Source organism: Ensifer sp. D2-11 (assembly GCF_054161295.1).
Window position 1 is genome coordinate 348,134 of the sequence record NZ_CP096433.1, and the last position, 54,074, is coordinate 402,207.

57 protein-coding genes and 1 tRNA gene (2 of these 58 running past the window's edge) are annotated in these 54,074 nt (G+C 63.0%); 27 read left to right on the forward strand and 31 right to left on the reverse strand.

Translation table 11 applies throughout. The annotated features are described in order from the left end of the window. Positions 1-819: the 3' portion of an HlyC/CorC family transporter gene (locus tag M1D34_RS01600; protein ID WP_003527459.1), read on the forward strand. It extends 486 nt beyond the left edge of the window; only the last 819 of its 1,305 coding nucleotides appear in the window; the start codon falls outside the window, past its left edge; its stop codon occupies positions 817-819. Between the two features lie 276 nt (positions 820-1,095). Here the strand turns inward: M1D34_RS01600 and M1D34_RS01605 are convergent, their stop codons facing one another. After that, positions 1,096-1,377, reverse strand: a complete 282-nt coding sequence (locus M1D34_RS01605; RefSeq protein ID WP_010970118.1) for a BolA family protein — start codon at positions 1,375-1,377, stop codon at positions 1,096-1,098. A 139-nt stretch (positions 1,378-1,516) separates the two neighbouring features. Between M1D34_RS01605 and M1D34_RS01610 the strand changes: the two genes are divergently transcribed. The 4 genes from M1D34_RS01610 (at position 1,517) to M1D34_RS01625 (ending at position 6,473) form a co-directional block, all read left to right on the forward strand. Next, positions 1,517-2,152: a J domain-containing protein gene (locus M1D34_RS01610; RefSeq protein WP_003527457.1), complete on the forward strand. Its 636-nt coding sequence runs from the start codon at positions 1,517-1,519 to the stop codon at positions 2,150-2,152. 75 nt (positions 2,153-2,227) lie between these two features. Further along, positions 2,228-3,223: a cobaltochelatase subunit CobS gene (gene cobS, locus M1D34_RS01615; RefSeq protein WP_003527456.1), complete on the forward strand. Its 996-nt coding sequence runs from the start codon at positions 2,228-2,230 to the stop codon at positions 3,221-3,223. A gap of 49 nt (positions 3,224-3,272) precedes the next feature. Then, positions 3,273-5,168: a cobaltochelatase subunit CobT gene (gene cobT / locus M1D34_RS01620; RefSeq protein ID WP_498780361.1), complete on the forward strand. Its 1,896-nt coding sequence runs from the start codon at positions 3,273-3,275 to the stop codon at positions 5,166-5,168. A gap of 312 nt (positions 5,169-5,480) precedes the next feature. Then, positions 5,481-6,473, forward strand: coding sequence for an esterase-like activity of phytase family protein (locus M1D34_RS01625; protein WP_498780363.1), 993 nt, complete (start codon positions 5,481-5,483; stop codon positions 6,471-6,473). A gap of 82 nt (positions 6,474-6,555) precedes the next feature. Here M1D34_RS01625 and M1D34_RS01630 read toward each other — a convergent pair whose 3' ends face one another. Further along, positions 6,556-7,194, reverse strand: a complete 639-nt coding sequence (locus tag M1D34_RS01630) for a VUT family protein (protein WP_003527453.1) — start codon at positions 7,192-7,194, stop codon at positions 6,556-6,558. Positions 7,195-7,329: 135 nt separating this feature from the next. After that, positions 7,330-7,620 carry a 50S ribosomal protein L28 gene (gene rpmB, locus M1D34_RS01635; RefSeq protein ID WP_003527451.1) on the reverse strand — a complete coding sequence of 97 codons (291 nt, stop codon included), beginning with the start codon at positions 7,618-7,620 and terminating at the stop codon, positions 7,330-7,332. Positions 7,621-8,035: 415 nt separating this feature from the next. On the opposite strand from rpmB, the gene M1D34_RS01640 reads away from it, so the two are divergent. Together M1D34_RS01640 and yddG are read left to right on the forward strand one after the other, a co-directional pair. Next, positions 8,036-8,827: a DUF3108 domain-containing protein gene (locus tag M1D34_RS01640; protein ID WP_013844825.1), complete on the forward strand. Its 792-nt coding sequence runs from the start codon at positions 8,036-8,038 to the stop codon at positions 8,825-8,827. A gap of 136 nt (positions 8,828-8,963) precedes the next feature. Next, positions 8,964-9,851 carry an aromatic amino acid exporter YddG gene (yddG, locus tag M1D34_RS01645; protein WP_010970113.1) on the forward strand — a complete coding sequence of 296 codons (888 nt, stop codon included), beginning with the start codon at positions 8,964-8,966 and terminating at the stop codon, positions 9,849-9,851. A 3-nt stretch (positions 9,852-9,854) separates the two neighbouring features. On the opposite strand, the gene M1D34_RS01650 is transcribed toward yddG, so the two are convergent. Then, positions 9,855-10,295: a cupin domain-containing protein gene (locus M1D34_RS01650; RefSeq protein WP_010970112.1), complete on the reverse strand. Its 441-nt coding sequence runs from the start codon at positions 10,293-10,295 to the stop codon at positions 9,855-9,857. A gap of 1 nt (position 10,296) precedes the next feature. After that, the gene (gloB, locus tag M1D34_RS01655) at positions 10,297-11,067 is read right to left on the reverse strand and encodes a hydroxyacylglutathione hydrolase (protein WP_003527442.1); all 771 of its coding nucleotides are present in this window, start codon (positions 11,065-11,067) and stop codon (positions 10,297-10,299) included. 101 nt (positions 11,068-11,168) lie between these two features. Here gloB and M1D34_RS01660 point away from each other — a divergent pair, with 101 nt between their 5' ends. From M1D34_RS01660 to M1D34_RS01670, 3 genes are all read left to right on the forward strand, one after another. After that, complete coding sequence (locus M1D34_RS01660) at positions 11,169-11,933, forward strand: class I SAM-dependent methyltransferase (RefSeq protein WP_010970111.1); 765 nt, start codon at positions 11,169-11,171, stop codon at positions 11,931-11,933. Positions 11,934-12,057: 124 nt separating this feature from the next. Beyond that, a complete protein-coding gene (gene hisC, locus M1D34_RS01665) occupies positions 12,058-13,164 on the forward strand; it encodes a histidinol-phosphate transaminase (RefSeq protein ID WP_027989820.1) in 1,107 nt (368 codons plus the stop codon). Further along, the gene (locus M1D34_RS01670; RefSeq protein ID WP_027989821.1) at positions 13,161-14,087 is read left to right on the forward strand and encodes a prephenate/arogenate dehydrogenase family protein; all 927 of its coding nucleotides are present in this window, start codon (positions 13,161-13,163) and stop codon (positions 14,085-14,087) included. Before hisC ends, M1D34_RS01670 begins: the two co-directional genes overlap by 4 nt. Before the next feature lie 31 nt (positions 14,088-14,118). On the opposite strand, the gene M1D34_RS01675 is transcribed toward M1D34_RS01670, so the two are convergent. Further along, positions 14,119-15,132 carry a DUF2125 domain-containing protein gene (locus tag M1D34_RS01675; RefSeq protein ID WP_027989822.1) on the reverse strand — a complete coding sequence of 338 codons (1,014 nt, stop codon included), beginning with the start codon at positions 15,130-15,132 and terminating at the stop codon, positions 14,119-14,121. Positions 15,133-15,437: 305 nt separating this feature from the next. Between M1D34_RS01675 and M1D34_RS01680 the strand changes: the two genes are divergently transcribed. Then, positions 15,438-15,992, forward strand: a complete 555-nt coding sequence (locus M1D34_RS01680; RefSeq protein WP_107608330.1) for a gamma-glutamylcyclotransferase — start codon at positions 15,438-15,440, stop codon at positions 15,990-15,992. 9 nt (positions 15,993-16,001) lie between these two features. Here the strand turns inward: M1D34_RS01680 and M1D34_RS01685 are convergent, their stop codons facing one another. The 4 genes from M1D34_RS01685 to ftsE form a co-directional block, all read right to left on the reverse strand. Next, a complete protein-coding gene (locus M1D34_RS01685) occupies positions 16,002-16,784 on the reverse strand; it encodes a lysophospholipid acyltransferase family protein (protein WP_010970106.1) in 783 nt (260 codons plus the stop codon). Positions 16,785-16,885: 101 nt separating this feature from the next. Continuing rightward, positions 16,886-17,584 (reverse strand): YdcF family protein, encoded by a 699-nt coding sequence (locus tag M1D34_RS01690; RefSeq protein ID WP_003527433.1) that lies wholly within the window; start codon positions 17,582-17,584, stop codon positions 16,886-16,888. Between the two features lie 105 nt (positions 17,585-17,689). Then, complete coding sequence (locus M1D34_RS01695; protein WP_027989825.1) at positions 17,690-18,706, reverse strand: cell division protein FtsX; 1,017 nt, start codon at positions 18,704-18,706, stop codon at positions 17,690-17,692. Next, a complete protein-coding gene (gene ftsE / locus M1D34_RS01700) occupies positions 18,699-19,382 on the reverse strand; it encodes a cell division ATP-binding protein FtsE (protein WP_010970104.1) in 684 nt (227 codons plus the stop codon). Before ftsE ends, M1D34_RS01695 begins: the two co-directional genes overlap by 8 nt. A 364-nt stretch (positions 19,383-19,746) precedes the next feature. On the opposite strand from ftsE, the gene M1D34_RS01705 reads away from it, so the two are divergent. Continuing rightward, a complete protein-coding gene (locus M1D34_RS01705) occupies positions 19,747-20,187 on the forward strand; it encodes a hypothetical protein (RefSeq protein WP_498780370.1) in 441 nt (146 codons plus the stop codon). Between the two features lie 25 nt (positions 20,188-20,212). Here M1D34_RS01705 and M1D34_RS01710 read toward each other — a convergent pair whose 3' ends face one another. Then, positions 20,213-21,133 carry a protein-L-isoaspartate O-methyltransferase family protein gene (locus tag M1D34_RS01710; RefSeq protein WP_498780372.1) on the reverse strand — a complete coding sequence of 307 codons (921 nt, stop codon included), beginning with the start codon at positions 21,131-21,133 and terminating at the stop codon, positions 20,213-20,215. 335 nt (positions 21,134-21,468) lie between these two features. Between M1D34_RS01710 and hpt the strand changes: the two genes are divergently transcribed. Next, entirely contained in the window at positions 21,469-22,014 is a 546-nt protein-coding gene (gene hpt, locus M1D34_RS01715) for a hypoxanthine phosphoribosyltransferase (protein WP_153313467.1), read from the forward strand. A 225-nt stretch (positions 22,015-22,239) separates the two neighbouring features. After that, the gene (locus M1D34_RS01720; protein WP_003527419.1) at positions 22,240-22,599 is read left to right on the forward strand and encodes a response regulator; all 360 of its coding nucleotides are present in this window, start codon (positions 22,240-22,242) and stop codon (positions 22,597-22,599) included. A 246-nt stretch (positions 22,600-22,845) separates the two neighbouring features. On the opposite strand, the gene M1D34_RS01725 is transcribed toward M1D34_RS01720, so the two are convergent. The 4 genes from M1D34_RS01725 to argH form a co-directional block, all read right to left on the reverse strand. Then, positions 22,846-25,503 carry a TIGR02302 family protein gene (locus tag M1D34_RS01725; protein WP_498780375.1) on the reverse strand — a complete coding sequence of 886 codons (2,658 nt, stop codon included), beginning with the start codon at positions 25,501-25,503 and terminating at the stop codon, positions 22,846-22,848. A gap of 140 nt (positions 25,504-25,643) precedes the next feature. Then, on the reverse strand, positions 25,644-26,912 hold the full coding sequence (lysA, locus tag M1D34_RS01730) for a diaminopimelate decarboxylase (RefSeq protein WP_003527416.1): 1,269 nt from the start codon (positions 26,910-26,912) through the stop codon (positions 25,644-25,646). A 14-nt stretch (positions 26,913-26,926) separates the two neighbouring features. Then, entirely contained in the window at positions 26,927-27,127 is a 201-nt protein-coding gene (gene lptM / locus M1D34_RS01735) for an LPS translocon maturation chaperone LptM (protein ID WP_003527415.1), read from the reverse strand. A gap of 195 nt (positions 27,128-27,322) precedes the next feature. Continuing rightward, positions 27,323-28,726 (reverse strand): argininosuccinate lyase, encoded by a 1,404-nt coding sequence (gene argH / locus M1D34_RS01740; RefSeq protein WP_248448869.1) that lies wholly within the window; start codon positions 28,724-28,726, stop codon positions 27,323-27,325. Positions 28,727-28,751: 25 nt separating this feature from the next. On the opposite strand from argH, the gene tlpA reads away from it, so the two are divergent. After that, positions 28,752-29,426, forward strand: coding sequence for a thiol:disulfide interchange protein TlpA (gene tlpA / locus M1D34_RS01745; protein ID WP_033048499.1), 675 nt, complete (start codon positions 28,752-28,754; stop codon positions 29,424-29,426). 37 nt (positions 29,427-29,463) lie between these two features. Here tlpA and M1D34_RS01750 read toward each other — a convergent pair whose 3' ends face one another. From M1D34_RS01750 to M1D34_RS01760, 3 genes are all read right to left on the reverse strand, one after another. After that, positions 29,464-30,336, reverse strand: coding sequence for a 3-hydroxybutyryl-CoA dehydrogenase (locus M1D34_RS01750; protein WP_010970098.1), 873 nt, complete (start codon positions 30,334-30,336; stop codon positions 29,464-29,466). Between the two features lie 143 nt (positions 30,337-30,479). Further along, entirely contained in the window at positions 30,480-31,409 is a 930-nt protein-coding gene (locus M1D34_RS01755) for an electron transfer flavoprotein subunit alpha/FixB family protein (protein ID WP_498780378.1), read from the reverse strand. Positions 31,410-31,432: 23 nt separating this feature from the next. Then, a complete protein-coding gene (locus M1D34_RS01760; RefSeq protein WP_010970096.1) occupies positions 31,433-32,182 on the reverse strand; it encodes an electron transfer flavoprotein subunit beta/FixA family protein in 750 nt (249 codons plus the stop codon). A gap of 57 nt (positions 32,183-32,239) precedes the next feature. Here M1D34_RS01760 and M1D34_RS01765 point away from each other — a divergent pair, with 57 nt between their 5' ends. Next, positions 32,240-32,446, forward strand: a complete 207-nt coding sequence (locus tag M1D34_RS01765; RefSeq protein WP_127517538.1) for a hypothetical protein — start codon at positions 32,240-32,242, stop codon at positions 32,444-32,446. 35 nt (positions 32,447-32,481) lie between these two features. Here M1D34_RS01765 and M1D34_RS01770 read toward each other — a convergent pair whose 3' ends face one another. Genes M1D34_RS01770 through M1D34_RS01785 form a run of 4 tightly spaced genes read right to left on the reverse strand, consistent with a single transcriptional unit; the run spans position 32,482 to position 34,967 of the window. After that, complete coding sequence (locus tag M1D34_RS01770; protein ID WP_498780381.1) at positions 32,482-33,273, reverse strand: rhomboid family intramembrane serine protease; 792 nt, start codon at positions 33,271-33,273, stop codon at positions 32,482-32,484. A gap of 38 nt (positions 33,274-33,311) precedes the next feature. Next, positions 33,312-33,890, reverse strand: a complete 579-nt coding sequence (locus M1D34_RS01775) for a cob(I)yrinic acid a,c-diamide adenosyltransferase (RefSeq protein WP_498780383.1) — start codon at positions 33,888-33,890, stop codon at positions 33,312-33,314. 17 nt (positions 33,891-33,907) lie between these two features. After that, positions 33,908-34,111: a twin transmembrane helix small protein gene (locus M1D34_RS01780; protein WP_003533478.1), complete on the reverse strand. Its 204-nt coding sequence runs from the start codon at positions 34,109-34,111 to the stop codon at positions 33,908-33,910. 22 nt (positions 34,112-34,133) lie between these two features. Continuing rightward, positions 34,134-34,967 carry an SDR family oxidoreductase gene (locus M1D34_RS01785; RefSeq protein ID WP_003533481.1) on the reverse strand — a complete coding sequence of 278 codons (834 nt, stop codon included), beginning with the start codon at positions 34,965-34,967 and terminating at the stop codon, positions 34,134-34,136. A 170-nt stretch (positions 34,968-35,137) separates the two neighbouring features. On the opposite strand from M1D34_RS01785, the gene M1D34_RS01790 reads away from it, so the two are divergent. Further along, on the forward strand, positions 35,138-36,013 hold the full coding sequence (locus tag M1D34_RS01790; RefSeq protein WP_010970093.1) for a YihY/virulence factor BrkB family protein: 876 nt from the start codon (positions 35,138-35,140) through the stop codon (positions 36,011-36,013). Between the two features lie 18 nt (positions 36,014-36,031). Here the strand turns inward: M1D34_RS01790 and gluQRS are convergent, their stop codons facing one another. Continuing rightward, complete coding sequence (gene gluQRS, locus M1D34_RS01795; RefSeq protein ID WP_498780386.1) at positions 36,032-36,928, reverse strand: tRNA glutamyl-Q(34) synthetase GluQRS; 897 nt, start codon at positions 36,926-36,928, stop codon at positions 36,032-36,034. 153 nt (positions 36,929-37,081) lie between these two features. Between gluQRS and M1D34_RS01800 the strand changes: the two genes are divergently transcribed. Both M1D34_RS01800 and M1D34_RS01805 read left to right on the forward strand, forming a co-directional pair. Beyond that, positions 37,082-37,729 (forward strand): DNA-3-methyladenine glycosylase family protein, encoded by a 648-nt coding sequence (locus tag M1D34_RS01800; RefSeq protein WP_027993538.1) that lies wholly within the window; start codon positions 37,082-37,084, stop codon positions 37,727-37,729. Positions 37,730-37,834: 105 nt separating this feature from the next. Continuing rightward, positions 37,835-38,392, forward strand: coding sequence for an HNH endonuclease (locus M1D34_RS01805; protein ID WP_003533486.1), 558 nt, complete (start codon positions 37,835-37,837; stop codon positions 38,390-38,392). Between the two features lie 31 nt (positions 38,393-38,423). On the opposite strand, the gene M1D34_RS01810 is transcribed toward M1D34_RS01805, so the two are convergent. Then, on the reverse strand, positions 38,424-38,933 hold the full coding sequence (locus tag M1D34_RS01810) for a disulfide bond formation protein B (protein WP_003533487.1): 510 nt from the start codon (positions 38,931-38,933) through the stop codon (positions 38,424-38,426). 318 nt (positions 38,934-39,251) lie between these two features. Here M1D34_RS01810 and M1D34_RS01815 point away from each other — a divergent pair. Continuing rightward, a tRNA-Leu gene (locus M1D34_RS01815) sits at positions 39,252-39,336 on the forward strand. 61 nt (positions 39,337-39,397) lie between these two features. Here the strand turns inward: M1D34_RS01815 and M1D34_RS01820 are convergent. After that, the gene (locus tag M1D34_RS01820; protein WP_003533488.1) at positions 39,398-39,880 is read right to left on the reverse strand and encodes a GNAT family N-acetyltransferase; all 483 of its coding nucleotides are present in this window, start codon (positions 39,878-39,880) and stop codon (positions 39,398-39,400) included. After that, positions 39,880-40,164 (reverse strand): type II toxin-antitoxin system TacA family antitoxin, encoded by a 285-nt coding sequence (locus M1D34_RS01825; protein WP_003533490.1) that lies wholly within the window; start codon positions 40,162-40,164, stop codon positions 39,880-39,882. Before M1D34_RS01825 ends, M1D34_RS01820 begins: the two co-directional genes overlap by 1 nt. A 204-nt stretch (positions 40,165-40,368) precedes the next feature. Between M1D34_RS01825 and M1D34_RS01830 the strand changes: the two genes are divergently transcribed. Next, positions 40,369-42,015, forward strand: coding sequence for an AMP-binding protein (locus M1D34_RS01830; protein ID WP_498780390.1), 1,647 nt, complete (start codon positions 40,369-40,371; stop codon positions 42,013-42,015). Between the two features lie 15 nt (positions 42,016-42,030). Here M1D34_RS01830 and M1D34_RS01835 read toward each other — a convergent pair whose 3' ends face one another. From M1D34_RS01835 to secA, 4 genes are all read right to left on the reverse strand, one after another. Continuing rightward, on the reverse strand, positions 42,031-43,302 hold the full coding sequence (locus tag M1D34_RS01835) for a GNAT family N-acetyltransferase (protein ID WP_498780392.1): 1,272 nt from the start codon (positions 43,300-43,302) through the stop codon (positions 42,031-42,033). Between the two features lie 3 nt (positions 43,303-43,305). Further along, a complete protein-coding gene (locus M1D34_RS01840) occupies positions 43,306-44,694 on the reverse strand; it encodes a lipopolysaccharide biosynthesis protein (protein WP_192923480.1) in 1,389 nt (462 codons plus the stop codon). Positions 44,695-44,847: 153 nt separating this feature from the next. Then, positions 44,848-46,047, reverse strand: coding sequence for a CmlA/FloR family chloramphenicol efflux MFS transporter (gene cml / locus M1D34_RS01845; protein WP_153314489.1), 1,200 nt, complete (start codon positions 46,045-46,047; stop codon positions 44,848-44,850). 232 nt (positions 46,048-46,279) lie between these two features. Then, positions 46,280-48,991, reverse strand: a complete 2,712-nt coding sequence (gene secA, locus M1D34_RS01850) for a preprotein translocase subunit SecA (RefSeq protein WP_003533499.1) — start codon at positions 48,989-48,991, stop codon at positions 46,280-46,282. Positions 48,992-49,236: 245 nt separating this feature from the next. On the opposite strand from secA, the gene M1D34_RS01855 reads away from it, so the two are divergent. From M1D34_RS01855 to M1D34_RS01880, 6 genes are all read left to right on the forward strand, one after another. Then, the gene (locus M1D34_RS01855) at positions 49,237-50,091 is read left to right on the forward strand and encodes a peptidylprolyl isomerase (protein WP_010970085.1); all 855 of its coding nucleotides are present in this window, start codon (positions 49,237-49,239) and stop codon (positions 50,089-50,091) included. A gap of 160 nt (positions 50,092-50,251) precedes the next feature. After that, positions 50,252-51,493: a bifunctional glutamate N-acetyltransferase/amino-acid acetyltransferase ArgJ gene (gene argJ, locus M1D34_RS01860; protein WP_003533501.1), complete on the forward strand. Its 1,242-nt coding sequence runs from the start codon at positions 50,252-50,254 to the stop codon at positions 51,491-51,493. Positions 51,494-51,569: 76 nt separating this feature from the next. After that, on the forward strand, positions 51,570-52,388 hold the full coding sequence (locus M1D34_RS01865) for a GNAT family N-acetyltransferase (RefSeq protein WP_028010995.1): 819 nt from the start codon (positions 51,570-51,572) through the stop codon (positions 52,386-52,388). Positions 52,389-52,393: 5 nt separating this feature from the next. Further along, positions 52,394-52,801: an 8-oxo-dGTP diphosphatase MutT gene (gene mutT, locus M1D34_RS01870; RefSeq protein ID WP_498780396.1), complete on the forward strand. Its 408-nt coding sequence runs from the start codon at positions 52,394-52,396 to the stop codon at positions 52,799-52,801. Between the two features lie 280 nt (positions 52,802-53,081). Next, positions 53,082-53,402, forward strand: a complete 321-nt coding sequence (locus tag M1D34_RS01875; protein WP_003533504.1) for a hypothetical protein — start codon at positions 53,082-53,084, stop codon at positions 53,400-53,402. A 77-nt stretch (positions 53,403-53,479) separates the two neighbouring features. After that, positions 53,480-53,653 carry a Flp family type IVb pilin gene (locus M1D34_RS01880; protein WP_010970082.1) on the forward strand — a complete coding sequence of 58 codons (174 nt, stop codon included), beginning with the start codon at positions 53,480-53,482 and terminating at the stop codon, positions 53,651-53,653. A gap of 9 nt (positions 53,654-53,662) precedes the next feature. On the opposite strand, the gene M1D34_RS01885 is transcribed toward M1D34_RS01880, so the two are convergent. Further along, a protein-coding gene (locus tag M1D34_RS01885) for a methyltransferase domain-containing protein (protein ID WP_498780399.1) crosses the window boundary here: on the reverse strand, positions 53,663-54,074 show its end. Its footprint extends 485 nt past the window's final position; 412 of the gene's 897 nt are visible here — the last part of the coding sequence; its start codon lies off the right edge, out of view; its stop codon occupies positions 53,663-53,665.

Genomic DNA, 54,074 nt, shown 5'->3' on the forward strand with positions numbered 1-54,074 from the left:
TTCGGCATCAATCTTTCTTCCGACCTGCCGATGCTCACCGCGCATGAGGAACTGCGCGGCGCGGTCAATCTGCTCCACCGCGAAGGGTCGGTCATCAAGGCGGACCGCGACCGGCTCGGCGGGGTGCTCGATCTCGGCGAACTCGAAGTTTCCGACGTCATGATCCACCGGACCGGCATGCGGGCGATCAATGCGGATGATCCGCCCCAGACCTGCGTGCGCGAGATCCTCGAGAGTCCGTTTACACGCCTGCCGTTGTGGCGCGGCTCGGCCGACAACATCATCGGCGTCGTCCATTCCAAGGACCTGCTCCGGGCGCTCGCCGAGCCGAATGTGGAGCCCGAGACGCTCGATATCGTCAAGATTGCGCAGAAACCCTGGTTCGTTCCGGATTCGACCAACCTCAAAGACCAGCTCAACGCCTTCCTGCGCCGCAAGCTGCATCTTGCGATCGTGGTCGACGAATACGGCCAGGTGCAGGGGCTCGTCACGCTGGAGGATATTCTCGAAGAGATCGTCGGCGACATTGCCGACGAGCACGACATCGACATCCAGGGCGTACGTCAGGAGGCCGACGGTTCGATCGTCGTCGATGGTTCCGTGCCGATCCGCGACCTCAACCGGGCGCTGGACTGGTCGTTGCCGGACGAGGAGGCGACGACGGTTGCCGGCCTCGTGATCCATGAATCGAAGAGCATTCCGGAGGAGCGGCAGGCCTTCACGTTCTACGGCAAGCGTTTCACGGTGATGAAGCGGGTGAAGAACCGGATCACCAAGCTGCGCATCCGCGCGGCCGAGGACGAGGGGCAGGTGGGTTAGGACCTGTGGACACTTATGGATAGGGGTTTGATTTCGCACAAATCGGTCAATGCCAAGGATTTTTCCGCAGCAAAGGGTTGTCCCCTTTGCAAGGGAAAAGCCGCCGGCAGTGGGCGATTTGTGCAAAACCCTTCGGGCGGCCCATATTGCGGTGCCTTGTCGCGAAAAATCCGGCTTGCAGGCGGACGGCCTGCGGCGCCGGATTTTCCACGAAAGTCCCTCGCAATTTGGGCCGTCAAATCCCTATCCATAAGTGTCCACAGGTCCTAGAGCAGTTCACCAGCGCGTCGCTTCCCCTGGGGCAGCCGGTTCCACCGCCAAAGCATGGAGGCCGGCATCGAGCTCCGGCTTCAGCAGATCGTTTATGGCGCGGTGGCGCGCCACACGGCTCATGCCGGTAAAGGCGCTCGAAACGATGCGGACGCGCATATGCGTTTCGCCGCCGCCGTCGAATTCCGGCTGATGACCGGCATGCTGATCGCTCTCATTGATCACCATCAGCCGCTCGGGATGGAAGGCTTGCGTGAGCTTCTCTTCGATGCGGCGTTGCAGCGACATGTCTTCAGTCCCATTTCCCTGTTTTGCTGCAAGGGGCGGAGCCAGGCGGCAGCGTCTCCCATGCAATGCAAAATGCCCGCACAAAGCCAGTAACATTCCGTTTTGTCAATTCTTGTTGTCGCCCTCTGCAAACCCCATAATGTGCGTCATGAAGCTCGATTCAAAATATTTCGACCGCATCCGAACGCGCCCCCGGGGTCAAGCGCGCGTGGAGCCGTCTGCGCCGGTGTGCCAATGGGACGGCTGCGACAATACGGCAGTTCATCGGGCACCCGTCGGGCGCAATGCCGAGGGCGAGTATTTCATGTTCTGCTTCGAGCATGTGAAGGAGTACAACAAGGGCTACAACTATTTTTCCGGCCTCTCCGACACCGAGATCGCCCGCTATCAGAAGGAAGCGGTGACCGGCCATCGTCCGACCTGGACGGTCGGTGTCAACAAGAGCGCCCGCAACGGCCCGACACAGTCGCAGATGCGCTCCGGCACCGCCGGCGCACAGGCGCGCATGCGCGATCCTTTCGGATTTTTCAACGAGGCGCGCGCCCGCCAGGCACGGCACGAACCGCGCATGCGCAAGCTGAAGACGCTCGAGGCCAAGGCCTTCGAGACGCTGGGGCTTGCGGCCTCGGCGACGACCGCCGACATCAAGGCGGCATACAAGGAGCTCGTCAAGAAGCACCACCCCGACGCAAATGGCGGAGACAGGGGGTCGGAAGACCGCTTTCGGGCGGTTATTCAAGCCTACCAATTGTTAAAACAGGCTGGTTTCTGCTAACAACCCGGATTATGACAGAAGCACACTTTGCAGGCGAATGCGCGGGTGCCGGCGGGCGTCCGCTCTGGAGTTATGATGAGCAAGATTGACCTCGACATTTCCAACCTCCCCGACACGACGGTCTCTGTCCGGGAGGCTTTCGGCATCGACACGGATCTGCGCGTTCCGGCCTATTCGAAGGGCGATGCCTATGTGCCCGAAATCGACCCGGACTACCTCTTCGATCGTGAGACGACGCTCGCCATTCTCGCCGGCTTCGCCCACAACCGGCGCGTGATGGTTTCCGGTTATCACGGCACCGGCAAGTCGACCCATATCGAGCAGGTCGCGGCGCGGCTCAACTGGCCATGCGTGCGCGTCAACCTCGACAGCCATGTCAGCCGCATCGATCTCGTCGGCAAGGACGCGATCGTCGTCAAGGACGGGCTTCAGGTGACCGAGTTCAAGGACGGCATCCTGCCCTGGGCCTATCAGCACAATGTCGCGCTCGTCTTCGACGAATACGATGCCGGCCGGCCCGACGTCATGTTCGTGATCCAGCGCGTGCTGGAGTCCTCCGGCCGCCTGACGCTGCTCGACCAGAGCCGCGTCATCCGCCCGCATCCGGCCTTCCGATTGTTTGCGACGGCAAACACCGTCGGTCTCGGCGACACGACCGGCCTCTATCACGGTACGCAGCAGATCAATCAGGCCCAGATGGACCGCTGGTCGATCGTGACGGCGCTCAATTACCTGCCGCACGACAAGGAAGTCGACATCGTTTCCGCGAAGGTCAAGGGCTTCGTTGCCGACAAGGGCCGCGAGACGGTCTCCAAGATGGTCCGCGTCGCCGACCTGACGCGTGCCGCCTTCATCAACGGCGACCTGTCGACCGTCATGAGCCCGCGCACGGTCATCACCTGGGCCGAGAACGCCTATATCTTCGGCGATATCGCCTTTGCGTTCCGCGTGACTTTCCTCAACAAGTGCGACGAGCTGGAGCGGGCGCTGGTCGCCGAGCATTATCAGCGCGCCTTCGGCGTCGAACTCAAGGAGAGCGCTGCCAACATCGTGCTGGAAGCGACCGCCTGAAAATCGATGTGCTCGCATAACGGCCGATCCGGTTGAAGAAGGAATTGTCGTGAGTTCGAATTCCAAGGCGAAACCGACTACGAGGGAAAACGCCGCCGAACCGTTCAAGCGGGCGCTTTCCGGCTGCATCCGGTCGATCGCCGGCGATGCGGAGCTGGAGGTCGCTTTCGCCAATGAGCGGCCGGGAATGACAGCCGAACGCATCCGGCTGCCGGAGCTCTCCAAGCGCCCGACCCGTCAGGAGCTGGCAGTGGCGCGCGGCCTCGGCGATTCCATGGCGCTGCGCAAGGCCTGCCACGATGCTCGGGTCCATGCGACGATGTCGCCGCAAGGGGCGGACGCCCGGGCGATCTTCGATGCGGTCGAGCAGGCGCGCGTCGAGGCGATCGGCGCACTCAGGATGCCGGGCGTGGCGGGCAACCTCTCCTCCATGCTCGAGGAGAAATACAGCAAGGCGAATTTCGCTGCGATCGACGCTCAATCGGACGCGCCGCTCGAAGAGGCGGTGGCACTGCTCGTGCGCGAGAAACTGACCGGGGAGAAGCCGCCGGAGTCCGCCGGCCAGGTCCTCGACCTCTGGCGCGACTTCATCGAGCAGAAGGCCGGTCCCGACATGCGCAATCTGGCCGGTACGATCAACGACCAGCAGGCCTTCGCCCGCGTCGTGCGCGACATGCTGTCTTCGATGGATGTTGCCGAGAAATACGGCGAGGACGATAACGAGCCGGACGAGCAGGAGAGCGAGACCGACGAGGACCAGCCGCGCAGCCAGGAGCAGGACGAAAACGCCAGCGACGAGGAAGAAGGCTCCGACGCCGCGCCCGCCGACGAAAACCAGTCTACCGAGGAGCAGATGGAAGAAGGCGAGATGGATGGCGCGGAAATTTCCGACGACGATCTCCAGGACGAGAGCGACGAGGACAGCGAAACGCCCGGCGAGGTAAAGCGGCCGAACCATCCCTTCGCGGATTTCAACGAGAAGGTCGACTATTCGGTCTATACCCGGGAGTTCGATGAAACCATCGCCTCCGAGGAGCTCTGCGACGAGGCGGAGCTCGACCGGTTGCGCGCCTTTCTCGACAAGCAGCTCGCCCATCTCCAGGGCGCGGTCGGACGCCTTGCAAACCGCCTGCAGCGCCGCCTGATGGCGCAGCAGAACCGGTCCTGGGAGTTCGATCTCGAAGAGGGCTATCTCGACTCCGCCCGCCTGCAGCGCATCATCATCGATCCGATGCAGCCGCTCTCCTTCAAACGCGAGAAGGACACGAATTTCCGCGACACGGTCGTCACGCTCCTGATCGACAATTCCGGTTCGATGCGCGGCCGCCCGATCACTGTCGCCGCGACCTGCGCCGACATTCTTGCGCGCACGCTGGAGCGCTGCGGCGTGAAGGTCGAAATCCTGGGTTTCACGACCAAGGCGTGGAAGGGCGGACAATCGCGCGAGAAATGGCTTGCCGGCGGCAAGCCCCAGTCGCCGGGCCGCCTCAACGACCTGCGCCACATCATCTACAAGTCCGCCGACGCGCCCTGGCGCCGCGCGCGCCGCAATCTCGGCCTGATGATGCGCGAGGGACTGCTCAAGGAGAACATCGACGGCGAGGCGCTGATGTGGGCGCATGAGCGTCTCCTGGCCCGGTCCGAGCAGCGACGCATCCTGATGATGATCTCGGACGGTGCGCCGGTCGACGATTCCACTCTGTCGGTGAACCCCGGAAATTACCTCGAACGGCATCTGCGCGCCGTTATCGAGCAGATCGAGACGCGTTCGCCGGTCGAACTGCTTGCGATCGGCATCGGGCATGACGTCACACGCTATTATCGCCGCGCCGTGACCATCGTCGATGCGGACGAACTGGCGGGGGCGATGACGGACCAGCTTGCGGCGCTCTTCGAGGACGAGAGTATGCGCCGCCGCCCGGGCGGAGCGCGTCGCGCCGGTTGACGGATTTCCGGCCGCGGCCACCCCCTAGGACCTGTGGACACTTATGGATAGGGATTTGACGGCCCAAATTGCGAGGGACTTTCGTGGAAAATCCGGCGCCGCAGGCCGTCCGCCTGCAAGCCGGATTTTTCGCGACAAGGCACCGCAATATGGGCGCGCCCGAAGGGTTTTGCACAAATCGCCCACTGCCGGCGGCTTTTCCCTTGCAAAGGGGGCAACCCTTTGCTGCGGAAAAATCTTTGGCATTGACCGATTTGTGCAAAATCAAACCCCTATCCATAAGGGTCCACAGGTCCTAAGGTCATTCCTCAGATGTTCTGCCGAAACTTTGCCGTGCTTTTCCTGCTGATTTCGGCTGCTGTCGCGCGCGCGGAGCCGGCGCGCGAGATCGTGCCCGTCAAGAGCCGGCAGATATCCCAGTTCAAGGTCGGTTCCGACAAAACGGTCTTCGGCGCACTCGAATTCATCGGCGGCATCGAGATGACGTCGGCCAACCCTTTGTTCGGTGCGCTGTCGGCGATCCGGTTTCTGCCGGACGGCCAGTCCTTCGTCGCGGTGATGGACACGGGCCACTGGGTCGAGGGGGCCGTCATCCGCGACGATGCGGGCGGGCTCGAGGGGCTGAGCGATCTGACGGTCACGCCGATGACCGACGCAAACAGCGAAGCTCAGCTCGAGAAATGGCGGGTCGATTCCGAAGGGCTGGCCTTGCGCGAAGGTCAGGCGATCGTCAGCTTCGAGCAGTCGCCGCGGATCGAAATCTATCCCTATCCGGGGTTCGCCAAGGCGCGTCCCCAGGGGCAGATGGCCTTGCCGTTCCCCGTCGAAGAGCTGCGCAGCAATGGCGGAATCGAGACGATCGCGATCGCGCCGAAGAACGGCCCGCTTCGCGGCGCGGCCGTGGTCGTCTCCGAGCGCAGCGTCGACAAGGCGGACAACCTTTTTGCGGGGATATTGGAGGGGCCGATGAAAGGCGCCTTCACGGTCGTGCGCGCCGATCCCTATTCGGTCACTGACGGCGCTTTCCTGCCCGATGGCGACCTGCTTCTCCTCGAGCGGCGATTCAATTTCGCCTCCGGTTTCGGCATGCGTATTCGCCGCATCGCCGCGGGGGACATCCGGCCTGGCGCCGTGGTCGACGGCGACGTCATGCTCGAAGCGGACATGAGCTACCAGATCGACAATATGGAGGCGCTCGACGTCATCTCGCAGCCCGACGGCGAGATCCGGGTGATCTTGGTTTCGGACGACAACCACTCGATCCTCGAGCGAAACCTGATGCTCGAATTCCGGCTGATCAAGTGAAACGGGGCCGAATGCCCCGCCGCTCCAATGCGTTGAAACCACCCACTTCCGCATGGGGAAGTGCTCTGCCCGATGAGGGTTTTCAGGTCGTTGCTTTTACCGCCGGCATGGGTTTGACGACGCTCATCAGCGCGCCATAGGGAAGCAGCAGGACGATACCGCAGAGTATCTTGACTGCGAGATCGCCGAGCGCCCAGGAAATCCAGCGCGGGGCATCGGCGCTGAGCAGGCCGAGAACGGGCGCCGTTTCCAGCGCAAAGCCGTCATTCGCACCTAAGAACACGAAGAACGGCGCAAAGGCGAAAGAGAAGAACATCGCCGTATCGAGGGCCGAACCGATCAGCGAGCCTGCGAGCGGCGCCTGCCACCAGGTCTGGCGCCTGAGCCGGTTGAAGACGGAGATATCCAGAAGCTGGCCGAGCAGGAAGGCTGAACCGGAGGCGATCGCGATGCGTGGCGTCGCGGCGAGAACGGAGAGCACGACGGCAACCGCGAAGCCGGCAACGACGACGCGGCGCGCGATTCGCGGCCCGAACTGGCGATTGGTCAAATCTGTGACGAGGAAGGCGAAGGGATAGCTGAAGGCGCCCCAGGTCAGGAGGTCGCCCAGTTGCATCCCGGCTATCGAACCCGGGAGCGGATACTGGACGAGGAAGTTCGACGCCACGACCACGAAGGTCATCAGCGCCACATAGAGGTAGAACGTACGGTTGATCAGCATTTTTTTATCCTGGGTTATGCCACCAGTTGACGGATGCGCAGGCAGGTGCTTGCACGGCGATGGACGACACGAGAAAAAGGCTTGCCGGGCGAACCCGCAAGCCTCTTCAAGGTCTCGGCAGAAGTACCGGCGCTATCAGGCGGCTTCGGCAGCCTTCTTGACGATCTGACGGCGCAGCAGGCGGGCGCGCATGCTGAGCTCGTTTTCGTCGGCCTTCAGCAGGAAGGCGTCGAGACCGCCGCGGTGTTCGACCGAGCGGAGAGCCGCAGCGGAAACGCGCAGGCGGAAGCGCTGGCCGAGAGCATCGGAAATCAGCGTGACGTTGCACAGGTTCGGCAGGAACTTGCGCTTGGTCTTGTTGTTGGCATGGCTGACATTGTTGCCCGACTGGACGCCCTTGCCGGTCAATTCGCAACTACGGGACATTGTACACCTATTCTCTTATCGCCGCCGGACAATGCGGTAGCGGGCCCAGAGCCCAGGCCGCGTTCCTGTTGGCCATTATTGGAAAGTCGCGGTTCTATAGTCACAGGTGGCCCGCCAGTCAAGTCAAACCTTTGCATTCCCGAGCGAACGGGGCGATTTCGCCTGTTCTGCACTCATTAGCACGGTCGTTCCGGCGCGCAAGACGCATTCCAAGAGAGCGGCCGATGCGCTATCTTTTCCATGAGGACCGCGCCAGATCTCCAGCGGGCGCAGAAATGCCGCAAACCGCCTGCATTCCGGGGATTGCGACATAAATACGCCGACTTTCCTCGGCGTCGGCAAGGTGTTGTAACACTATGAACGCTGCATGGTTCCGTTTTGAGCCGTTCCGGTATCGAGGATCATGCAGGACAGAATGGGGCTTTCGGGCATGAAGTTGTGCATTGGTTTTCGCGCGCCGGCTCTCCTGGCCGCCATGATGTTTTCCACAGCCCCGCTTGCTGCGGAAGTCTCGCATCAGACGGACTACAGCATCGCGCTCGCCGGCCTGCCTTTGGCGCGCGCATCGTTCCACACCGAGGTCGAAAGGAATCGCTACACGATCTCGGGAACCCTGAACTCGGCGGGACTCGTGGATATCATCAGCCGCACCACGGGGCAGACGCGTGTCTCCGGAGTAATCGACCGCGACCATCTCCGGGCAAGCGAATATTCCATGTCCTACCGCAGCGGCCGGAAGGGCCGGGCCATCAATGTAAGCTTCCGAAACGGCAATGTCGTCCGGGCGAGCATGGTTCCGAAGCGTGATCCCTTGCCGAAGAACTGGGTGCCGGTCACGAGCCGGGACATGCGCAATGTGCTGGACCCGCTTTCCGGTCTGCTCATTCCGGCAAGGGCCCGGGTCTGCCCAAACACGCTGCCGATCTTCGACGGGGAATCGCGGCTCGACATAAGACTGTCTCCGAAGGGAACGCGAAACTTCAAAACCAGGGGATTCGAAGGGGAGGTGATCGTCTGCGGCATCCGCTTCGTACCGAAGGCGGGATACCGGAAGGGCCGCGAGGACGTCGAATATCTGCGCCGCCTGGGAACGATGGAGATCTGGTACGCGAAGGCGAACGGCGTGGACGTCTATGCTCCGGTCTATGCCCGCATACCGACGAAGATCGGAGCGGTCACGGTTTCGGCGACGCGCTTCGGCGATTGAAGCCCGCCGGCGGGCTCTTTCCTTACCCGCCCCCGAGGATCGCACCCCTCTTTCCGGAATCACGTAAGCGCGGTAGATCAGTGGGATTCGGGTGGGGTGACGGCCGCGCCGGAGTCTGGGCCGCGCGGAGGCGGGAATGAAGTTCAAGGCAACGCTGATCGGTTTCACCGCGATCCTCATGTGGTCGCTGCTGGCGCTCTTTACTGCCGCATCCGGCAAGATGCCGCCGTTTCAACTGTCGGCCGTCTGCTTTCTGATAGGCAGTCTGCCCGGCATCGCCGTCCTGGCGTCGAAGCCTGAGCGCCTCGCACTTCTGAAGCAGCCGGCAAAGGTGTGGGTCATCGGCATTGCCGGTCTTTTCGGCTACCACTTTCTTTACTTCACGGCGCTTCGCAATGCGCCGGCCGTGGAGGCGGGGCTCATCGCCTATCTCTGGCCGCTCTTCATCGTTGTCGGCTCGGCGCTGCTGCCGGGCGAGAGGCTCCGCTGGCACCATGTCGCAGGCGCGCTTGCAGGGCTCGTCGGAACGATCCTGATCGTTGCGCGCAACGGCATCGCCTTCGACGACGCCTATGCACTCGGCTACGGCGCGGCATTCCTCTGCGCCTTTACCTGGTCCGGCTATTCGCTGATCACGCGCCGCTTCGACGCGGTATCCACGGATGTCGTGACCGGTTTCTGCCTTGCGACATCGGCTCTGTCATTCCTCTGCCATCTCGGACTCGAAACGACGGTCTGGCCTGAAACCACCTTCGAGTGGCTCGCCGTGGCGGGGCTCGGCCTGCTGCCGGTCGGTGCGGCCTTCTATGCCTGGGACTACGGCGTGAAGAACGGCGACATCCAGTTCCTGGGCGTTGCGAGCTATGCGGCGCCGGTGCTTTCGACCCTGATCCTCATCCTGTTCGGCTTTGCCGAGCCGTCCTGGCGGATCGTGGCCGCCTGCCTGCTGGTGACGGGCGGCGCCGTGCTTGCGGCAAAGGACATGATCTTCCGCAAGGGCAGGGCCGCGCAACCGGCGGAGTAGAACTCACTCCTCAGCCGGCCGCCAATCGGGGTGCGCCATTTCGAAGGAGGCGAAGTCGAAGCCGGGTGCGACGGTGCAACCGACGAGCGTCCACTCACCAAGCGAAGTGGCGGATTGCCACCAGCCGGCGGGAACGACCTGTTGCGGCCTTTCTCCGCCGAGCAGGTCGGGACCGAGCCGGGTCTGCGAAGCGGCCCTGCCGGGCTCGGCAATGCTGAGCTCGAGCGGGGCGCCGGCGTAGTAGTGCCAGACCTCGGCGGCATCGTGGACCCGGTGCCAATGCGACCGGTCGCCGCGTTCGAGAAGGTAGTAGATGGCCGTCGAGTGGCCACGCGCGCCACCATTGGCATCGCGGAACGTCTCCCCGTACCAACCGCCTTCCGGATGCCGGGCAAGACCCAGCGTTTCAATGATAGCTGCCGCCGTCATTTCCCGAGTCGCCATTTCAGAAATTGTCCTTGCGCTTGCGTATTTCCGCGAAGACAGCGGCATCGCTCGCCTTTTCCATACCGAGCAGCGCGCGGATCTTCGGATCGCCGGCGCGCAGGAACGGGTTCGTCCGCTTTTCGAGGCCCATCGTCGTCGGCGCGGTGAAGCCGCCGTCCGAGCGGGTCTCCTCGATCTCTGCCGCACGCTCCTTCAGCGCCGAATTTTCCGGATCGACCGTGATGGCGAAATGGGCGTTGGCAAGGGTGTATTCATGGCCGAAATAGATGGCCGTGTCGTCGGGAAGCGCCATCAGCCGGCTCAGTGACTGCCACATCGTATCGGCCGTTCCCTCGAAGAGACGGCCGCATCCGAGCGCGAAAAGCGTGTCGGCGGCGAAAAGCAGCTTGTCCTCGGGCAAATGGTAGCAGACGTGGCCGGACGTGTGGCCCGGCGTTTCGATGACATCGACCGGATGGCCGGCGAAGTCGAAGCGGTCACCATGTCCGACGGTCCTGTCTATGCCGGGGATCTTCGACGCCTCGTTCTTCGGGCCGATGATGGTGAGGCCGAAGCGTTCCTTCAGACTGGCATTCGCAGCCACATGATCACCGTGGTGATGCGTGGTGAGGATATGCGTCAATTGCCATCCGCGCCGTTCGAGCGCGTCGAGGATCGGCCGCTCCTCCGGTGCGTCGATCGATGCCGTAGCGCCGCTAAGCCGGTCGTGGAGGAGCACACCGTAATTGTCGGTGCGGCAGAGGAAGAGGTCGAGTTCGAGCGCGGCCATGTTTCGGTCCTCCCATCGGTGCGGGGTTATCGGAAAGCGGCGATCCCGCTCGGTTCGAATGTAGCGAGGCTCGCCTTGAAGTCTACCGCTTGGAGTCTAACATGTTGCCCATGCACACCGATATCGTCGATCTCCGCCAATTCTATCACTCCGAGCTCGGCCGCATGGCGGAACAGTCGGTCAGCTCAGCGCTTGCTTCCATCTGGGCACGCCTGCCCGAGGAAAGGCTCCTGGGGCTCGGCTACGCGGTGCCCTATCTCGAGCGCTTCCGTGCCGATACGGAGCGGACCTTCGCCTTTATGCCGGCAGGGCAGGGTGCGGTGAACTGGCCGGTCGCCGACCTGTCCTCGACGGCACTGGTCTTCGATGAGGAATTGCCGCTGCCGGATGCCTCTATCGATCGCGTATTGATGGTTCATTCCCTGGAATTCGCCGAAAGCCCCCGCGAAACGATGAAAGAGATCTGGCGCGTGCTGGCGCCCGGCGGACGCCTGATCATCGTGGTACCGAACCGCCGCGGCGTCTGGGCGCAGATGGAGCACACGCCTTTCGGCTCGGGGCGGCCCTATTCCCGCGGGCAGCTGACGGCGCTCTTGCGCGAGACCAACTTCACGCCCGGCGCCACGACGGAGGCGCTCTTCTTTCCGCCCTCGAAGCGCAAGCTTGCCCTTCGGCTGCGCCACGGTCTGGAACGGTTCGGCCGGTCGCTGTGGCCGGTCTTTTCCGGGGTGATCATCGTCGAGGCGCAGAAGCGGCTTTATCAGGGCCTGCCGGTGGCCGCACGCGCCTCGCGCCGCGTCTTCGTCCCGGTGCTGGCTCCGCGGGGCGTGCCCAGCACGCGCAGTCGAGCAACGAAAGCGCCGTAGGCCGCAGTCTGCCGCCCGTCACCCGGTTGCTTGCTCCCGCACCGGCCGCCGTCACGTCGCACTCGACAAATATCACCGTCCCCGGTATTGGCTGGACCGCATTCTTCCCGTGAAAGCTGGTCCGATGAATCTTGCCCTGAAAAGCCCTGCGCCGCGTTCCGGCATCCTGGACATCGCCGCCTATGTGCCGGGCAAGGAACATGCGCCCGGCGTCGCCAAGGTTCACAAGCTGTCGTCGAACGAAACGCCGCTCGGCGCGAGCCCGCGCGCGATCGAGGCTTTCCAGAAGGCGGCTTTCAGTCTCGAACGCTACCCGGACGGTCAGGCGAATGCGCTCAAGGAAGCGATCGCGGCGGTTCACGGGCTGAACCCCGCCAACATCCTTTGCGGCAACGGGTCGGACGAACTGCTCGGTCTTCTCTGCCATACCTATCTCGGCCCCGGCGACGAGGGGATCGTCACCGAACACGGATTTCTCGTCTACAAAATCCAGATCACCGCGTCCGGCGGGACACCCGTCACGGTCAAGGAGAGGGAAGAGCGCGTCGATGTCGATGCGATACTTGCGGCCGTGACCGAGCGGACGAAGATCGTCTTCATCGCCAATCCGGCAAATCCGACCGGTACCTATATTCCCGTCGAGGAGGTCCGGCGTCTGCATGCGGGCCTGCCCGCCGGCGTCCTGCTGGTGCTCGATGCGGCCTATGCGGAATACGTCCGGCGCAACGACTACGAGGCGGGACTGGAACTCGTTTCGTCCAACCGCAATGTGGTGATGACCCGAACCTTTTCGAAGATCTACGGCCTTGCGGGTCTGCGCATCGGCTGGATGTACGCGCCGCGCGACGTGGTGGAGGCATTGGACCGCGTCCGCGGTCCCTTCAATCTCAACGCGGCGGCAATCGCAGCCGGTGCCGCGGCGATCCGCGACCAGGCCTTCGTTGCCGCGGCGGTCGACCACAATCACACCTGGCTGGCGAAGATCGGTCAGGCGTTGACGGATATCGGCCTGCGCGTCACCCCATCGGTCACCAATTTCGTGCTGATCCACTTCCCCGAGGAAGCGGGCATGTCGGCCAGCGACGCGGATGCCTATCTGACGAGCCGCGGCTTCATCCTGCGCGCCGTCGGCGCCTACGGTTTCCCCAATGCGCTGAGAATGACGATCGGCTCCGAAGAAGCGAACAAGGGCGTCGTCGCGGCACTGACTGAATTCATGGGACGGAAATGATGGCTCAGCAGTTCGAAACCATCGCCCTTATCGGCATCGGCCTGATCGGGTCGTCCATCGCCCGGGATATTCGCGAGAAGCAGCTCGCCGGTACGATCGTGGTTACGACGCGCAGCGAAGCGACGCTGAAGCGCGCCGGCGAGCTGGGCCTCGGCGACCGCTACACGCTTTCGGCGGCCGAGGCTGTAGAGGGCGCGGATCTCGTCGTCGTTTCGGTGCCAGTCGGTGCATCCGGCGCTGTCGCCGCTGAAATCGCAGCCCATCTGAAACCGGGTGCGATCGTCACCGATGTCGGTTCGACCAAAGGGTCGGTCATCGCCCAGATGGCGCCGCACCTGCCCAAGGACGTCCATTTCGTGCCCGGTCACCCGATCGCGGGTACCGAGCATTCCGGCCCGGATGCCGGCTTTGCGGGCCTCTTCCGCGGGCGCTGGTGCATTCTGACGCCGCCGGCCGGCACGGACGAAGAGGCGGTCGCCAGGCTCAGGCTGTTCTGGGAAACGCTTGGCTCGATGGTCGACGAGATGGATCCGGAGCATCATGACAAGGTGCTGGCGATCGTCTCGCATCTGCCGCATATCATCGCCTACAACATTGTCGGCACCGCCGACGACCTGGAGACGGTGACCGAGTCCGAAGTGATCAAATACTCGGCCTCGGGCTTCCGTGACTTCACCCGCCTTGCCGCTTCGGACCCGACCATGTGGCGCGACGTCTGCCTGCACAACAAGGACGCGATCCTGGAAATGCTCGCCCGCTTCTCCGAGGATCTCGCCTCACTGCAGCGCGCGATCCGTTGGGGCGACGGCGACAAGCTCTTCGATCTCTTCACCCGCACGCGGGCGATACGCCGCTCGATCGTTCAGGCCGGTCAGGACACCGCGATGCCCGATTTCGGCCGGCACGCGATGGACCAGAAGTAGGCTGCCGGAAGCAGGCTGCGAAGACCGGCGCTCACAGCGCCGGCAGCATGCCGATCGGAACGAAGGCGAGGAAGGCGGTCCCGTCGCGGACGTTCAGTTTGACTGTCGCTTCGTTCTTGCCGCCCGCAAGCGCCTTCAACATGTTGGCGACGTTGTCGATCAGGTCGGTTTCGTCCGGAGCAATCTTCACGAAGTTTTCCCGCCAGGCATCGATGTTCGCAAGCGTGAGAGAGAATTCCCCCGAAATCAGCCCCTGATCATTCACCGAAAAGGGGCCGGTGAGTTTTGCGCTCATTCCGGAGCCCGCATCGAGCGTCAATTGCCGCAACTCGCCTCTGGTGCCGCGGAGCATATGGGGCGGCAAAGTGCCCGCCTGAAGCCACTCTGCCTTGTCCGCAACGGTCAGGTCCATTGCGACATCGGCCGGTGCGGCAAGACTGGGTCCCTGGTCCGGGCGCAGGTCGAGCTTTTCGATGCTGAGTGCCGCGTCTAGGTTACCGCCGTTCTGGCGCAGATGGAGCTCGCCGTGGCTGGCGCCGAAGCCGAGGCCCTTGCCCGTCAGGGGGGAGCGTGCGGTGCCGGTCAGATTGTCATAGGCCAGCGAGGTGCGGTCGATGCCGGAGAGGGTCGCCGCGACACTTGCGCGGAGCAGCGTCCAGTCGGCGGAAATCGTGACGCCGGGGGAAACGCGGATTTCGGCGGGGCCGTCGAGCTCGAGGACCGCACGCCCGGGCTGATAGACCTGCGCCGCCGTTCGCAGCGCGCCGAAGGACGCGGAGGCGCCGCGGCGCGTATCGTCGAGGCGCACCTTGTCGCAGAACAAACCGAGGCGGAAGGGAAAGCCGCGCACCTCCATCTCGGCGCATTCGCCGCTGAAGCCGATCGCCTGGCCCTTCGTCAGATAGGCAGTCAGCCGCTTCTGGATCTGGTCCGCGGCAAGAAACCAGCCGGCGGAATAGAGGCCGCCCACGAACACGATACCTGCTGCCAGCCACAAGAATTTCCTGCCGGTAGGCGATGGCTTGGCGACGGCGGTCACAGTCATGTTGTCGGGTACTCCACACTGGATCACGATGATTTCAGGTCGGGTCGACCTAAAACTCATCTCGCTCTTGCCGCCGGGAGCGGCCTTTCGGGTGGCCGATTCCCCTGCGGCGAACTAACCTTCATCAGCAATCGCGACACGGCCTATCGGCGCGACCAGTTCGATTGCAAGAGAATTGCTGCACAATTTTGTCCTTCGACCGATACGGTCCCGGGAATTATGCAGTAAAAAATTCCGGTAGGCCGCAGGAGCGTCGAATATCGATTCGGTGGACTGATTCGGCGGCTTGCCGGCGGCATGTTTGAATGGCAGCGGATATGGACGAATTTTGGGTCTTTGGCTACGGCTCGTTGATGTGGAATCCGGGCTTTCGCTTCGAGGAGAAGCTGACGGCGCGCGCTTTCGGCTACCGCCGCTCGCTCTGCGTGCGTTCCTGGGTTCACCGCGGGACTGAACGGCACCCCGGCCTGGTACTCGGGCTCGACTATGGCGGCTCCTGCATCGGGACGGCATTCCGCGTGGCGCCTGCGCAAAAGGCGGAGGTGATCGACTATCTGCGCGAACGCGAGCTGGTCACCCACGTCTATAAGGAACGAACCATGCCGGTACAACTTTCCAGCGGACACCGCGTGCCCGCGCTGACCTATGTGATCGATCGCTCACATGTCCAGTATGCCGGTGCGCTGAGCGCGGAGGAGGCGGCCGCGACGGTCGCCGTCGCCACCGGCAAGTCCGGGCCGAACAGCGAATACGTTCTCAATACGCTCGAACATCTTCGCGAAATGGGTATCCGCGACCATTGGCTGGAGGAGGTTGCCGCGAAGCTGACGGCCGGCGGAGCTGAGTCGCTCCGGGCCTGAAGGGGGAGGCTACCGAGCCCCGAGTTCGCGCAGCCGCTGTTCGGCGGTGGGCGGCAGCGGCAGGTGCGGATTTGCCCGCACGGTTTCGATGAGGAGGTCGTCGCTCGCAGCCTCCGTAACTTCCACCAGCTTCGCCAGAAATGCGTCCGGATCCAGCCCGGCCTCGATCGGCGGGAGGACACGCACCTTGAAGTGGCCAGGGAAACGGAGGAACTTGCGCCGCGGCCAGAACAGCCCCGGATGCATCGCGACGGGAACCACCGGCACCTGGAGATCCCGATAGAGCCGGGCGATGCCGTATTTGTACTCCGGCGGTGCGCCGGGCGGGCGGCGGGTCCCCTCGGGGTAGATGATCAACTGACGCCCCGTCGCCATCTCGTTTTTCGTGCGGTCCATGACCTCGGTCATCGCCTTGCCGCGCGCGGCGCGGTTCACCGGAACCATGCGCTGCTTGACGATGTACCAGCCGAACAGCGGTATCCAGGTGAGCTCCCGTTTGAGGATATAGAAGGGATCGTCGAGCCAAGGCAGAAGCGCATAGGCGTCCCAGAAAGACTGATGCTTCGGCGCGAAGATGTAGGCGCCCTTCGGAATGTTCTCGAGGCCCTCGATCTCGAAGGTCGTGCCGACGATCTTCGCGAGCAGCCAGTGGTTGCTGCGCGCCCAGTTCTTGGGCACGAACCAGGCCGTCTTGCGCGGCACAAGGAAATAGAACGGCGTCAGCACGATCATCTGCACGATCAGGTTGGCATAGAAGACCAGATTGAAGAGGATCGAACGCAGGATGATCATCAGGCAGACTCTCGGGTGCGGGTGCGGTGCGCCACGCTGCCTACACGAATATGCGGCGGAGGAAAACAGCCTCGCGACGAGAGCACCTTTCTATGCCGGTCCTACTCCCCGGCCGGCGCAATATGAGAGGGGCCCGACCTGAGGCCGTTCGTCCAGCGGGCGCCCATCACATCGCGCAGCGTGGCGACCGAGTATTTGCCGTATTCGAGCAGAATGGCCTTCAGCACCAGCGGATTGCGCAGCCAGTTGGTCGTCTTGAGATCCGAATTGACGACCGGGTAGGCGATGAATTCGGTTTCGGGCCTGGCGCGGCGCAGTTCGAGCAGGCTGCGCGGCATGTGGTAATTGTTCGTCACCACGAGGATCGTCCGATAACCTCGGTTTCGGATCCACAGCGAGGTTTCGGTCGCATTGCCGATCGTATCGATCGCCGCATGACCGATATCGACGCAGCATTTGAACAGGTCGGCCGAGCTCTGGGTGTTGCGCCTGATCTGGCTTCGTGTCGTCGACGGATGAACACCGGAAATCAAGAGCCGCTTTCCGGCACCGAGTTTCAGGAGATCGACCGCCTGGTCTATTCGTTGGAAGCCGCCGGTCAGCACCACGATCGCATCCGCTTTCGGAGTGGCAGGCGGCTGCAGCGAGGCGACGGTATCGGCGAATTGCAGGAAGCCGGCGATGAATACGGTGAGAAAGGCGAGCAGCACGAAGAAGCCGCGGCGCAGCACTTTGCGCAGCAGGCTGCGGGACTGGCGACGGCGCGCGGCCCTCTCCAGCCATTTGCCCCTTTCGGCCATCCCGCTCCCGCGTAGTTCTCCCGCCTTCATGATTCTCATCACATAGCCGCAGATTGCGGCAGGGAATAGATCGATTGCGGGCAATTCATGGCCTTCCGGCCGATTTCAACCCTGAAAGGTGTCGGTCCGGCCCGGATCCGATCGGATAAGGTCGATTTCGTAGATCGTCCGCATGACGGTAAGGCGCGCCGTCAAGGTCGTCAGCAGGGCAATGACGACGATAATGCCGAAGATACCGAGATAGCCGGTGTAGCCGATGGCGAAGGTACCGAACAGAGCGGTCGCCTGATCCGTTTCAGGGGTTGCAAGCGTCTGCGACTGCCAGAAGCTCGCCAGTGCAAAGGACAGCGCAGCGAGAAGGCCGCCGGCGCCGGCGCCCTTCAGACTGATTCGGAGAAAGTGCTTCTGGAATTCGGCGGCGACGAAACTCGCTTCCGCTCCGACGAAATGAAGGACCTCGACGATGTGGCGGTTGCCGGACAGCGCGCCGCGGGTGGCGAAAACCACCGTCAGCACCATTGCGGAGAAGACCAGTACCAGGACGCCGGTGCCGATCATCGTGGTCGTACTCGCCATCGCTACCAGGCGATCGACCCAGGTGCGGTGATCATCGAGGAAGGCCTGCGGGATGATTTCGGTGAGCGCCTTTCGCATGGCGCCGAAATCGGGGGGATTGCTCTCGTCGATCGTGACGACGACGAGCCGCGGCACGGGCAGTTCGTTCAGGTCGAGTCCGCCACCGAGCCACGGTTCGAGCAGGCGCGCCGTCGCCGCGCGGTCGATGATCGTGCCGCCCGTCGTGCCGTTGAAGGTCAGCGCCAGGTCACGGGCATCGGCGAGCGCCCTCTCCATGTCGAGGTTGTCGTCCGGCTTGATCTGGATGGTGATCTCGCGGGAGATCTGCGATTGCCAGCTCTGTGCGGTCGCCCGTACCATGCTGACGCCGCCGAGGGTCAGGCAGGCGAGAAAGGACATGATGGCGATGACGCACATGAGCGCGTGGCCGGAAACGTTGGCCGAAGGCACGATCGGCCCCGTCGGGCGCACGCGCATCTCGCTGCGACGCTGCTGCTGTTGCGGCGGAGGGTTTGGCTCGCGGCGGGAAACGCGGTTCTCATTCATAGATGTCGAGCCGTCCCTGTGACAGGATCATTCGCCGGGCCTCGACCTGATCCATCAAGGACAGGTCGTGCGTGGCGATCACCACCGCGGTCCCGAGCCGATTGAGTTCCATGAAGAGATTGAGCAATCGCCGCGCCATCGGCGGATCGACGTTGCCGGTCGGCTCGTCGGCAAGCAGGATCTCCGGCCGGTCGATCAGCGCCCGCGCGATCGCGGCGCGCTGCTTCTCTCCGCCGGACAGCACCGGCGGCAGCACGTTGAGGCGCTCGCCGAGGCCCACCCATTTAAGGAGCTCGAGCACGTCGGAGCGATAGCTCGACTCTTCCTTTCCGCGGACCCTGAGGGGCAGGGCGACGTTTTCATAAGTCGTCAGGTGGTCGAGCAGCCGAAAGTCCTGGAAGACGATGCCGACCCGGCGGCGCAGCATCGGAAACTCCTCACGGGGAATGGAGGAGATGTTGCGGTCGAACATGCGGATGAGGCCGCGCGTCGGCTTGAGCGACAGGAAGAGGAGCCGGAGCAGCGTCGTCTTGCCGGCGCCCGACGGACCGGTCAGGAACTGGAAGGAACGGCGCGGAATATCGAATGTCAGGTCCCGGAGAATCTCTGGTCCCATGCCATAGCGCAATCCGACGTTTTCAAAGTGAATCAATGGGACAGCCCAGTCTCTCGTCACGACCCTCGCCAAATCCGCCGAAGGCCGGATTATCGAAGCTCCACCCGTCTATCAGATGCGCCACGGCCGGTGAAGCACTTCAAGCACCGCATGTCTGCTTGCACAGACTCCGAATTCAGGAACATGCAGTAGGACGGCACTGCTGCCAAGGCAAAACCGCGCGTGCCGCTATGGTTAAGCAAGGGTTAACGTTCCATGAAAAGACGCCGCTTTCGCGGCCTTCTTTCCAAAACATTAACCATTTCGGTTTACGTCTCGTCAGGATTCGGAGCAATGCCTTGCATCCATGCAGATGGCATGTGCATCGAGCGAAGACGTACGGCGCTGCAGGCAAGACGTTCGGCGCCACGTTCGGGGAGCGCCCATGCAGGCATTTCGCGCAAAGACCGCGGGCATCGACCTCATTCCACCGGAGCGCGCCTCGCGTTCGAGCGCCGCTCAGCCGAGGCGCCTCGACTATATCGATGTCGAATTCGAAACGGTTGCGCCGACCGCACGGCGCAGCCCCTATCCGGTGTTCAACGACAACCGCCGGGCCGGCGCCCGGCAAAAGGCCAACGCGGCGGCCGCCCCGGGATTGCGGAGTGCAGCACGGCGGATCCTGGTCGCGGCCGGGACCAGGCTCGATGCGATGTCGCCCCGGCGCTTTGCCGGCCTGGCCGCCTTTCTCGGACTCACGGTTTTCCTGCTGATCGCCGGTCTCGGCGGCGACGGGCGGGCCGACATGCACCCGCTGCCGACGAAGGGCGGAAAAATGCCGGACCTGACGGTTTCCTTTGCCGAAGACGGTGCTTCCGATCGCTGATGTGTGCTCATAGCGGCGACTGACTTCAATAGAAGTCTGCACTGCTAGATTTGGAAAGCGGTTCGTAGGACAACCCCCAATCGTCACCGGAAAACCACTCATCTGATGTTTTTGCTTTGCCTAAACGCAAACTTCTGATTCTGTCCGCTTTCTTCGTTTCGATGCTATCTTGCAGCTGCTTTAGGTACTTCTTTCTATTGTAATGGATAGCGGTCTCATCATGAGAGCCCTCTCCCCAAACAAAGTAGGTGGGGCCCAGCGACGAGGCTTTGTAACCCGAAGGTTCTCGTTGCACGAACAGAAATATACCTTTAGCCGTCTTAGATCTTTTGTTTTGCGATTGCTCTATAGGTACGCCCAGCGGAAATATTAACTTGCCACCAACTCGAAGGTTCTCGATCCAGGATTTCGCAGGGCGAGAACTGGCGAAGTTCACGTAAATTCGATCGACGGGAACTTGAGGCCAGACACACCCATCTCCTTGGATCACTCTTATGTTGCCATTGTCGCGCAAGTTCCTTCCGGCGCTGTCAGCCAATACGGGATCAAACTCGATAGCCGTGACAAGACCGCTGTCTCCTGTCAATTTGGATAGGATAGACGTGTAGTAACCAGTGCCGCATCCAATATGTGCGACGCTGTTTCCGCGATTTATTTGCAAGGAATGCAACGCCCAAGCGTGCAAAGCTGGACTTCCGTTATTGACGTTCCGTTCCTGTTGAATGGAAAGAACACAATCTTGATACAGCACGGCCGGATCCGACGAAGGAATCTCGTAGTAGCCGTCATACCTTGCGAGAAACCAAGGGGGAGGTCCAAGGTAGTGCTCACGGCGCTCCGCCGCAAATGCGTGTTCCAGGTCTTCATCGGCAAGCCCCGCAGCTGCCAGGATTTGCTTGGCATAGGCGCGCCTAATGACTGCCAGTTCATCCTTTGAAAAACTCATTCAGACCTCACAGCGTAAACGGGTCCATCGGCCGAATTTCAGAACATTTCCGTTAGGACCTCTGCGTTGTGCTATGCATGGTTGACTTACCGAGTTCTAACTAAATTTTACCTTGAAACCCATAGCTCGGTGAGTTTGCGCCAAGTTCGCAGGCAGTTTACAAAAATCAAACTTCGGCAGGACGTATAGGGCCATACCCGCTACCGACGAAGGGCGGAAAAATGCCGGACTTGCCGGTTTCCTTTGCCGAAGGCGGTGCTTCCGATCGCTGAATGTGCTAATCGCGGCTAAACAAGGGAAGGCTGGTGTTCTTCCTTACGAATGGAGAAACCCGCATGCCCGTCGTCCGCGGCAAGAATATCGAAGTCCTCTACAGCGCCGAAGCCATTGCGGCGAGAAATCAGGAAATGGCCGCCGATATCGTTCGTGGGCCGCATAAGGATCTTCTGGTCATCTCGATCCTGAAGGGCTCCTTCATCTTCGCGGCCGATCTGATCCGCGCCATGCATGCCGCGGGCCTTGCTCCGGAGGTCGAGTTCATCACGCTTTCGAGCTACGGAACCGGGACCGAATCCAAGGGCGTAAAGATCACCAAGGATATCGACAGCGATGTGCGTGATCGCGACGTGCTCCTCATCGACGACATTCTGGAGTCCGGCCGCACCCTGCGCTTCGCCAAGGAGCTGCTTCTGGAGCGCGGCGCACGAAACGTCACGATCGCGGTGCTGCTCGACAAGCGGGTGAAGCGCCGCGTCGACCTCGAAGCGGATTATGTCGGCTTCGAGTGCCCGGATCATTTCGTGGTCGGCTACGGAATGGATGTCGCCTACGCGTTCCGCGAACTGCCGTTCGTCGGAGTGGTGACGGGCGACGCAACCTAACTTGGCTCGTACCTTTTCTGCTGTGCGTCTGTCACGGGCACCGTCTCGGCGCCGCCGAATGATTAAAATGCCTCCTATCGTGTTTACCGGAATCAAACGAAAAGCTGTTTGTTTGGATGACGTATCGCGGTCGCATGAGGCGGCGGACGATACGGAGATCCAACGGAGCGTCCATGGCATCCAATCGCCGCGCCGCTCCCCGCAGAAAAAATACGGGAGGCCATGATGGCGAAAATCCTGATCACCGAGGACGAAGATGGCTTGCGCTCGTTCGTCGCGCGCGCTTTGCGGCTCGACGGGCACGAAACGGTTGAAGCCGGGGACGGAGCCGATGGGCTTGCCTGCCTTCGCGATCAGCCGTTCGACCTCTTGCTATCCGATATCCGGATGCCGGTCATGGACGGCATCGAGCTTGCGCATCAGGCGGCCGCCGCATTTCCGGCATTGAAGATCCTGTTGATGACCGGCTACGCCGAACAACGCGAGCGTGCCGACGACCTCTCCGGCAAGGTCGTCGACGTCATCGAGAAGCCATTTTCACTGCCCGACATCCGCAAGGCCGTAGCGCTCGCGCTGGCCGCCTGACGCCGCCGTCGAGAGGGACGCGGTTGATGTGTCCGCGCGGCCCCTCATCCGGCTGCCGCCACCTTCTCCCCGCAAGCGGGGAGAAGGGATATGCCGCGCCCGCTCGCTCCCTCGAACGGGCGGTGAATGCAGAGTTCAGTTGGCGCCGCTTGTCCCTTCGCCCCGCGTGCGGGGAGAAGGTGGCCGGCAGGCCGGATGAGGGGCTGAAACGCGCGTAAGCGCCGAAGGGCCCATCCGCCCTTGCCATCACCGCATGTCGAGCAGCCGCTCGAGATACTGCCGCTCCAGCTCGGGCGACAGGCTGTCACCCAACTTACGACGGATCTCTTCCAGAATCTGGCGGGCGCGTTGCGTGTCGATCTCGTCGGGCACCTTCACCTGATCGCCGAAATCGGGGCCGGCGTTCTGCTGGCGGCGTCCGAGCGGGTCACGTCCGTTCTGACCATATTGCGGAATGCCTTGTCCGGGACCTTGCCCCTGACCCTGGGCCTGCATCTGGTTCATCATGTCCTGCGCGCCCTCGCGCAGGGCCTGCAGGGCCCGGCCCTGGCTGCCGACCGCCTGCTCGCCCTGGCCCTTCCCGAGAGCGCCGGCGGCACCTTCCATCTCGCGCTGCGCCTGACCGAAGCCCTTGCCGGGCTTGATCCCCAAATTCTCGAGCCCCTTCTGCAGGTCGCCGAGTTGCTTGCCGAGCGATTCCTGCTGCTCTCTCAATTGCTTAAGAGCCTCCTTCAATTGCTCGGCGGTCATGTCGTCCATCGGGTTGGGTTGGCCATTGGGGTCACCCCGCTGCCCCGGCTCCTGGGGCATGTCCTGGCCGAAGAGTTCCTCGTCCTCGCCTTCGAGCGGATCGCCGCGCTGCATCCGGTCGCGCAGTGCCTGGTCCAGCTTGAAGGTTTCGTCCATCAGTTGCTGCTGCTGCTGCATCAGCTCGCCGAGCTTGTCCATCTGCTGCCGCATGGCGTCGTTCTGCTCGCCCATCTGCTGCTGCATGCGTCCGGCCTGGAGATTGTTCATCATCCTCTGCAGCTCGGAGAGCATCTGCCGCGCCTGATCGCGCGCGCCGGAACGGGCCAGATTTTCGATCTGGTCCATCATCTTCTGCAGGTCCTGCTGGCGCAGAACGTTGTTCATCTCGGGATTGGCGGCGACAGCCGGGTTCTTCGCGGCCTGCTCGGCGAGCGCCTGCATATATTCCTGCATCGCCTGGCGAAGCTCGTCCATCAGCCGGGCGATTTCCTCGTCCGAGGCATTGCGTTCGAGCGCGTCCGACAGGGCCTGCTGTGCGTCGCGCAGCCGCCGGTCAGCGAGCGACAGGTCACCGTCCTCGATGCCGAGAGCGATTTCCCACAGGTGGTCGGCGGCATCGCGCAGCATGTCGTCATTTCGGGCGAGCTGCATGCGCGTGCGTGCCGACTTCAAGAGCAGGAAGTGGGTGGCATTGGGGATCGTCTCCTCGGCATAGAGCGTCAGCGCATCATTGAGATCGATCGCGCGCGGCAATTGGTTGGCGTCGAGCGCGAAGACCTGGCGCTGTTCTGCGACGGCAGCGGCGAGGGGTTCGAAGAACCGGCGCGCCGGCAGAACGATCTCCTGCGGCACGCTTCGTCCCTCCTGGCCGGCTGCATCACGAGCGACGAGCGTGATGCTCACGCGCTTTCCGGCAAGCGGATGCTCACTCAGATTGCGGCTCGTCGTACCCTTTGCCTCACGGGCATTGCGGCGCGGCAGATCGAGGCGATATTCGGGAGGGGCGTAGAGCGGATGGGCATCCTTTGCGGGCTCCTCGAGGGGCTTGATTTCGGCCCAGGCCTGGGCGATGCCGTAGTCGTCATGGGCCAGGTAGCTGATATCGAGCGCTGCATTGACGGTTGGACGCGGTGCGCCGTCGAAAGCGATGCCGGGCACGCTGTCGGGCGTGATCTTGAAGCTCCAGCTCTGGCCGCCGACGGAGAGCGTTCCGTCCTTGGCGATCTTGTAAACATGATTGCGGACCGCATTCGGAGTTGCCTGGGGCGTTTCAGACCGGGGCGTTTCAGGTTCGGCTGTTCCCGGCCTGGATGTCGCCTCCGCCTTGGCGTCGGACGGCGGGATTGCCACCGGCTCGTTGCCCGCCTCGGCGTAGCTGACCGTTTCCTCCGTCCCGGCCCCGGTTATCCGCACCGTAAGATCGCTGAACTGCGGTATCGTTATCTGAGCCTTCTCCTGCGGATCCTTCTCCTGTGTTGGGTCCGTCGCGTCCTGACGGCCCGTGAGAAAGATCGGCGCGCGGCCGGTATAGGCGGGCGGCGTCACCCATGCATCGATACGGATGTCGGCAGCCGTTACCTCCTGCTCGGGCAAGCGAAAGGCGTCCGAAATCAGTCCGGCGCGGTTCGAATAGGAATAGGCGAAGGCGATGCAGGCAAGGAGGACGGGGATGGCCCGCAGCGCCCACGGGTCATGCCGTGCGATATCGGGGCGCGGCAGACCCGTATCGAGTTCCCTGACCATGCGCGCCATACGCGCCTGATGTTCGCGCCAGAGTGCGGCGCCGAACGCTCCTTCCGTCGCGGGCGCATCGTCCTGGACGCGGATCGCCTGATGGGGCAGCCGGTTGCGCTCTTCCAGCATTCGGTCCGCCTCGGGCGTTTCCGGCCAGCGAATGCGGGTCAGCGGCAACAGGGAGATGAATAGCCCTACGACGAAGACAAGAAGAAGGGCGGCATGCAGCCAGAACGGCGCGGCCCGAAAGAGGCCGACCCAGCCGGCGGAGAGAAACAGAAGAACGAGCGAGGCCGGGACGAGCATGCGTGGCAGCAGCTCTTCGGCCAAAAGAACAGAACGGGCGAGGAATCGCTTCGCCGCCAGCATCCTGGCGAACGACTGCGGTTTTGGCGTTTCATCCTGCCGGAATTGCGTCATCCGCCGAAACTTCCTTTCGATCCTTCGACCGCGGGCGGTCGATGGTCAGGATAACATTCTTTGTGGCGAAGACGAGGGCGGCCCGTAAAACAATGCGTGATCGCCGCCGGCAACCCCGATCGTGAACGCGTCGCTGGAGCTCAGTCGAGCCAGTCCGGCACCGAGTCGAGGCCGATCAGCTCGTCGTAGTCCCGGCGCGGGCGGATCACGTGGAAACGATCGCCCTTGACGAGCACCTCGGGCACCAGCAGGCGGCTGTTATAGGTTCCCGCCTGTACGGCACCGTAGGCGCCGGCCGAGCCGATCGCGAAAAGATCGCCGGGCTTCGGCATCGCCATCTCCCGGTCGAGCGCCAGATAGTCGCCGGTCTCGCAGACCGGCCCGACGACATCGGCCTTGATGCGCGGCGCGCTTGCGGCGGAAATCTTCACCGGCCGTATCTCGTGATAGGCCTCGTAGAGCGTCGGTCGGATGAGATCGTTCATCGCTCCATCGACGATGACGAAGGTCTTGTCGCCGCCGTCCTTCACATAGACCACTTCGGTCACGAGAATGCCGGCATTGCCGACAATCAGCCGGCCCGGTTCGGTGACGATCTTGCAGTCGAGGCCCTTGAGCTGGTTCTTGACGATATCGGCATAGGCGTCCGGCAACGGCGGCGGATTGTTGTCTTCACGGTAGGGAATGCCGAGACCGCCGCCGATATCGACGTGCTCGATGACATGCCCGTCGGATCGCAGCGTATCGACCAGTTCGCGCAACAGCTTGAAGGCATCGTCGAAGGGCTGCAGCTCGGTGATCTGGCTGCCGATATGCATGTCGATCCCGGTCACTTCGATGCCGGGAAGCTCGGCGGCATGAGCGTAGACGCCACGTGCCCGCTCCCAGGAAATGCCGAACTTGTTTTCCTTCTTGCCGGTCGAGATCTTCGCATGGGTGCGGGCATCGACGTCGGGATTGATGCGGAAGGAAACCGGCGCTCGTCTGCCGGCGCGAACGGCCCTCTGGTTCAGGACCTCCAACTCCGGCTCGGATTCGACATTGAAGCAATAGATGCCTGCCTCGAGAGCAAAATCCATCTCGCGCGCTGTCTTGCCGACGCCCGAGAACATGATCCGGCTTGCCGGAATGCCCGCTGCAAGCGCGCGGCGCAGTTCGCCCTCGGACACGACGTCCAGGCCTGCGCCGAGACGGCCGAGGGTTTTCAGCACGGCCTGGTTCGAATTGGCCTTCATCGCATAGCAGACCATGGCGTCCACATCGGCAAAGGCTTGCGAAAAGACCTTGTAATGGCGCTCCAGCGTGGCGGTGGAATAACAGTAGAACGGCGTGCCGACGGCGCGCGCGATCTCGGTCAGGGGCACGTCTTCGGCGTAAAGAATTCCGTCGCGGTATTGGAAATGGTTCACGGTCTTTCCTCGGCTCAGAGGAGGGGGTCAAGCAGGAATGGGCGGTCGTCGACGGTTTGCTTCGGCGCGACAGTACCGGCGGGCGTTTTCGTGTTGATCGGTGTGCTGGCTCCCGGCCGGTCGAGGTCGCCCTTACGCCCGCAGCCGGCGAGAACCAGCCCCGGGATTGCCAGAAGAAGCGCGATTCGGGCGGCCTTCCTGAATGTCATCGTCATTTCCCTTTGCCAAAGCTGAGAGCCGGTTGATCTTGGGAGCGCGGGGGCGGCAGGAACCTGTTCCCTGTACCGCTCCGGTGCGATGTCTTACCGATTTTTCAGCTCCTTGTGCACCCTGTTTCTGCGAAGGGCAGGGAGCCTTGGAGCCGACGCATTTTCCCACGGAAAACCGCTACACACTTTTCCTGAAGCGCTCTAGTTGCGCGCCCGCCACCAGGCGATCTGCTTGCGGACCTCGGAGGGCGCAGTGCCGCCGAAACTGGTGCGGCTTGCCACGGAGGCCTCGACCGTCAGGACGCCGTAGACCTTGTCCGTTATCGCGGAATTGATCGCCTGCAGCTCGCCAAGCGGGAGGTCGGCGAGGTCGCATCCCTTCTGTTCCGCAAGCGCGACGACGCGGCCGGTCACATGGTGGGCGTCGCGGAACGGAAGGCCCGCCTCGCGCACCAGCCAGTCGGCGAGATCGGTGGCTGTCGAGTAGCCGGAGCCTGCTGCGGCCTTCATCCGGTCGGCGCGTATCGTCACGTCGCGGATCATGCCGGTCATGGCCGCGATTGCGAGTTCGAGGCTCTCGGCCGCATCGAAGACCTGTTCCTTGTCTTCCTGCATGTCCTTGGAATAGGCGAGGGGCAGACCCTTCATCACCGTCAGAAGTGCAACCAGCGAGCCGTTGACCCGGCCGGTCTTGGCGCGCACGAGCTCGGCCGCATCCGGGTTCTTCTTCTGCGGCATGATCGACGAACCGGTCGAAAAGGCGTCCGACAGGCGGATGAAGCCGAATTGCGGCGTCGACCAGATGACGATTTCTTCCGCGAGCCGCGACAGATGGGTCGCCGCGATCGCGGCGATCGACAGGAATTCAAGCGCGAAGTCGCGGTCGGAGACGGTATCGATGGAATTGCGCGTCGGCTCGCGGAAGCCGAGCGCCTTGGCGGTCATGTGCCGGTCGATGGGGAAGCCGGTGCCGGCAAGCGCGGCTGCGCCGATCGGGCTTTCGTCCATGTGCTCGATCGCGTGGCGAACGCGCGCGCGGTCGCGGCCGAACATTTCCACATAGGCCATGCAGTGATGCCCGAAGGTGACCGGCTGCGCCGTTTGCAAATGGGTGAAGCCGGGCATCACCGTTTCGGCATGCTCCTCGGCGCGGTCGAGAAAGGCAGCGATGAGCCCGGTCAGCGCCTTCTCGGTCTTCTGCAGCTCCTCTTTGACCCACAGGCGGAAATCGAGCGCGACCTGGTCGTTGCGCGAGCGCGCCGTGTGGAGGCGGCCTGCGGCCGGGCCGATCAGGGCCGCCAGCCGCGCCTCGATGTTCATGTGGATGTCTTCCAGCCGCCGCGAGAATTCGAATGCGCCGCTGTCGATCTCTGACAGGATCGTGTCGAGGCCGTGAACGATCTTGTCTTTGTCTTCGGCGGAAATGATGCCTTGATGCGCCAGCATCGTCGCATGCGCTATTGAGCCGCGGATGTCCTGGGCATAGAGCTTCTTGTCGAAGCCGATCGAGGCATTTATCTCCTCCATGATCGCGTCCGGGCCCGAGGCGAAGCGACCGCCCCACATCTGGTTGGAGGATTTCGTCTCGGAACTGCCGTCAGCCATCAGGATGCCCGCCTTGGAGAATGAAATGCCAGACCAGAAGAAACGCCCTCCGGCCCTAAAATTGTTCGCGCTCGCCGCCCTTCTGGGCGTGATCGCCGGTGCGGCTGCGGTATACGTGAAGGAGACGGGGTCTGGCAATGGCGGCGTCACGCCGACGGCCGATGCGAGCTGCCCGCTTGCTGGGCAAAAGGTGGCTTCGCTCACCCCGCTGATGCGCGGCCAGGTGGCGGCGATGACGCCGGCGGACAAGGCGCGCCCGATCGGCGGCCTCGATTTCGCAGGTCCCGACGGCAAGCCGCTGACGCTTGCCGCCTTTGCCGGCAAGACCGTTCTGGTCAACCTCTGGGCCACCTGGTGCGTGCCTTGCCGGGAGGAGATGCCGGCGCTCAACGCCCTGCAACAGACGCTCGGGGGTGACCGTTTCGAGGTGGTCGCAATCAACATCGATACCGGCGCCGACGACAAGCCGAAGGCGTTCCTCGACGAGGTCGGCGTTCATGCACTCGGCTACTACCGCGATGCCTCGATGGGGGTTTTCAACACGCTCAAGAAGGAGGGGCTCGCCTTCGGCCTTCCCGCTACCTTGCTCCTCGACGAAAAGGGCTGCCTTCTGGGGTCGATGAACGGACCGGCCGTATGGGACAGCGATGATGCGAAGAACCTGATCGAGGCGGCGTTGGCTCCGCCTGCGGGGAGTTGAGGGATCGCCGCAGGAGCCTTCCGCCTTGCCTGAAAGGTCAGCGCGTCGGTACGGGCACCTCGCCCCGGTAGTCGTAGAAGCCGCGGCCGGACTTGCGGCCGAGCCAACCGGCCTCGACATATTTTACCAGCAGCGGACAGGGGCGATACTTTGAATCCGCCAGGCCGTCATGCAGCACCTGCATGATCGACAGGCAGGTGTCGAGACCGATGAAGTCGGCGAGCTGCAACGGGCCCATCGGATGATTGGCGCCGAGCTTCATCGCCGTGTCGATGGCATCGACCGTGCCGACGCCTTCATAGAGCGTGTAGATCGCCTCGTTGATCATCGGCAGCAGGATGCGGTTGACGATGAAGGCCGGAAAATCTTCGGCGACGGTGACGGTCTTGTCGAGATGCGCGACGAATTCCTTTGCCGCCTTGAAGGTCTCTTCCTCCGTAGCGATACCGCGTACGAGCTCCACCAGCTTCATCACCGGGACCGGGTTCATGAAGTGGATGCCCATGAACCGTTCGGGACGATCGGTCGCGGAGGCGAGCCGGGTGATGGACAGGGACGATGTGTTGGTCGCCAGGATAGCATCCGGCCTCATGACCGGGCAGACCTGCCCGTAGATCTTGCGCTTGACGGTTTCGTCTTCGGTGACCGCCTCGATGACGAGATCGGCCTGCGCGAGGTCGTTGATGTCGCCTGAGCCCTTGATCAGGGAAAGCGCCCGCTTGCGGTCCTCGTCGCTCATCTTGCCGGAGGAGACCTGCCGGGCGAGATTGCCGTTGATGGTGGCAAGTCCCGCCTCGATGCGGTCCGCAGCGATATCGTAGAGCTGAACCTTATATCCGGCGGCTGCCGAAACATGGGCAATGCCGCAGCCCATCTGTCCTGCGCCGATAATTCCCACCGTCTTGATCATTGAAGCGAACACCCATGTTCAACAGGTTGCGGCAATGACGCTGCCGCAGATGCAATCATACCGGACCGGCAGGGCCGGCCCGGTATGATTGTTAATGCCATGCCGGCACTTTTTCCAGCTTTTTCGTGCCGGTAGCCGGTGCGTCAAAGCGCCTTTTCGAGTTCCGGCAGGACTTCGAAGAGATCGGCGACGAGGCCGTAGTCGGCGACCTGGAAGATCGGCGCTTCCTCGTCCTTGTTGATGGCGACGATCACCTTCGAATCCTTCATGCCGGCGAGGTGCTGGATCGCACCGGAAATGCCGCAGGCGATGTAGAGGTCGGGGGCGACCACCTTGCCGGTCTGGCCGACCTGCCAGTCGTTCGGCGCATAGCCGGCATCGACGGCGGCGCGGGAGGCGCCGACGGCGGCGCCGAGCTTGTCGGCAACCGGCAGGATGACTTCCTTGAACTTCTCCGAGGAGCCGAGCGCCCGGCCGCCGGAGATGATGATCTTCGCCGAGGTCAGTTCCGGCCGGTCGGACGACGACAGGGCATCGGAAACATGGGCGGAAAGGCCCGGATTCGCCGCGGCGGCAACCGTCTCGACCGGTGCCGAGCCGCCTTCTTGAGCGGCGGCAAAGGAGGCGGTGCGCACGGTGATCACCTTCTTCGGCTGGCTCGTCTGCACCGTCTGGATGGCGTTGCCGGCGTAGATCGGCCGCCGGTACGTGTCGGACGAGACGACCTCGATGATCTCCGAAACCTGGGCGACGTCGAGAAGGGCTGCGACCCGCGGCATGACGTTCTTGCCGACCGAGGTGGCGGCGGCAATAACGGTGTCGTAATTGCCGGCGAGCGAAACGATCAGAGCCGCCAGCGGCTCGGCGAGATTGTTGGCGAGCGAGGCGTCCTCGGCGACCAGCACCTTGGCGACGCCCGAGAGCTTGGAGGCTTGTTCGGCGATGCCTTTGACGTTCTGACCGGCAACCAGCACATGCACGTCGCCGCCGATCTTCGCTGCCGCCGTCAGTGCCTTCGCCGTCTGGTCGGAAAGGTGGCTGTTGTCGTGGTCAGCCAGAAGCAGAATGGCCATGATGATATCTCCCTTTCCTGAACTTAAAGCACGCCGGCTTCGGTCTTGAGCTTCTCGACGAGCTCGGCGACCGTCTTCACCTTGACGCCGGCCTTGCGGCCGGACGGCTCTTCCGTCTTCAAGACTTTCAGCCGCGGGCTGGTGTCGACGCCGAAGTCGGCCGGGGTCTTCTTGTCGAGCGGCTTCTTCTTCGCCTTCATGATGTTCGGCAGCGAGGCATAGCGCGGTTCGTTGAGCCTGAGATCGGTGGTGACCACCGCCGGCAGCTTCAGTTCGACCGTCTGCAGGCCGCCGTCGACCTCGCGGGTGACGTTGACCTTGCCGTCGCCGATCTCGACCTTGGAGGCAAAGGTGCCCTGGGCCCAGCCGAGCAATGCCGACAGCATCTGGCCGGTCTGGTTGGAATCGTCGTCGATCGCCTGCTTGCCGACGATGATCAGCCCCGGCTGTTCGGCCTCGGCCACGCCCTTGACGATCTTGGCGACGGCGAGCGGCTCGACCTGGTCCTCCGTCTCGACCAGGATCGCCCGGTCGGCGCCCATGGCGAGCGCGGTCCTGAGCGTCTCTTCCGCCTTGGCCGGGCCGATCGACACGACCACCACTTCACTCGCCTTGCCGGCTTCCTTCAGCCGCAGCGCCTCTTCGACCGAGATCTCGTCGAACGGGTTCATCGACATCTTCACATTGGCAAGCTCGACGCCCGATCCATCCGCTTTGACCCGGATCTTGACGTTGTAGTCGACCACCCGTTTCACCGTCACAAGTATTTTCATGGATTCTTTCCCTCCAAGAACGTTCGCAGGAAAATGCGCCTTAACAAGGCGGCCTGATTGTCGGTTGGCGACATCGATACGCGTTTTTGCTCCATAGACAAGCCGTTCTTGACGCTAAATCGCGATGAACCAACGCCAATTCGATATGACCGCGCTTATTCGTACTTACGTTTACGTACAGGTAAAAAAATCCGCTGGCAAGCAGAGCCGCAAGGCCGGCTTCTCTCGGGCATCGCCGCCAACGAAGCGCGTGCAATCCATTGAAAACTTGACGTTAATTTCTCGACCTTGCCTCGAGTTCAAGTCGGTCGGCCCCAATGCGGAGCGGGCTTGGAAGCTCCGGCGGCCACAGGCGATGTCTCATCAGGCGTTCTCTCCCGGTGCTCGACGGCGCGTGGAGTGACGATTGTGCGATCGAACAGCGGCACACCGGGGCGTCGCAAAAGGACCACGAGCACAAGGCCCGCTACGATCCCGCCGACATGCGCGCTCCAGGAAACGCCGCCGCCGGGATCGGCCAGGAACATGAAAAACTGCTGGCCGATCCAGAAGGCGAGCGGAATGGCGGCGGGGAGCGGCAGGGGGATGCGGAAAAGCACGAGCACCCAGACCCGCACCTTCGGGTGCAGGAGGAAATAGGCGGCCACGACGCCGGATATGGCGCCGGAGGCGCCGATCAGCGGCGCCTCCGAGGCCGGCTCGAGGAGCCCATGGGCCAGCGCTCCGGCGGCCGCGCACAGAAGATAGAACACGAGAAAACGGAAATGCCCGAGCGCGTCCTCGACATTGTCGCCGAAGACCCAGAGGAAAAGCATGTTCATGGCGAGATGCATGAAATCGCCATGCAGAAAGGAGTAGGTGACGAAGGTGAATTCGTCCGGAACGATCACCAGCGAGGGATCGAGGTCGGCATAATCGAAGATGATCGCGGGGATATAGCCTAGCCCGAGGATCGCAGCATTGGCGAAATCCTCGGTTGCGACGGGCCCGATAGCGAGCCAGGCAACGAAATCGATGACGATCAGCGTGATCGTCACATACTGCATCCTTATGTGCTTCAGCTCGTTCCTGTCATGCAGCGGTATGAACATGTGATCCCCGAGACGACACGCGCCGAAACAAAAATACGTTATCTGTTGTTGCCGGGGACCCAAAGGACGTCGGCGCGCCCCTTGTCATTTGCCCAGCGGGCCGCGACGAACAGGAAATCCGAAAGGCGGTTGACATAGGCAATCGCCTCCGTGCTGACGGCCTCGCCTTCCATCGATGCGAGTGCGACCATTTGCCTTTCGGCGCGCCGCGCCACGGTACGGGCCACATGGAGGGCGGCCGAAGCGGCGCTGCCGGCCGGCAGGACGAATGAGCGCAGCGGTTCGAGGTCGGCATTCAGCCGGTCGATCTCCCGTTCGAGGCGCTCGACCTGGGCAGCGACGATGCGAAGCGGCTCGTATTCGGGCTTCTCGCCCTTGTCCGGCGTGGCGAGATCGGCGCCAAGATCGAAGAGATCGTTCTGGACGCGCATGAGCATCGCGTCCAGATCCGGGATCGCATCCGTGTGCTGGCGGGCGAGGCCCACAAAGGCATTCGCCTCGTCTATCGCGCCGTAGGCCTCGACCCTGAGATCACTTTTCAGGCGCCGCGGGCCGGAGACGAGGCCGGTCGTGCCGTTGTCGCCGGTCCGGGTGTAGATCTTGTTCAATTTTACCATGATGCTGTCGCTTTACCTCAGCTCGGGCGGCCGCCGCCGGTCACCCAGAGCGTCAGCATGATCAGCACGATGGCGACGGCCTGGAACAGCACGCGGGCCTGCATGAGTTTGTTGGAGGTGTTGCCGCTGCCGCCCTTGGCCATGTTGAGCAGGCCGCGGATCAGCACGATCGCTACCAGGCCCATGACGAGCAGGGTCAGACCGGTAAGGAAGCTGTTCATGGCGTAAATCCTTGTGGTTCGGTCAGCCGAGGCGACCGATGATGCGATAGAACAGTGCCGCCGGCAGGAGCTTTTTGAGAAGCGCTCCCTGCCTGGCCGGCCTTGTCACTATATAATGCGGCCTCGGACGGCGTGCCGTCAAAGCGTGTTTCAGTGCGGCGTAAACGGCGTCGGGGCCGAGCTTGCCGGGTGCCGGTTTGCTCTCGCCGCGCAGGCGCCGCATCTGCCGCTCGTATTCCGCACGATGGACGGAATTCTCGAGATCGATGAACCGCTCGATATAGGCGATCGCATTGGTCGTGAATTTCGAGGCGATCGGACCGGGCTCGATCAGGCTCACGCCGATGCCGCTGCCGGCGAGCTCCATCCTCAATGTGAGCGAGAGCGCCTCGAGCGCGAACTTCGAGGCATTGTAGGCGCCGCGCCAGCGATAGGGCACGAGGCCGAGAATGGAGGAGCACTGGACGATGCGGCCATGCCCGCGGGCGCGCATCGCCGGGATGACGCGCCGCGTCAGGTCGTGCCAGCCGATGACGTTGGTTTCGAGCTGGAGCCGCAGGGCCTCCGTCGGCAGGTCCTCCACCGCGCCGGCCTGGCCGTAGGCGCCATTGTTGAAAAGCGCATCGATCCGTCCGCCGCTCAGCGCCATCACGGCTTCCACCAGTGCGGCAATCGTCTCCGGCCGGGTATAGTCCATGATGAAGGTCTCGATGCCTTCGGCCTCCAGCGGTGCCTGATCCTCAGGCCGGCGCACGGTCGCGAAGACCCGCCAGCCGTCCCGCTGCAGCGCCCGGGCGCAATAGGCCCCGATGCCTGAGGAGCAACCGGTGACGATGATGGTGGGGCGATCCGGCATCCACGCGATTCCTGTAGAAATCCAAGCCCCATTTCCCATATTCATCGTTGGGATACAATTGAATTGCAAAGGCGATGGCTGGGACCCGAACGTGACGTCAAGGCCGGTCGCAGGTGCCGCGCCGGCTGGTCCTCATCAGGAGCGGGATTGGTGAAAGAGTGGGAGACGGAATGCCGGCATTCGTTCGCATCATCTGGAAGGTCGTGTTCGATGCGCTCTGGCATTTCAGCGAGGACGATGGCTGGGCGATGGCCAGTCACGTAGCGCTTTCTTCCCTGATGGCCGTCTTTCCCTTTCTGATCTTCGGCACCGCGCTCGCCAGTTTTCTGGGCGCCGATCAGTTCGCGCAGACGGCAGTCCATCTGATCTTCGACACCTGGCCGGAATCGATCGCCAAGCCGGTCGCCGACGAAGTCGTGCGCGTATTGACCATCCCGCGCGGCAGCCTGCTTACGATCTCCGTTCTTGCTGCAGCCTATTTCGCCTCGAACGGTGTCGAAGCATTGAGGATCGCGCTCAATCGCGCCTACAGGGTTGCCGAAAGCCGCTACTGGTATGTGACGCGGCTCGCGAGCCTCGGCTTCGTGCTCGGCGCCGTGCTCATTCTGGCCGCCCTCAGCATTCTTCTGGTCGCGGTGCCTCTGGCGGTCCGCAATGCGGATCAGTGGTTCCCCTGGCTGGATGCGCTGATGGCGGCGGTGGACGATTGGGGCTTGCCGCTGACGCTGACCATGCTGACGGCAGGCTTGCTCGTCGCCCATCTGTGGTTGCCGGCCGGCCACCGCAATGTCGTAGACGTGCTGCCCGGCATCTTCCTCACGCTCGTGCTGTGGTCCGTGGGCGCCTACGCCTTCGCCTCCTATATCGCGAATTTTTCCAACTACGTCACGACCTATGCCGGGCTCGCTTCCATCATGATCGTCCTGGTCTTCCTCTACATGCTTGGCGCGATCTTCATCATCGGTGCGGAAATCAACGCCGCCATCCTGAAATACAAGGTGAAGCTCATGGTCAGGCGCAGTTTTCAGGGAGGCCGAGGAGAATAAGAACGCGGATTCCTCTCCTCATCGCTCGCCAAGAACCATCGCCCTGACATCCGCAGGCCTGTGCCCGGCGGCTCGGAAGGCGGCAATGCCCGTGTCGCTGTCGCTCTTCGACAGTTTCCGGCCGTCCGGTCCGAGCACGAGGTGATGATGGTGATAGACCGGCTGCGGCAGATCGAGGAGCCTCTGCAGCAGGCGATGCACCGATGTCGCGTGGTAAAGGTCGCGGCCGCGCACGACGTGGGTGATGCCCTGCAGGGCATCGTCGACCACGACCGAGAGATGATAGCTCGACGGCGCATCCGAACGCGACAGGATGACATCGCCCCAGGCGGCCGGATCGGCGACGATCGACGCGGCTTCGCCCGATTGGCTCAACTCCGTTTCCCGCCACGTGAGTGGCCCGCCCGCGCACCGCACGGCCTCTCCCATGTCGAGACGCCAGGCATAGGGTCGGCCGCTCGCCAGGAGAGCCGCCTGCTCGTCCGGCGTGAAGCCGCGCTCGCGGCCGGGATAGAGCGGTGTTCCGTCCGGATCGCGCGGCCACGCTTGCCCCTTTGCCTCCGCCGCGGCCACCGCCGCCCGTATTTCACCGCGCGTCATCACGGCGGGATAGACGAGACCCATCGCTTTCAAGCGCTCGAGCGCAGCGGCATAGACGCCGAGATGTTCGGATTGGCGCCGCACCGGCTCTTCCCAATCGAGGCCGAGCCAGGCGAGGTCCTCGAAGATCGCGGCCTCGAATTCCGGCCGGCAGCGCGTCCGGTCGATATCCTCGATCCTCAACAGGAAACGGCCGCCCATGGCTGCCGCCATGTCGTGATTGAGGATCGCCGACAGGGCGTGGCCGAGATGCAGGAGACCGTTCGGACTCGGCGCGAAACGAAAAACCGGTTGTTCTGGTCGTGAAATCGGCATTCTTTTCCTTTGCCATGGAAGCGTTGTAAAGATCACCCGCTTTCTACAGGGCCGTGTGCGTGTCAGACGCAAGGGGACGCTGCAGCACTTTGGTTTTGCTGCAAGTGTCCTTCAATCGGCGGCGATTCAAGGACACTTTCAGTGGGAGGATGCATGCGGATTATCCGGACACACGAGGATATAGAGGCCGGTCTTGCCGGTCTGGTGATGCTCGATGCCCGGCTCGAACACGTCATCGACAAGGCGGGGCCGGTACCCTTGAGGCGCACCGACCCCGGTTATCGCGGCCTCGCCAACATAATCGTCTCCCAGATGGTTTCGAAGGCGAGCGCGGCGGCGATCTGGAACCGGATGGAGGCCTCGCTCGGCGAGATCACCGCAGACGCGGTGCTTGCGCTCGACGACGACGATTGCCGACGCTTCGGTTTGTCCCGGGCCAAGGCCGATACGCTGAGAAGGGTCGCCGCTGCCGCGACCGCGGGCGAGATCGATCTCGACGCCATCTGCAACGCGGAAGCGGTTAAGGCAATTCACGAACTGACGGCGATCAAGGGTATCGGCCGCTGGACCGCCGAAGTCTATCTGCTCTTCTGCGCCGGCCATCCGGATGTGTTCCCGGCCGGCGATGTCGCCCTGCAGAATGCCATCGGCCATGCGCTCGGGCTCGAACTGCGACCGACGGCAAGCGAGGTCGATTCGCTCGCGGGCGGCTGGTCGCCATGGCGCAGTGTCGCCGCGCGGCTATTTTGGGCCTATTATGCGCAGGAAATGCGCCGCGATGCGCTTCCCGTGACGCCCTGAAGAAAAAAGCGGATCCTTTACTCCCTTTTCTTTGTGGCTTCACAATCCTGTCGCAACGCGCCTAATATAGAAGAGGCAGATGCCGAATCGCTCAGGAGAATACGCTTGACGATTGCAGTCTCACCTCAGGCCCTGCCGGCGCTCGTGTTGAACGCCGACTATAGGCCGCTGAGTTATTATCCCTTGTCGCTCTGGTCCTGGCAGGACGCGATCAAGGCGGTCTTTCTCGACCGTGTGACAATCCTCGCCGAATACGAACACTCCGTCTCGTCGCCGAGTTTCTCGATGCGGCTGCCGAGCGTCGTCTGTCTCAAGAGCTATGTCCAGCCGTCACGCCACCCGGCCTTTACCCGGTTCAACGTTTTCCTGCGGGATAAATTCGAGTGCCAGTACTGCGGCTCACCGGACGACCTGACCTTCGACCACGTGGTCCCGCGTGCCCATGGCGGCCAGACCACCTGGGAAAACGTCGTCGCCGCCTGTTCTCCGTGCAATCTGCGCAAGGGCAGCAAGCTGCCGAAGCAGGCAGGCATGTTCCCGCATCAGAAGCCCTATCATCCGACGGTCCAGGATCTGCACAATAACGGCCGGCTTTTTCCGCCGAACCATCTGCACGACAGCTGGATGGACTATCTCTACTGGGATGTCGAGCTGCAGCCGTAAGGGCGTCGGTGCCGCTGCCGGCGCTGCGGGCTTACGCCTTCAAGGCACCACGCAAAGCGATCGCTGCAAGAACGAGGCTCGCTATAACGTTCCAGCCTGCGAAAGAAAGCCCGAGCACGCGCATTGCCGCGTCGCTGCAGGAAGGCGCGTGTTTGGCGTCGAGATCGCCGAGCAGGTCGCCGACGTCGGGAGAGATGCCCTGGGCCGTGGTGGCGCAGGTCGAGGGTCCTTCCCAGAAATGCCACTCCGCGCCGGCATGATAGACGCCGAGGCCGGCGCCGACCAGCATCAGGATGCCGACGGCGAGCAGCAGCGTGCGCGTGGTCCAGGCGGGCAGCTTCAGGACACTGGCGAGGATGGCGAGAACCCCGAGCGGTATGCCGTAATAATAGGGATCGCGCTGGAGCAGGCAGAGCGCGCAGGGTATGTAGCCACCGATGTGCTCGAAGCCGAGCGCCCCACCGACGGTCGCCACCATGCCGATGGTGACGAGCACGGCGCAAAGAAACTGCCGGCGCTGAGCAAACGAAGCCTCGATCATGCACACCTCTCGCCGCGCGCAGAGCGGCGAACATGTCGCCCGGGCGCCCGTTAAATCGAATTCCGGCTTCTTAGGCAGGATTGCTCCCTCTGTAAATCGCCTCGTGCGTTCAACCGCTTGCACGCTTTTGTGATCGGCCGGAGCGGGGCGGAGAAGAACGGAAGCGGGTTTGTGCGCTTGCGGTTCCCCGGGGCGACCGCTGCCGTTCGTGCCGCATCGGACCAAATTCATGCGATCGACGAAAATCGCAAACTTCGCGGTTGACCGGCGCGAAAACGATCGTGTAAATCCCAAGCGCTGATATCACGCAAGCCTCTAGCCCCATTGGCGGAATTGGTAGACGCGCTCGACTCAAAATCGAGTTCCGAAAGGAGTGCTGGTTCGACTCCGGCATGGGGCACCATCCTGCTACCGCGACCTTTGCGCGTCTGTACGGAGAACGGCACAGACTTCGTGGAAGTGCTCTAACGGCGCTTGCCCTTGAGCGACAACACCAGCGTCATGGGATGGTTGGGTGAGCACTGGAAGCCGTAATGTTCGTAAAAGGCTTTCGCCTCGCCCGAGATGGCATGCACGAGCAAGCCCCGTATTCCCATGATGTCGGCCGCCTGCGAGGACCGCAGGACGGCATCTTGCAATAGCGCCGCGCCCAACCCTTTGCCCTGCCAGTCGCGATCGATAGCAAGGCGACCGAGCACCGCCATCGGGATGGGATCCGGCATGTTGCGCCGGACAGAGCTCGGCGCGTCGGCCAGATCGAGGGCACCGGATGCAAGGCAGTAATAGCCGACCACGCGCCATTCTTCAGCGATAACATAGGTGCGCGACGCGCCACTGGCCTGATTAGCGTGCGCACGGCGGCGCAGCCAGTCATCGAGCGTGTCGTTGCCGCTCTGGAAAAGATCGAAGTCGTGGGCTTCACCAAGAGGCGTCGGCGCCGACAGCATCAGGACTGCCAGGGTTTCGGCGCATTCATCAGGCGTTCGAAGCCGTCGCCACTTGGCGGCTGGTCAAGAATGTCTAGGTAGTGCCGATAGCTGTGCTCATCGACCCGCACCAGCGTCTGATCGAGCAGCGTGTCTTCGGCCGCGCGGTAGGCTGCGTCGATCATAAAATCGGAGCGGGTCTTGCCGCGAATGCTCGCGGCGCGATCGATCACCTTGCGTATATCCTCTCGGATTCGCAGGTTGACGGGCTTCGCGTGGGTGTCAGTCGACGATTTCGTGGCCATGAAGGACTCCTTCCACGGCGCATGATAGCATATCCAGATACACAATGTGTATCCGCCCCGGCGAATTTTCGTGCGGGACGCTTCTGAAGCGCAGTGGAATCGTGATGAGGCCTGCGTCTGTTCCGCTTCCCCGTCGGCTGCCCCATTGAATTCGCCCGCCCGCAAATGTTAGCTGCGTTGCAGCAATCTCAGTGCAGCAGGCCCATGCTCCCGAAGATCCAAGACTACGACGAACTCTATCGCGAATTCCGCTGGCGGATCCCTGAGAGGTTCAATATCGGCGTGGCCGTGAGCGACGCCTGGGCCGCGCGTGATCCGGAGCGCATCTGTCTTCAGCATTTCAGCCCGGACGGCGCGCATCTTGCGCTGACCTATGGCGACTTCGCCGCGCGTTCGTCCGCCTTTGCCGGCGGGCTTGCCGCGCATGACGTGGGCTCCGGCGAACGCGTCGCCATCCTGCTGCCGCAGGGTTTCGAGGCGGCGATCGCCCATGCGGCGATCTATAAACTGGGCGCCATCGCGCTGCCGCTGGCACTGCTCTTCGGCGTCGAGGCGCTTGCCTATCGGCTGAAGGATGCGGGCGCGGCAGCAGTCGTCACCAATCGCTTCGGCTATGAGCGGCTTGCGGCGATCCGCGGCGAGCTGCCGGAACTTCGTCTGGTCGTGCTGGCCGAGGAGGACGAGAAGCCCGGAACGGTTCGTTTCCGCGACCTTGCGGCAGGGCAGGGCCGCTTCGACCCCGCGGAGACGAAGCCGGACGATCCGGCGCTGATGATCTACACCTCGGGAACGACCGGACCGCCGAAGGGGGCCTTGCACGGGCACCGCGTGCTGCTCGGCCATCTGCCGGGATTTCAGTTCCATCATCATTTCCTGCCACAGCCGGGCGACCGCATGTGGACGCCCGCCGACTGGGCCTGGGCAGGCGGTCTCCTGAACGCTCTGCTGCCGTCGCTTTTCTTCGGTGTGCCCGTGGTTTCCTCGCCCGCGCAGAAATTCGATGCGCATATGGCGTTCCGGATCATCGAAGAGATGGAGGTGCGCAACGCCTTCATCCCGCCGACGGCGCTCAGGCTCCTCAAATCCGTCGAGCGGCCGCGCGATCGCTACGCGCTCAAGCTCCGCACCGTCGGTTCGGCGGGAGAGGCGCTCGGGCGGGAGACCTTCGAATGGGCCAGGGCGGCGCTCGGCGTCGAGGTGAGCGAATTCTACGGCCAGACGGAATGCAATATCGTCATCTCCTCTGCGACCGATCTCGGCGTGGCGAAGGCCGGCTCGATGGGCAAGGCGGCACCGGGTCATCAGGTCGCGATCATCGACGGCGAGGGGCGGGTGCTGCCGCCCGGCACGGTCGGGCAGGTGGCGATCAGGCGTCCCGATCCGGTGATGTTCCTCGGCTATTGGCGCAACGAAGAGGCGACCGAGGCCAAGTTTATCGGCGACTGGATGACCACCGGCGACCAGGGCGTCATGGACGAAGAGGGCTATTTCACCTTTTTCGGCCGTGACGACGACGTCATCACGTCGTCAGGTTATCGCATCGGCCCGGGCGAGATCGAGGATTGTCTCGCCGGCCACCCGGACGTCCAGCTCGCCGCGGCCGTCGGCAAACCGGACCCGCTCCGGACCGAGATCGTCAAGGCCTATGTCGTGCTGAAACCCGGCGTCGCTGCCGGCGACGAGACCGCGGCAGGGATCCGCGACTGGGTGAAGAACAGGCTGTCGATGCATGAATATCCGCGCGAGATCGCTTTCGTCGACAGCCTGCCTTTGACCACCTCGGGCAAGGTGATCCGCCGGCTTCTGCGGGAGAAGGCGGCGGCAGAGGCGCGCGCCGCATCCGGCGGCTGACGGCCGGCTGCAAGATCAGCGGCCTGCCAGCGCCCGGATCTTTTCACGCAGCAGCCGGGCCATGTTTCGGGTATTGCGATAAAGATGGAGCTGCGCGGCGACCTGGCGCACGTCGCGGTCGCGGTTCTGTGCCAGCCCGATCACGAGCGTGCCCATTTCCTCCCGCTCCTGCCACAGGCGGCTCATCACCGGATGATCGGGCACCGCGCAGGAGTCGGAGCGGATGATATTGGCATCGTCGAGATGCCACTCCGTGAGCTCCGCGACAAGCAGCTTGCCCGCGGAGTATTTTGCGTAGCGCTCGTCATAGGCGGTCTTCCAGGCAAAGGCTTCGCCGGCCATCAGCAGAACGATGACGGTCGCGATCGCCTTGCCGTCCAGGTCGAGCGTGTGAATGCGCACGCTGTCAGCCTCGGCGAGATTGTTTACCGCTTCCCTCGCGAAAGCGGCGCGGAACCGGTCCATGATCATGGCGCTGCGTTCGCGGCCTTTCCAGCCGGACGCTTCGAGGACCAGGAACTCCTCCATGCGCAGGCGGATCTCATCGGGTTGGCGCGCGACATTGTAAACCAGCGCCCCCTGCTTCGCGAGATTGTTCCACTGCCGCTTCAGCTCCCTCAGGTGCTGGGAGCTCACGGCCTCGCGCAAATAGGTGGGGCCGTCCAGCAGGCTTTCGAGCATCGGCCGGCTGAATGTATCCGTCACCGTCAGCGGCAGGTTTTCGCCGATCGCAACGGCACGGGCAAGCTGCGCAAATTTGCCGTTCAACCTGATATCCGGAAGCACGAGCACCGGCGGCAGGCCGGCGGAAGGTGCGGCCAGCGCTTCATAAAGATTGCTGATCGTTTCGGCCGCGTCCTCCGCATCGAGGAGAGGCGTGCCCAGCGGCCCGAAGGGATTGGACCAGGCGCGAATGATGGTCGCGCCGATCGAAAAGCCCGGCTTCTCTATCGAGAAAGGCATGAGAAAGCGGATGCGGCTTCTCTGCTCGCTTTGGTCGCGGATGACCGCAAGCCGGATCACCCGATCCTCGAGGCGCGGCATGGCGGGCGCGAGAAAGCGCCCGGTAAAGAAGACGTTCTGCTCGACGGCGCGATTGGAGAGAAAGTCGAGCTCCCGCTGCAGGTCGTATCCGGCTCTCGCCGGATAGACCGCGAGGTGCCGTCCGGGCCTTCCGACCATCAATGTCCGTTCGGACTGCAACGTATCGGGACCGGACTGCGCGAGGCCGCCAAGCAGGCGGTTGGCGCTTCCGTTCACGTCTGCGGGAAGGACATTGCCGATCATGGCTCAAATCGCCTCGTTCTTGTTGTTCATGCGCCCCGCGCCGGCAACGGCCAGCAGGGGAAAGCCGAAAGTGCGCCTGACGGCGAAATGCAGGATGGCTGCCTCCACGAACATCGCGCCGGCAGTGGCGGCAGCTGCGCCCGTCAGGCCGAAGACCGGGATGAGTGTCACGTTCAAGGCGATGTTGGCTCCGAGCGCAGCCGCATAGAGCAGGACGCAGAGCTTTTGCCGCCCCGCCATCGTGAGCAGCGTTTCGGCGGGCCCGACAAAGGCCTTGGCGAGAATTCCCGTCAGCAGGATCGCCATCAAGGGGGCGCCGGTGGTGAAGGCCGGGCCAAACAGCGAAAGCAGCATGTTGCCGGCTGCCAGTACGCAGCCGCCGATCACCAGGGACGGCCAGAAGGACCAGCGCGCGCTTTCGACAGCGATTTCCGCCAGCTGCCGGCGGTCGCCTGCGGCCATTGCCGCGGAGAAACGCGGACCTGCCGCTGCCTTGACGGCGAACATGACGAAATGGACGAGTGCCATGGTCTTGGCCGCCGCAAAATAAACCGCCACATCGTCGGGTTTCAGATAGAGGCCCACGATGACGACGTCGGAATTGGTGAGCAGGAACCCGAAACCGTCGACCAAAAAAATGGGAAGGGAGACGCTGAGCCACCGCCCGAGCTCGATCTTCATCGGTCCGCGCACGTAATGGCGGCCGAGCCGCCATGCCATCGTCACGAATTGTCCGAGCGTGGTGACATAGGCCGCCGCCAGCGCAGCGCCCATGGCTGTCGTCGCGTCGCGCGGAAGCCCGGCGGCGATCGCGATGACCATGAAACCGAGGATCAGCAGCGGCCGCACGAGATAGGTCGGGCTCATCGCGACGATGGGCCAGCTATGCGCCCGCGCGGTGCCGTCCAGTACATCGCCGAGCGCGATCATCGGCAAGGTGAACAGGCCGAGATAGAGGGGAATCACATAGTAGCTTTCGATGGCGGAGCCGAAGAGCCAGAGGCCGGCTCCGCCGACGGCGGCGAGCACGGTCGCGGAAAGCATCGCAAAGACGCGCGCCGTCGTGGTCAGGCCGCGGATATTCGCAAGCGCGGCGGTCGTATGGTATTCCGGCAGAAAGCGGATCACGGTCGCATGGAAGCCGAGGCAGGACAGGTTTCCGAAGAGGACGACCAGCACCCAAACGAAAATGAAGATGCCGTATTCGAACTCGCCGACGAGGCGCGCAAGGACGATTTGCGAGACGAAGGCGATGGCTGCGCTGACGATGCGGATCAGAAAGGCGATGAGCGCCACGCGCTGTGCACGGTTCCTGGGATCGTCCCCCGCAAGAAGCGGCGCGAGGCCGTGCAGGAGACGAGGCAGGCGATATCTCAGCGCCGACGGCAGCATTCGTCCGGCCGATTGACATACCGCCATGAACACGAGGACACCCTGACATTACGCAATACTGGGCTTCACTTCTGTCAGATCAGCGTTAACAAAGGGTTCAGCACCCTCGCTTGAGAGCGGGGAAGCCGGGCTCTTGCCCGACTTCCTCTTCAATCATGCCTGCGCATGCCTTCTGGAATGCAACTGCCGGCGCGCGATCAGCACGACAACGGCCATAATCGAGGCATAGACGACAAGCGGCCACGCGCTGTCGCCGGGCAGTCCGATCACGAGCAGTGTCCCCGCCGTCCCGACAATGAGGCTTTGGACGCAGAAATAGACTGCGACCGCCGAACCCGCCATGTCTCCAAAATCCTCGAGAGCGCCGTTTGCGGTCACCGATACGGTGAAGACGATGCCGACCGCCATCACCCACATCGGCATGACGAAGGTCCAGGACGAAGGGACGCCGAACGTTTCCCCGGCAATCAGGAGCGCTGCCCCGAGAAGCAACATGCACATGCCCCGCAGGAGGCTGCCCGAAGTTCCCCATCGGGAGACGAACCGCTCGGCAAAGCGCGCCGTGATGATCATCACGATTGCTACAGTTGCAAAGGCGAGGCTGAACTGCAGCTCCGAATATCCTGCCTTGTCGATCAGCACGCGCGGCGAGGTGGAAAAGAACACGAAGAACGTGCCCATGGCGGCGCTGAAGCCGAGGGTATAGGTCCAGAAGGCGAGGCTGCGGAAAAGGGGGCCGAATGCGTGCCGCGACAGCGCTGCCGCCGAAGGGCGGGATTCATGCCAGCGAGGCAGTGCCTGCAGCAGCGCGATTATGGCTAATGCACCCAGCGTAACGAAGATCCAGCGCCATCCGAACCTCTCCGCCAGCATGGCACCGGCTATCGGCCCCAAAGCGGGAACGAAAGCCAGAATGGAACTGAACAGGCTGTAGATGACCACGCTTTCCGGGCGGTCGGCATATACATCCCGGATCGTTGCAAAGGTGGCCACCAAAGCCGCAGATGCGCCAACCGCCTGCAGGAAGCGGAAGGCGACGAAAGGGATGGCGCTGGAGGAAGCCGCGAGGCAGAACGATGCCGCGGCGAACAGCATCGCTCCGCCGATCAGGACTGGCCGTCGTCCGATGCGGTCGGAGACGGGTCCGAAGACGATCTGGCCGAGGCCGAGCATAGCCATATAGAGGCTCAGCGTGAGCTGGACCACGGCAGGGCTGGTGCCGAGAATACCGGGCATCGCAGGAACGATCGGGAGATAAATATCCATGGCCAGAGAGGCGAGGATATCGAAGGGCGCCATCAGCAGCAGCGCTGCCGGCAGCGAATAGCGCCAGACATGGTTTTTTGTAGGCATGGAAAGACATCCGCTCAAATGAGGAACATTCGGCGGCGGTCTGCCTTCGGCACGGGGGTCGGCTCGACAGACGCCGCAACAACAAGGAAAGCGTTGTTGCGGCTTACTTGTCCGACGACTTTTGAGCTCCCATGCTACGGCTCCGTGCACATCTTGAGGTGAAGTTGCCTGCCATGTCAGTGGCAGACCGACAATCGTCCGCGCGCCCGACGGGACGCGCAGCGCCGTGCGGTCAGGCTTCGTAAATGCCGTGGCAATGCTTGTATTTCTTGCCCGAGCCGCAGGGGCAGGCTTCGTTGCGTGCGACCTTGCCCCAGGTGGAAGGGTCGGCCGGATCGCGGTTCGCAGGGGCGACCGCCAGCAGCGTCTCGCCGGCCTGCGCGAAGTCGTCCTCGCCTGTCAGGGGATCGATATGATGCGCCTGCATCGGCGGCAGCGGCTGCGGTTCCTCCGGCGCCTCGCGGACCAGCTCGACGCGCATCAGCTGTGCCGTGACCGCCTGGCGCAGATTGCCGAGGAGGGCCTGGAACAGCTCGAAAGCCTCGGACTTGTATTCCTGCAGCGGATCGCGCTGGGCGTAGCCGCGGAAGCCGATGACGGACCGCAGGTGGTCGAGGTTGACGATATGCTCGCGCCAGAGATGGTCGAGCGTCTGGAGAACGACCGAGCGCTCGACATATTGCATGATTTCGGGGCCGAAACGCTCCGCGCGCTCGGCAGCCGCCTTGTCCACTGCGGCGGTGATGCGCTCGCGGATATCGTCCTCGGCGATGCCTTCTTCGGCGACCCATTCGGCGATTGGCAGGTCGAGATTGAAATACTGCTGGACGTCGGCCTTCAGCCCCTCGGCATCCCATTTTTCGGCATAGGCCCGCTCCGGGATGCGCTTGGCGACGATTTCCTCGATCACTTCGTTGCGCATGTCGGTCACCGTATCGGTGACGCTCTCCGCGTCCATCAGTTCGATGCGCTGCTCGAAGATGACCTTGCGCTGGTCGTTGAGCACATCGTCGTACTTGAGGAGATTCTTGCGGATGTCGAAGTTGCGCGCCTCGACCTTCTTCTGGGCGCGTTCGAGCGCCTTGTTGATCCAGGGATGGACGATCGCCTCGCCTTCCTTCAGGCCGAGCTTCTGCAGCATTCCGTCCATGCGGTCGGAGCCGAAGATGCGCATCAGATCGTCCTGAAGCGACAGGTAGAACTTCGAGCGGCCCGGGTCGCCTTGGCGGCCCGAGCGGCCACGCAGCTGGTTGTCGATGCGGCGGCTTTCGTGCCGTTCGGTGGCAAGGACGTAGAGCCCGCCGGCGGCGAGCGCCTTTTCCTTGAGTTTCTGGACCTCTTCGCGGATCGCCTTTTCGCGCGCCTCGCGCTCCGGCCCGGGCTCGACATCGGCCAGCTCCTGCTGGATCCGCATGTCGGGGTTGCCGCCGAGCTGGATGTCGGTGCCGCGGCCGGCCATGTTGGTGGCGATCGTGACCGCGCCGGGGACACCGGCCTGCGCGACGATATAGGCTTCCTGTTCGTGATAGCGGGCGTTCAGCACCTGGAACTTGGAGAAGCCGCTCTTCTTCAGCATATCGGCGAGAAGTTCTGACTTCTCGATGGAGGTGGTGCCGACGAGCATCGGCTGGCCGCGCTCATGTGCGGATTTGATCTCGTCGATGATCGCCTTGAATTTTTCGCCGACGGTGCGATAGACCTCGTCGTCCTCGTCGATGCGCTTGATCGGCAGGTTGGTCGGCACCTCGAGAACTTCGAGGCCGTAGATGTTGCCGAATTCCTCCGCTTCCGTCGCTGCCGTACCGGTCATGCCCGCAAGTTTGTCGTACATGCGGAAATAGTTCTGGAAGGTGATCGAGGCGAGCGTCTGGTTCTCGGGCTGGATCTGCACCTTTTCCTTGGCTTCGAGCGCCTGGTGCTGGCCTTCGGAATAGCGGCGGCCGGGCATCATGCGTCCCGTAAACTCGTCGATGATGACGATCTCGCCGTTGCGTACGATATAGTCCTTGTCGCGGGTGAAGAGTTTGTGGGCCTTCAAGGCGTTGTTGACGTGGTGAACGATCGCCACGTTCTCGATGTCGTAGAGCGATTCGCCCTTCAACAGGCCGGCCTCGCGCAGCATGTTCTCGAGCTTCTCGGTGCCTTCTTCCGAGAAGTTGGCCGAGCGCTGCTTCTCGTCGATTTCATAGTCTTCCGGCGACAGGAGCGGAATGAATTCGTTGATGGTGTTGTAGAGATCGGAGCGGTCGTCGAGCGGGCCGGAGATGATGAGCGGCGTGCGCGCCTCGTCCACCAGGATCGAGTCGACTTCGTCGACGATGGCGAAGAAGTGGCCGCGCTGGACCATCTGCCCGCGCTCGTACTTCATGTTGTCGCGGAGATAGTCGAAGCCGAGCTCGTTGTTCGTCGCATAGGTAACGTCGCAGGCATAGGCGTCGCGGCGTTGCTCGTCGGAAAGACCGTGGACGATGACGCCGGTGGTCATGCCCAGGAAGCCGTAGATGCGGCCCATCATGCCGGCGTCGCGCTGGGCGAGATAGTCGTTGACGGTGACGACATGCACGCCCTTGCCGGCGAGCGCATTGAGATAGACGGGAAGGGTTGCGACGAGCGTCTTGCCTTCACCGGTCTTCATTTCCGCGATGGCGCGCTCGTGCAGGATCATGCCGCCGATCAGCTGGACGTCGAAAGGGCGCAGCCCGAGGACGCGAAGCGCAGCCTCGCGAACGACCGCAAAGGCCGGCACGAGAATATCGTCCAGGGTCTTGCCATCGGCGAGCTCACGGCGAAATTCCGCCGTCTTCGCCGCCAAGGCCTCGTCGCTCAGCGCCTTCATTTCCGCTTCGAGAGCATTGATGGCGTCCACCCGTCCCTTGTAGCCGCGGACGCGGCGATCGTTGGCGGAACCAAACAACTTGCGGGCAAAGCCGCCGAGACTGACCATGCAAATGGTCCTTTCCTTATTTGTCGCCTGGGGTTTCAGGCGCGCGGTCGAAAAACCGCGTCACGCCGCGAAACGCCCGGAAACTGTTCTGGACGCGAGGTTGCGTGACAGATAAGAGGGGGGTCGGATTATGTCAACGCACTTGCACGGCCGGACGGCTACAGAACCGCCACATTCTGGTTGTTGTGCAGCCCCTCGGGGCCGGAGGCAATCGCGCTGGCGGCCAATGGTGAAAGGTTAGAAACATGTCTAGATACAAGACCCTTGCGGCCGCGGCACTGGTCGCGATGATCGCGGCGGGTGTCGCCCGCGCCGAAGGGACCGATCCGGTCATCGCGAAAGTCGGCGACCAGGAAATCCGCCAGTCGGAACTTGATCTCGCAATCACGAGCCTCGATCCGCAGCTCCAGCGGATGCCCGACGAACAGAAGCGCGCGGCAGCACTTTCGGCCGTCATCGACGTCAAGCTTCTTTTGAAGGACGCCGAGAAGGAAGGACTTCAGAACGACGAGGCGTTCAAGCAGCGCGTCGCCTTCCTGACCGAACGCGAATTGCACAACGCATTCTTCAAGAAGCACGTGGTCGATGCCGTAACTTCCGAAGAAGTGAAGGCGCGCTACGACAAGGAAGTCGCAGCGATTCCGCCGCAGGAAGAGGTCAAGGCCCGCCATATCCTCGTCAAGACCGAAGACGAGGCGAAGGACGTCATCAAGGAGCTCGATGCGGGCAAGAACTTCGCCGATCTTGCGAAGGCCAAGTCCACCGACCCGAACAAGGAAGAGGGCGGCGATCTCGGCTACTTCACCAAGGGCCGCATGGTGCCTGAATTCGAGACGGCCGCCTTCGCGCTCGAAAAGGGCGCCTATACGAAGACGCCGGTCAAGACGCAGTTCGGCTTCCATGTGATCCTCATCGAGGACAAGCGTCCCCAGGCTCCGCCGACGCTCGAACAGGTCGAGCCGCAGGTTCGCCAGCTCGTCATGCGTGACAAGTACCTCGAGCTTCTGAATTCCGCGAAGGAGAGCACTGCGGTCGAAATCTCCGATCCGGCGCTCAAGAAGGCCTATGACGAGGCCGGCAAGCCGCAGGAAACCAAGTAATTACGGTCGGGCGGCCCCTTCGTGAGGCGCGCCCCGAGCGGAGGCTGAGGTCGCTCGCATTTGCTCCGCTCTGCCTTCAAAGATCCGGATGCCCGACGGCTGAATGCCGTTCGGGCATTTCGCACAACATCCGAGGCTTCTGAAAAGCAGGTTCAATCCCATGTCCGGTTCCGTCTCTCCGCTTGCTCCGAAAACCTTTGCCGAAATGCCGGCCCTTCGCGGCGTACGCATGGCGACCGCTGCCGCAGGGATCAAGTATAAGAACCGGACCGACGTGCTGATGATGCTCTTCGACCGGCCGGCATCCGTGGCCGGCGTGTTCACGCGGTCGAAGTGCCCCTCCGCTCCCGTCGATCATTGCCGGCAGAACCTGCCCGGCGGCATTGCGCGCGCCGTCGTCGTCAACTCGGGCAATGCCAACGCGTTCACCGGCAAGAAGGGCAGGGAGGCGACCAGGCTCACGGCCGAGGCCGCGGCAAAGGCCGTCGGCTGCAGCGAGGCGGAGGTCTTCCTGGCGTCGACGGGCGTCATCGGCGAGCCGCTCGACGCCACCAAGTTCGCCGGTGTTCTCGATGAGCTCGCCGCGTCCGCCACCCAGGACTTCTGGTTCGAAGCGGCCAAAGCGATCATGACGACCGATACCTATCCGAAGGTTGCCACCCGCAGCGCCGAGATCGGTGGTGTCAAGGTCGCGATCAACGGGATCGCCAAGGGCGCCGGGATGATCGCGCCCGACATGGCGACCATGCTCTCCTTCGTCGTCACCGATGCGGACATTGCCCCGGCGGCGCTTCAGGCACTGCTTCAGGCAGGCGTCGAACCCACCTTCAATTCGGTGACGGTCGACAGCGACACGTCCACCTCCGACACGCTGATGCTGTTTGCGACCGGTGCGGCGGCAGGCGATGGCCAGGCGAAGGTCGAGGACGCGGCCGACCCGCGTCTCGACGGGTTCCGCGCCGCGCTCGACGATCTGCTGCGTGATCTGGCGTTGCAGGTCGTGCGCGACGGCGAGGGCGCGCGCAAGATGGTCGAGGTGACGGTCGAGGGCGCGGAAAACGATGCCGCCGCCAAACGTATCGCACTTTCGATAGCCAATTCGCCGCTCGTCAAAACGGCGGTTGCGGGCGAGGACGCCAATTGGGGGCGCGTCGTCATGGCCGTCGGCAAGTCGGGAGAGATGGCCGAGCGCGACCGGCTGGCGATCTGGTTCGGCGATATCCGCGTCGCAGTCGAGGGCGAGCGCGATCCGGCCTATTCGGAAGCGGCCGCGACTGCGGTCATGCAGGGCGAGACCATTCCGATCCGCGTCGATATCGGTCTGGGTTCGGGCCGCGCCACGGTCTATACCTGCGACCTGACCAAGGAATATGTCGAAATCAACGGCGACTACAGAAGCTGATACGGTCGAGGAGTTGAGAGAGCGGGTTGCGGCCGGAAAGCCGCGCGCTCTTTCCGGCCCCGCAGCATTCAAGGCTATGGACATGACATCGAACGGCAGAGAGCCGCCCGGCGACGGGGCGGGGAACGGGGAAACGGTCGCGGTCGACCTACCGAGCGTGCGGCGGCTGGAAGCAGTGGGTTTTCGCGCCTGGCCGGCCTCGTCGGTGCAATATGACGGCAGCTGGCTTATCCGTCTGACGGCGGGGCACCCTTCCAAGCGCCTGAATTCCGTCAACCCGCTCGATCCGTCCGACTATCGCGACATAGCCATCCGGTTGGAGAAGGCGCGCAGGCTTTTTGCCGAATCGGGCCGCACGCTCACGGTTCGCCAGACGCCGCTGACGCCGCCGAAGATGATCGACCATATGGATGGCGAGGGCTGGACGTCGTTCGCGCACAGTCTGGTTCTGGCGCTCGATCTGGCGGAGCGCGATTTCAGCGAAGGCATCGACCATCTGCCGATCAAGGATGTCGGCCGTTTCGTGGATGCCCGCATCCTGATCGGCAGGGATCCTCCGGAAGCCAAGCAGGCGCTGACCGGGATCATCAACGCCATCAAGCCCGAATGCGGCCTGTTCCTGTTCGAGGACCGAAAGATCGGGCCGACGGCGGTGTCGCTCGTCGTGCACGACAATGATCTTGCCGGCATCATGCAGTTCGCGGTTGCCGAAGCGGTTCGCCGGCGCGGGGTCGGCAGTGCTCTCCTCGACGCCTCGCTCCGTTGGGCCCGTCTCAAGGGCGCGAAGAAGGCCTGGTTGCAGGTGGAGGCCGACAACGGGGCTGCGATCGAGCTTTATCGCAAGGCCGGTTTCACCGAGGTCTACCGCTATCTCTATCGAACGCCGAAGGTCTGACGGACATGCAGGGTAAGAAGATCGTGCTCGTTGCCGCCTGCGCGCTCGTCGATGCCGATGGACGCGTTCTGCTGGCGCAACGCCCGGAAGGCAAGCCTCTCGCGGGCCTGTGGGAGTTCCCGGGCGGCAAGGTCGAGAGCGGCGAGACCCCGGAGGAGACGTTGATCCGCGAGCTCGAAGAGGAGCTCGGCATCCGCACCAAAGTCGCCTGCCTCGCGCCGCTGACATTCGCGAGCCACAGCTACGACGACTTTCACCTCCTGATGCCGCTTTACATCTGCCGTCGCTACGAGGGGTTTGCCGAAGGCTGTGAAGGCCAGGCGATCAAGTGGGTGCGCCCGAAGGCGTTGCGCGACTACGCCATGCCACCCGCCGACGAGCCGCTGATCCCGTTCCTGATGGATTTGCTTTAGGAGCACGTCCATGAAAAGCGTATAACGTTTTTACGTGCGGAAGGGCTGTTTCAATGAATCAGTGAAACGCCTAACAGAGCGGTGAAGAACTTCGCCCTGGGCGCGCAATCCCGCTAAATTCGATAATTCGTTAATCGAACGTTTATCAACCTCGGGGCATGATGGGGTCAGTTCCGGCGCGCGTCACCTCGACGGCGCCGTTTTCGGGCAGTTGTGGTCAGGACGAGGCTTTGGGAAGGGTGCTTCGCCCGCCGCTCTTTACGTGTTTCATGAGGCTGGGATGGTGGACGAGGATTTCTGGAGGACGGTTCAGGACAAGGATCTGGTGACGAGCCAGTCCCGCCGGACAGGCGTGCTCAATCTGTCGCTGCTGTTCGGCACGGCGGTCATTGCGCTGACGCTCATCCTTACGCCGATGCTGTCGTCCAAAAGCGACAAGCGAATGCTTGCGAACACGCCGATCGACTATGACAACATCTCGACGGGCTCCATACCCTCGGGCGGTACGGCCAAGCGCTACACCGTTCGGCGCAGCGTGCTTCAGGAGATGCCGGGTGCCGTCTGCATCATCGATGCCGATGGCAGCAGGAGTGGATGCTGAGCGCAGCGGAGCGCCGAAAGGCGACGCTGAGCTTCAATCTTTTGAAACTACGCACGTCCTGAGCGGCTGGAGGACCAATGGAAACGCTGAGACGCCTGCTTCGAGACCACGACGGCGCTACGGCGGTGGAATACGGACTCCTGGCCGCGCTGATCTCGGTCGGCCTTCTCATCGGCCTGCAGAATTTCTCCGGCGCACTGCTCGGCATGCTGACCTTCGTCACCAACACGATCGAGGCAGCCTGGATCTAAGAGCCTGGATCACGGCTCGCCTTCATCCTTGAGCTTGTGCTCGCTCGCGCCAAGCGCGTCGGACAGTCTCTGCTTTGCCGAGCCGGGTTTGAGCGGCTTCTGCTGACTCTCGTGCGGCGCCCAGCCCGAAAGATAAATGATCGAGAAGGTCGCGCGGATGCGCCCGTCCGGATCGGAGAATCGCTGCGCGTAGATTTCTGCGGCTCTGAGAAAGAAGCGCCGCGGCATCGGCTTGCGATTGCGCGAAGCGAGCGGGTTCGTCATGCCCATTGCGCGCAAGTCGCGGATGAGGCCGAAAAGCGAATCGTAGCGGACGGTGTAGGTCTCGGTATCCGCCACCGGCAGCGCAAAGCCCGCCCGCTGCAGAAGGGCTCCCATGTCGCGCACGTCGGCGAAGGGGATCACCCGGGGGCTCGCCCCG

What these genes read in the sequence shown, in the direction of transcription:
- M1D34_RS01605 (WP_010970118.1), bottom strand. Translation starts at nt 1,377, where the DNA reads ATGTCGCTGCAACGCCGCATCGAAGAGAAGCTCACGCAAGCCTTCCAT.
- M1D34_RS01610 (WP_003527457.1), top strand. Translation starts at nt 1,517, where the DNA reads ATGTGCGTCATGAAGCTCGATTCAAAATATTTCGACCGCATCCGAACG.
- cobS (WP_003527456.1), top strand. Translation starts at nt 2,228, where the DNA reads ATGAGCAAGATTGACCTCGACATTTCCAACCTCCCCGACACGACGGTC.
- M1D34_RS01625 (WP_498780363.1), top strand. Translation starts at nt 5,481, where the DNA reads ATGTTCTGCCGAAACTTTGCCGTGCTTTTCCTGCTGATTTCGGCTGCT.
- M1D34_RS01630 (WP_003527453.1), bottom strand. Translation starts at nt 7,194, where the DNA reads ATGCTGATCAACCGTACGTTCTACCTCTATGTGGCGCTGATGACCTTC.
- rpmB (WP_003527451.1), bottom strand. Translation starts at nt 7,620, where the DNA reads ATGTCCCGTAGTTGCGAATTGACCGGCAAGGGCGTCCAGTCGGGCAAC.
- M1D34_RS01640 (WP_013844825.1), top strand. Translation starts at nt 8,036, where the DNA reads ATGGGGCTTTCGGGCATGAAGTTGTGCATTGGTTTTCGCGCGCCGGCT.
- yddG (WP_010970113.1), top strand. Translation starts at nt 8,964, where the DNA reads ATGAAGTTCAAGGCAACGCTGATCGGTTTCACCGCGATCCTCATGTGG.
- M1D34_RS01650 (WP_010970112.1), bottom strand. Translation starts at nt 10,295, where the DNA reads ATGGCGACTCGGGAAATGACGGCGGCAGCTATCATTGAAACGCTGGGT.
- gloB (WP_003527442.1), bottom strand. Translation starts at nt 11,067, where the DNA reads ATGGCCGCGCTCGAACTCGACCTCTTCCTCTGCCGCACCGACAATTAC.
- M1D34_RS01660 (WP_010970111.1), top strand. Translation starts at nt 11,169, where the DNA reads ATGTTGCCCATGCACACCGATATCGTCGATCTCCGCCAATTCTATCAC.
- hisC (WP_027989820.1), top strand. Translation starts at nt 12,058, where the DNA reads ATGAATCTTGCCCTGAAAAGCCCTGCGCCGCGTTCCGGCATCCTGGAC.
- M1D34_RS01670 (WP_027989821.1), top strand. Translation starts at nt 13,161, where the DNA reads ATGATGGCTCAGCAGTTCGAAACCATCGCCCTTATCGGCATCGGCCTG.
- M1D34_RS01675 (WP_027989822.1), bottom strand. Translation starts at nt 15,132, where the DNA reads ATGACTGTGACCGCCGTCGCCAAGCCATCGCCTACCGGCAGGAAATTC.
- M1D34_RS01680 (WP_107608330.1), top strand. Translation starts at nt 15,438, where the DNA reads ATGGCAGCGGATATGGACGAATTTTGGGTCTTTGGCTACGGCTCGTTG.
- M1D34_RS01685 (WP_010970106.1), bottom strand. Translation starts at nt 16,784, where the DNA reads ATGATCATCCTGCGTTCGATCCTCTTCAATCTGGTCTTCTATGCCAAC.
- M1D34_RS01690 (WP_003527433.1), bottom strand. Translation starts at nt 17,584, where the DNA reads ATGGCCGAAAGGGGCAAATGGCTGGAGAGGGCCGCGCGCCGTCGCCAG.
- M1D34_RS01695 (WP_027989825.1), bottom strand. Translation starts at nt 18,706, where the DNA reads ATGAATGAGAACCGCGTTTCCCGCCGCGAGCCAAACCCTCCGCCGCAA.
- M1D34_RS01705 (WP_498780370.1), top strand. Translation starts at nt 19,747, where the DNA reads ATGCAGGCATTTCGCGCAAAGACCGCGGGCATCGACCTCATTCCACCG.
- M1D34_RS01710 (WP_498780372.1), bottom strand. Translation starts at nt 21,133, where the DNA reads ATGAGTTTTTCAAAGGATGAACTGGCAGTCATTAGGCGCGCCTATGCC.
- hpt (WP_153313467.1), top strand. Translation starts at nt 21,469, where the DNA reads ATGCCCGTCGTCCGCGGCAAGAATATCGAAGTCCTCTACAGCGCCGAA.
- M1D34_RS01720 (WP_003527419.1), top strand. Translation starts at nt 22,240, where the DNA reads ATGGCGAAAATCCTGATCACCGAGGACGAAGATGGCTTGCGCTCGTTC.
- M1D34_RS01725 (WP_498780375.1), bottom strand. Translation starts at nt 25,503, where the DNA reads ATGACGCAATTCCGGCAGGATGAAACGCCAAAACCGCAGTCGTTCGCC.
- lptM (WP_003527415.1), bottom strand. Translation starts at nt 27,127, where the DNA reads ATGACGATGACATTCAGGAAGGCCGCCCGAATCGCGCTTCTTCTGGCA.
- argH (WP_248448869.1), bottom strand. Translation starts at nt 28,726, where the DNA reads ATGGCTGACGGCAGTTCCGAGACGAAATCCTCCAACCAGATGTGGGGC.
- tlpA (WP_033048499.1), top strand. Translation starts at nt 28,752, where the DNA reads ATGCCAGACCAGAAGAAACGCCCTCCGGCCCTAAAATTGTTCGCGCTC.
- M1D34_RS01750 (WP_010970098.1), bottom strand. Translation starts at nt 30,336, where the DNA reads ATGATCAAGACGGTGGGAATTATCGGCGCAGGACAGATGGGCTGCGGC.
- M1D34_RS01755 (WP_498780378.1), bottom strand. Translation starts at nt 31,409, where the DNA reads ATGGCCATTCTGCTTCTGGCTGACCACGACAACAGCCACCTTTCCGAC.
- M1D34_RS01760 (WP_010970096.1), bottom strand. Translation starts at nt 32,182, where the DNA reads ATGAAAATACTTGTGACGGTGAAACGGGTGGTCGACTACAACGTCAAG.
- M1D34_RS01770 (WP_498780381.1), bottom strand. Translation starts at nt 33,273, where the DNA reads ATGTTCATACCGCTGCATGACAGGAACGAGCTGAAGCACATAAGGATG.
- M1D34_RS01775 (WP_498780383.1), bottom strand. Translation starts at nt 33,890, where the DNA reads ATGGTAAAATTGAACAAGATCTACACCCGGACCGGCGACAACGGCACG.
- M1D34_RS01780 (WP_003533478.1), bottom strand. Translation starts at nt 34,111, where the DNA reads ATGAACAGCTTCCTTACCGGTCTGACCCTGCTCGTCATGGGCCTGGTA.
- M1D34_RS01785 (WP_003533481.1), bottom strand. Translation starts at nt 34,967, where the DNA reads ATGCCGGATCGCCCCACCATCATCGTCACCGGTTGCTCCTCAGGCATC.
- M1D34_RS01790 (WP_010970093.1), top strand. Translation starts at nt 35,138, where the DNA reads ATGCCGGCATTCGTTCGCATCATCTGGAAGGTCGTGTTCGATGCGCTC.
- gluQRS (WP_498780386.1), bottom strand. Translation starts at nt 36,928, where the DNA reads ATGCCGATTTCACGACCAGAACAACCGGTTTTTCGTTTCGCGCCGAGT.
- M1D34_RS01800 (WP_027993538.1), top strand. Translation starts at nt 37,082, where the DNA reads ATGCGGATTATCCGGACACACGAGGATATAGAGGCCGGTCTTGCCGGT.
- M1D34_RS01810 (WP_003533487.1), bottom strand. Translation starts at nt 38,933, where the DNA reads ATGATCGAGGCTTCGTTTGCTCAGCGCCGGCAGTTTCTTTGCGCCGTG.
- M1D34_RS01820 (WP_003533488.1), bottom strand. Translation starts at nt 39,880, where the DNA reads ATGCTGTCGGCGCCGACGCCTCTTGGTGAAGCCCACGACTTCGATCTT.
- M1D34_RS01825 (WP_003533490.1), bottom strand. Translation starts at nt 40,164, where the DNA reads ATGGCCACGAAATCGTCGACTGACACCCACGCGAAGCCCGTCAACCTG.
- M1D34_RS01830 (WP_498780390.1), top strand. Translation starts at nt 40,369, where the DNA reads ATGCTCCCGAAGATCCAAGACTACGACGAACTCTATCGCGAATTCCGC.
- M1D34_RS01835 (WP_498780392.1), bottom strand. Translation starts at nt 43,302, where the DNA reads ATGATCGGCAATGTCCTTCCCGCAGACGTGAACGGAAGCGCCAACCGC.
- M1D34_RS01840 (WP_192923480.1), bottom strand. Translation starts at nt 44,694, where the DNA reads ATGCTGCCGTCGGCGCTGAGATATCGCCTGCCTCGTCTCCTGCACGGC.
- cml (WP_153314489.1), bottom strand. Translation starts at nt 46,047, where the DNA reads ATGCCTACAAAAAACCATGTCTGGCGCTATTCGCTGCCGGCAGCGCTG.
- secA (WP_003533499.1), bottom strand. Translation starts at nt 48,991, where the DNA reads ATGGTCAGTCTCGGCGGCTTTGCCCGCAAGTTGTTTGGTTCCGCCAAC.
- M1D34_RS01855 (WP_010970085.1), top strand. Translation starts at nt 49,237, where the DNA reads ATGTCTAGATACAAGACCCTTGCGGCCGCGGCACTGGTCGCGATGATC.
- argJ (WP_003533501.1), top strand. Translation starts at nt 50,252, where the DNA reads ATGTCCGGTTCCGTCTCTCCGCTTGCTCCGAAAACCTTTGCCGAAATG.
- M1D34_RS01865 (WP_028010995.1), top strand. Translation starts at nt 51,570, where the DNA reads ATGGACATGACATCGAACGGCAGAGAGCCGCCCGGCGACGGGGCGGGG.
- mutT (WP_498780396.1), top strand. Translation starts at nt 52,394, where the DNA reads ATGCAGGGTAAGAAGATCGTGCTCGTTGCCGCCTGCGCGCTCGTCGAT.
- M1D34_RS01875 (WP_003533504.1), top strand. Translation starts at nt 53,082, where the DNA reads ATGGTGGACGAGGATTTCTGGAGGACGGTTCAGGACAAGGATCTGGTG.
- M1D34_RS01880 (WP_010970082.1), top strand. Translation starts at nt 53,480, where the DNA reads ATGGAAACGCTGAGACGCCTGCTTCGAGACCACGACGGCGCTACGGCG.